The organism is Pectobacterium colocasium (genome assembly GCF_020181655.1).
In the GTDB taxonomy this organism is placed as follows: Bacteria; Pseudomonadota; Gammaproteobacteria; order Enterobacterales; family Enterobacteriaceae; genus Pectobacterium; species Pectobacterium colocasium.
Genome location: NZ_CP084032.1, coordinates 1,556,616 through 1,612,218, shown reverse-complemented (window position 1 = coordinate 1,612,218; position 55,603 = coordinate 1,556,616). Strand labels below are relative to the sequence as shown.

Below are 55,603 nucleotides of genomic sequence, written 5' to 3'. Positions count from 1 at the left end.
GCGTGCCGTTTCACCATCGCGGGTAAAAATAGCGGTGCCGTTGCCATATTCATGGTTGTTGATCAGCGTTACCGCCGTTTGGTAATCCTGCACACGTACCACGGACAGCACCGGGCCAAAAATCTCTTCCTGATAGATCTTCATCTCTGGCGTGACGTTGTCGAACAGCGTCGGCCCAATAAAGTAGCCCTGCTGATGGCCTTGAATAGACAGCGTGCGGCCATCGATACGCAGCGTCGCGCCCTGATCGACGCCGCTCTGAATATAGTCGGCAATCTTCGCCCGGTGCGCTGCGCTGATCACCGGCCCCATCTCATTTTCCTGTCCGTCCATCAGACCTGGGCCAACGCGCATCGCGTTGATCTGCGCATTCAGGCGTTGATTCAGCGCTTCCGCCGTGTCATCGCCAACGGCCACCACCACAGACAGCGCCATACAGCGCTCGCCCGCTGCGCCAAACGCCGCGCCCATAATCGCGCTGGCGGCCATGTCCATGTCGGCATCCGGCATCAGAATGCAGTGGTTTTTCGCCCCGCCCAGCGCCTGACAGCGTTTGCCGTGCGCCGATGCCGTCTGATAGATGTATTCCGCTACCGGCGTCGATCCCACAAAGCTCACCGCCTGCACGCGTGGATCGGTCAACAGCACATCCACCGCTTCTTTGTCACCCTGAACGACGTTAAATACACCGTCCGGCAGGCCCGCTTCTTTCAGCAGTTGCGCCAGCAGCAGCGAGAGCGACGGATCTTTTTCCGAGGGTTTCAGCACAAAGGTATTGCCGGTCGCCAGCGCAATCGGGAACATCCACATGGGCACCATCGCCGGGAAGTTGAACGGCGTAATCCCGACACACACGCCGAGCGGTTGCATGAGCGAATGGCTATCCACCCCGGTGCCGACATTCGCCGAGTGTTCGCCTTTTTGCAGATGCGGAATACCGCAGGCAAATTCAACGACTTCCAGACCGCGCGTCACCTCTCCCACGGCATCGGAATAGACCTTGCCGTGCTCCTGTGAAATCAGCCGAGCCAGCGTATCCATGCGTTCTTCCAGCAGCGCTTTGAAGCGAAACAGCACGCGCGCGCGGCGCAGCGGAGAGTGCTTTGACCACGCAGGGAATGCCGCCGCCGCGCTGGCAATCGCCTGCTCGACTTCCGCCTTATCAGACATCACAACCTGGCGAATCTGCTCGCCCGTCGCAGGGTTATACACCGCGGCGTAGCGTTGGCTGTTGCTGGAGGCAATCGCCCCCTGAATGAAGTTAGATACGGTTTCCATGTTTACACCTTTGTGGGTTTTGAGGAGACAAACGGCTGATATCGGATTACAGTATATGAAATGAATATTCCATTTAACGTAAAAATAAAATAAATGTTGATTATTGTGATCCGCTGCGAATTTTTATGTAAACTTGAAGACAGCTGTCCATAAAGACAGGCGAGCAGCCTAACGTCGATCGTTTAAGCATCGAGATACACGGGCGACCACAGGGGTGAGGCCTCCCTGCGGGAACCTCCCCCTGTGTTTCCCCTAATAACGGGCTTAAGTGACCAGTATTAGGCGAGCAGCCTCTGAAAATCGTCGTATCGATACAGGCGTGCCGTCGAAAATGTCGTACAGATAAAACAGCCGTATCCAGAAATGAATTTTCCGTTCCGTTTCAGGCGCCAGTCATGAAATCGCCCTAATGGGATAGGTTCTTATACGTCTTTGGGAGATAACCCGATATGCCCATGGCAACCAGCCTGAGAGAGTTACAGGAACAGATCCGCGAGCGTTATGATTCGCTCAGCAAGCGGTTACAGCAGGTGGCGCACTATGTGCTGGATAATACCAACAGCATCGCGTTCGATACCGTCGCGGTGATCGCCGAACGCGCTGACGTTCCCCCCTCAACGTTGATTCGCTTCGCCAACGCCTTTGATTTCAGCGGCTTCAACGAAATGAAACAGCTGTTCCGTATGAATCTGGTGGAGGAAACCGCCAGCTATACCGACCGGGCGCGGCTGTTTCGGGCGATGGAGGCTGACGCCGTGCCAGAAACGCCGTTGGATATTCTGCATGAGTTTGCCCGCTCAAACGCGCAGGCGATGCAGCAATTAGCGGCACGTACCCCGCAAGAGGATCTGCAAAAAGCCGTCGATCTGCTGGCACAGGCGGAGACCATCTATATCGTCGGGCTACGGCGCTCGTTCAGCGTCGCCACTTACCTCACCTACGCGCTCAGCCATCTGGAAAGCAGCCCCATTCTGGTCAACGGCCTGGGAGGCATGTTTCGTGAACAGCTCAGCCGTGTCAGTTCACGCGATGTGGTGGTTTCCATCAGTTTCTCGCCCTACTCACAGGAAACCGTGATGGTCAGTGAGATGGCCGCGAAGGCCGGATCAAGGCAAATCGTGATTACCGACAGCCAGATCAGCCCGCTGGCGACGCTCAGCGATGTCTGCTTTGTGGTAAAGGAAGCGCAGGTTGATGCGTTTCGTTCACAGTCCGCCACGCTGTGTCTGGTGCAATCGCTGATGGTATCGCTGGCTTACCGACAGGGAAACGGCGCAGAGCAGAGCGAAAAGCAGCAGCGCGGCTAATCAGAACCGCCTAATCAACAAGACACCTATAGGGAGAGCCGTTTTATGCTTAAAGTCATCGCGCAGGATTTTATTAAGCCGGAGTACATTGAAACCGTCATGCCGCTGTACCGTGAATTAGTGGAGAAAACCCGACAGGAGCCGTTATGCCTCTCCTATGAGCTTTTTATCAACCAGAAAGATCCGGGGCATTTCACCTTTATCGAAACCTGGCCAGATAAAGCCGCGCTGGATATTCACTGCCAGACTGAGCACTTCCAGCGGCTGGTTCCCATAATCAATAGCCACCAGCGCGCCGAGTGCACTTTCCTGCTGATGGCTCCGTTCGACAGTCATCTCCCCGCCGTTTGAATCCATTCAATTTTAGGCCGTAGAACGGCCTAAATATTGCTGTAATTCCCCGTCATTCTGCTTTTTTTCACGCCAATTTATCAGTCATTTTTTTTGAATTAAAATCTCAATTTTTTCTTATTTAATATTTTTCATAACCGGATAACATACAAAAACCCTCTGATAGCAAGCATATCAGCTATTGGTCAGCAGGCAATGACAATCAAACAAATTAAATAATTTGATAGTCATTCATATGATATCACTAATACATTCTTATCCCAGCCAACAATCACGGGGGATGAACGATGCATCGGTAGATATCGGCTCTCATTCAGGAGAAATCGATGTTTAAATTAAAACAAGTGGTCGCATTTACGGCGCTGATGGCGACAGCAGCGACCAGCTATGCGGCAGTAGAGGCCGATAAGCGCCCGATTAACGAGCTGTATCAAAATGCGTTACGGGAAGGCGGTATTGTTACTGTCTATGCGGGGGGTGACACGCCTGGTCAACAGGATGGTATCAAACAGGCGTTTGAAAAACGCTTTCCGGGAATGAAACTCAACGTCATTGTGGATTACAGTAAATTCCACGATGCCCGTATTGATAACCAACTCGCGACGAACACGCTGGTACCCGATGTCGTACAGCTTCAGACGTTGCAGGATTACCCGCGCTGGAAAAAAGAGGGCGTGTTGCTGAACTACAAACCTATCGGCTGGGACAAAGTCTATCCTGCGTTTAAAGATAAAGACGGTGCCTGGACCGGCGTATTTGTCGATGCATTCAGCAACGTGGTTAATACCAAGCTGATTGCTGAACATGCCTGGCCAACAGAAGCCAATGACTATCTGCGCCCCGATCTGAAAGGCAGCATTGTCTTAACCTACCCGAACGATGACGATGCCGTGCTGTTCTGGTTTAAGCAGGTCGTGGATAAATACGGCTGGGAGTATGTCGCTAAATTCAAAGAACAGAACCCGGTTTATGTTCGCGGTACGCAGGCTCCGGCTGACGATGTTGAAAGCGGTAAGTCAGCGGCGACATTCTCAACCGACGGCGCACTGGCTCCCGATCAAAACGCCAATTCGCGTTTCGTGCTGCCAAAAAACGATCCGTTTGTTTCCTGGGCGCAGCGCGCAGCCATTTTCAAGCAGGCTAAACACCCGGAAAGTGCCAAGCTGTATCTGAGCTGGCTGTTGGATAAAGAGACGCAGAGCAATGTCTGGTATATGTGGTCGGTGCGTACTGACGTGACGCCGCACGCTGGCTATAAGCCTATCTGGGAATATAAGAACACCAGTCCACAGGCTTTTGCTGAATTCATGAGCGATCGTGCAGCAGTGGAGTCATTCCGCGCCCAGATCGGTCTGTATCTCGGCGAAGTGAAAGGTGAACCGTCTCCAGGCAACCTGGGGCTGCATCCCAAAGAAGCCTTACCTCATTAATACGCGAATTAGGTTCTTATATACCCGTCATACTTCAAGCTGCTTGTGCGTTGGCCGCCCTTACTCACCCCAGTCACTTACCTGTGTAAGCTTCTGGGGATTCGCTCGGTTGCCGCCTTCACGCAACTCGAATTATTTAGCAACTGTCTTGAACAACATTTTTTCATGGGGTAGCTCGATGAAAATCGTTGTCCCAAGCCTGACCCGTTTTGAGCATCGCGTTCAGAATAGTCAGAAGTTTACGCATACACGCGACAAGCGCGACTTTTTTCGGCTTACCCGCGTTCACAAGGCGGGTATAAAAATCTTTAATCACCGGATTAAAACGTGTGGCAACCAGCGCGGCCATATACAACACGCTACGTATGCTGGCTCTTCCGCCAAATATTGTCCGTTTGCCGCGCATTTTCCCAGAGTCCCGGTTTAAAGGGGCAACGCCTACCAGCGCACTTATCTGCCGACGGGAAAGTGTCCCCAGTTCGGGCAACTCAGCCAGAAGGGTAGAGATGGTGGTCGTCCCAACGCCTTTGACGCTGCCAAGTAAATCAGAAAGCGCTTTGAAATGGCTTTGAACATGTTTGTTCATGTCGTGGTCAATTCGAGCGAGTTCGTGTTTCAGGGCATTAATGATCGTCTTTATGCTCTTGCGGGACTGAGGGTGAGCCGAAGCAAGTCGGTTATTCTCTGCCACAAGCATGGTAACGAGTTGACGTCGCCGCGTGACGAGAGCGGCCAGAGCCTGACGTTGAATATCTGGCAGGGGTTGAATGAAACGTTCACGCTCAGGATGTCGGTCAATGACCTCAGCCATTTGCGCTAATACTTTGGCGTCAATGCGGTCGGTTTTAGCCAGATATCCCATGGCGCGAGCGAAGTCTCTTGCCTGGCGGGGATTGATAACGACGACCTCAAAACCAGCAGCTTGTAACGAACAAGCCAGTGGAGCTTCGAGTCCGCCGGTGGCCTCCATGAGGATAAGAGAAACTGAATGTTTTGCCAGTTCAGCCTGAATAGCGTCAAAGCCATCGAGGTCATTACTGGCGGAAAAGGGCGGCAATGCAGAACCCATAGCGATATCGAGGGAGGCTTTGGAAACATCAATACCGATGTGAAGTAAATCTGGCAGACTCATTTTTACCCCTCCTTGCAAATACGAAATGAGGTCAAACAACTGTTCGGGTTTCAGATGAGTGGCGCGGTTCATGCGCAATGAGCTAAATAACGGGCTTAGAAACCCCAGAGTAAAACAGGCTACATGAACCGTGCCAAACTTACATTGTCAATAATATCTAAACTTCAAGATACAAGGGTATAAATCGAGTTGGTTCTTATAAATAAAAAAGCCCCTGTCACCTTACGATGGCGATAGGGGCTTCTTTTTCATTAGCAGTAAATACACAACCTATCAGGCTGTAGCCTGGTGTCTTCAGGCAACTTCAGTTCGGCGGCGGCCTTTGTTTTTTGCCCGGTAAAGTGCCATATCGGCGGTCTTTAACCAGTCAATATATTGACCCATTTCCGGTGAAATCTCCGCAATACCGACGCTGACAAACACCGCCAGCTGCGGCGTTTGGTTCAGGAATTTCAGCGACAGGCTCTCCCGAACACGGTTCACCGCGTCTAACGCCTCTCCCGCACTGGTCTGGGGTAAAATAACGGCAAACTCATCTCCACCGAACCGCCCAATCACATCCGTTTCACGAAACCCGGATGTCAGCTCGCGCGCCAGCAGCTGTATCGCCTGATCGCCGACGTTATGCCCAAAGTTATCGTTAAAGGCTTTAAAATGGTCGATATCAAACAGAACTAACGTCGCCGTATGTTTATAGCGCTGACAACTATCATATTCGTGCTTCAGCAACCGTTCCCAGTGGTGACGGTTATAAAGGCTGGTCATCCCATCATGGATACTGACTTCCATCAGCATACGTTTGTGTTCCGCCAGTTTCAGCGCAGTAGTGTAAGTGACATAACCCAGAAAAATTGGGTAGACCAGCAACATCGGTAGACAGGCATAAAGCTGTAGCGGTGTCGTATCCAGCGAAACCGGCACGGAAAACAGCACAAGCACCAGCACACAGGCGACACACTGTAATACGATGCCCTGAACAAGCAGCTTTACTCCACCGCCAGCCGTACAGTTCATCCCTACCATTGCCGCAATCACGGCGCTGGGCAGAAGATTCACGCCCATAAACCCAATCCAGATGCCACCAAACGCCACATCAATCAATAAATTACGCTTCTCGCACTGCATCGGGTCGCGTGACCGCAGGGACAGCGTGTAGGCAATGTGAGGCCAGATAAAGGTATTAAGAAAGAGCAACACCCACAAGAGCGTCGGGACAGGCCGGGTAATTAGCACCGAGGAAATAAAGAGAGCGCACAGTATCGTACCAACAATGCGTGGAATATAGACTCGCTGGGAAAAGCGTAACCCTGAGCGACGTACATCTACCGTCAAAAACGTCGGCGACGAGGCTAACATAACGACCCCCATGCGGTTCACTAACGAAGAGCGAGAAAAAGAACATTATGACTGCAAGCCTGCCAGCAACAGTGAGCAGTTTTTTAATTTATTTTGTTACATAACGAAAAGATACCGTAAAGGCAGAGCAGAGTAACACAAATGTTAACTCTCGGTGGTCTTACCCGTGACGCTCTTTCCGCATGGGTAATGACCACAGGCATCCCCATCATCATAGCTTATGTCATTAAGAGGGAGAGGGTTGTAACCGGTTGATATGAATGGTCAGAAACATAATTTCATCGGTGGTTAGCTGGCAGCCGTAGTTTTTTTCCACATAATCATACACTTTCATCGCGCAGGCGTAGGCCCGTGGCATCAGTTCGGTAATCCCCTGATAGATGGAATCATCACCGTGGCTCACGGTTTCCCGGTTTAACAGGCGCAGGGCGAAGAACTTCAGATGCGTCACCAGGCGCTGATAATTGAGAGAATGTTCATCAAACGTGATGTGGAGATCGTATTTTAGAATGGTCAAAATATCTTTAATGATGCCCGCGCTTTGCATCGTGCTCTGCATATCGCTGTTATTCGTCGCATTTGCCAGATGTAACGCAATAAACCCCGCTTCATCCTCCAGCAAATCGATATCCAGCCTGGCACGAATCAGCTCCAGCGCGTCCAACCCAACGGCAAATTCGCTGTGATAGAACTGACGAATATCCCATAGCATTAGATTCTTGATCGTCTGCCCTTTCTTATGACGTTGAATCGCAAAGTTGATGTGGTCACTGAGTGCCAGAAACAGCGTGTCCTGTACGTCAAGCCGCAGCGTTTTTTGCGCCAGCGTAATAATTTGCTGCGTCACGGCCAGACAGTCAGGCGGAATATCCGCCAGCAATTGTGACAGCACATCCGCCATACCGTCGCTTTTCTTCACGAACTGGCTTTCAATACGCTGTTGATCGATAGGGTCGCCCACTTTTTTGCCAAAGCCGACGCCTTTACCTATCGCCACAATTTCCCGTCGATCATCTGCCAGCACCAGAACGGCGTTATTGCTCAATATTTTTTTAATTATCATCGCATCAGCCGTCCTGTCTGATGGGAAGGCACGCTGGCCTTCCCTACCGTTTACTGCCCCAGCGTGATATCGACTGAGGCACCTGCTTTTCTCATTTACGTTTCTGAGCTATCCAGCCCATTGTTTTTAATGACATCAGCATACCAGTATGCGCTTTTTTTACGGATACGCCGCAGATCTTTCAGATCGAATTCTTCACGGTTAACGTAAATAAAACCATAGCGCTTCGAGCATCCCTGATGGGTGGAAATAAGATCCAACGCCGACCATGGCGTGTAGCCGAAGACATCCACCCCGTCGGTGATCGCAAGCTGGATTTGCTCAATGTGGCGTTGCAGGTAGTCGATGCGGTAATCATCGTGAATCTCACCGTTTTCATCCAGCGTATCAAACGCGCCCAGCCCATTTTCCGTAATGATCAGCGGCAAATGGTAACGATCGTGCAGCTCACGCAGCGTATTGCGGAAGCCTATCGGATCGATCTCCCAACCAAAGGCGTTTTTCTGCAACCACGGATTGCTTGCACCACGATGCACGCCCTCTTCACCTGATTTCAGGTGTTGGTCACCTCCGCGTGCAATTTCATCCGAACCGTCGCCTTTGCTGGCTTCAACCGTTTGCGAGGTGTAGTAGTTAAACGCGATAAAATCGGGTTTGGCCGACGCCAGAATATCCATATCGCCAGGCAGAATCTCCGGCGTATAGCCTTTTTCTTCCATATAGCGCCAGGCCGCGGTGTTGTAACGTCCGTATACCGCCATATCCAGATACAGCCAGTTGCGGATCGCGTTATAGTTGAACGCCGCCATCACATCTTCAGGCTTTGATGACGCCGGATAAATCAGCGCAATGTTGGGCGCCGGACCAATTTTCGCACCGGGCACTTTGTCATGTAGCGCATTCATCGCTTTCGCCTGCGCCACCAGCATGTTGTGGTTCTGCTGATAGAGATTCTGCTTCGGATTTTCCAGCGTAGGATCGAGCGTGCCCAATGCAGAACCGTGCAAAATCATCATATTTTGCTCATTGATGGTCAGCCAGTACTTCACCTTGTCGCCGTATTCATCAAACAGCACGTTGGCAAAACGTTCAAATGCATCCACCGTTTCCCGACTGTACCAACCGCCTTTGGCCTGTAACGCCTGCGGCAAATCGAAATGGTACATCGTGACGATCGGCACAATACCGTAATGCAGCAGCTCATCGATAAGATTGTGATAAAACGCAATGCCCGCTGGATTGACCTCACCGCTACCATCGGGAATGATTCGGCTCCAGGCGATGGAAAAACGGTAGGTTTTAAAGCCGATATCGGCAAACAGGGCTACATCTTCTTTGTAACGATGGTAATGATCGCTGGCGACTTTAAAGTCCGTGGTGCCCTCAGGATAAGCGGTTCTGGCATCAATCACCGATGGCCCCTTGCCATCCTCATTCCATGCCCCTTCCACCTGATAAGCCGATGTCGCTGCGCCCCACAAAAATCCCTCTGGGAAACGTTTAAGATGACGGTATTTCATAGTTTTCTCCTTTCCTTAACGAGATCATGTTATGATTAGAAGTGAGATAAATAATACAGAGTCTGCGAGATAATTGTGGGACTGAATGGGCTGAACCGGGAAGAGATTGGATGGTAATTGTAATTCTCTTACAGTATGTGAAAAAACAGGCCGGACGAAAAATTTAGTCATTCTTCTGTTCGACCTGTAAATTTTTACTCCCCTTGCTGTGGTTCGTCATCAAATTCACCATCATCAAACAGACGTCCCTGAAGCCTATCTGTCTCAGCTTTTCTGACGCGCTTGATTACGCTGTAAACCCACTGAAGAGAAACTCCGTACTTGCGTGCCAGATCATGATGATTGCGGCCATTGAAGTCGTTGAAGATATCGTGATCGCGCTGGGAGATACGCCATAACGTTCCCATCGGAAAGTAGACACTTTGCCCACCCCAGACCTGCATCATGCGGTTGGCCACTGCCTCGCCGATTTGCTCGGCGATAGCAGTATCGATCTCGACAACCTCTTTGATTGTGCTGGCAGTATGCTGTGCCAGTTCTACCAATAGCTCAGGCCCTTTGCTGCGGAAATTATTGCCATTGTTCATTCTGGCTTCCTTACGCGGCGTTGCCACTGTTTCAGCTTCTCAATGATGGCGCTGGCCTGTTCTGAATTCAGCCATTGCAGGCTATCAATACCTGTTTCACGCTTCACCCAACGTGCCAGCGCTACTTCAGAACGGTCACGAATGATGCCAGCATCAGCCATTTCTAACCATAATGAGCGGATTTTTCGGGACTGGGGAGAATCATCCAATGGACGGGTGCTGCTAGCCTTTTTTGCTGCTTTGATCTTAAACCCGCGTTTCTTCATGGCATTCAGCACAGTATCTAACTGCGGGACTACCATGTCCCGCGTAGATGACTTGCCTGTAACTGTGATTAGCAACTGGCGATAGGTATCATCGTCCAGTTGCAGATCGCGTTTGGCTATATGGATCAACTTAATCAGTTGATTCTTTGTCATCGCTTTCCTCCCGCCAGACTTCGCCGCATAGCAATATGGCTTCAGGGCGGCGTTCATGGATAGCATCCAACACTAACTGGCACGACTCTTGGTTCAGATAGATGTCGTCTGAAACAGGCATGGCATCGCAGAAATCAGCGCCACAGGCTGATACCAGTAATATGAAGCCAATAATCACGCATCACCCCCGACATATTCCACCTCCAGCCTTTCAGCCAGTCGTTTTAATTTATTGTGCTTTGCCAGTTCGATTAACTTATCCATGCCATTCAGCCGGAACTGTTCGATCATGATCTCAACGTCGGCCATTTCCTCCGCTAAAGCGACCTCGTTACCGAGGCCGTTCAGGTTACGTGATGCAGCAGCACCTAACTGCGCGGCTTCTTCGATAAGTTTTAGCGTCTGAGACTCAGGGCCAAAGTGCTTTAACGCCATGCGGTACAGCGTTGAGCGATTGTGTGCAATACCTTTAATCATGTGCTCTCCAAATAGTGGTTATGCTGAATTACGCGTGCAGGATTCCCCGGCGTTGACGCCGAAATAAAAGCAATTTTCATTTTTTAATAATTAAATAGCGGCGATATCTAATGGAATATTAACCAGTTTCCCCGAGTCGTCTTTTTTTCTGAAGTTGATATACGTTTTTGATACGGCGACAAGCAATGACTCTGAGATAGCTTCCATCGCCTTTTTCCAGCGCTCGTCGTCAATTTTTACCCGGCGCAAAGACAATATGCGGGTGGTGCTGAGGTTGCCTTCTTTATCAACCTGAAAGGCGTCAGAAATCAGCGCCAGCAGCTTTTCGTCAGCACCTTGTGACCACTCCTTAACACACTCATCAATCATTTCTTTTGCAATGTGCAGCTCCGGCCCGAACGTCAGTGATTCCTGCACCTTGATGGTGATTTGCTTGCTGCCGTTAAAGTTGGAAAACGTGACATTCCCTTTCACACCGCCGCGAGTCCTACCATATTTTTCTGCAACTAAATCCATGAATGCATAGCACTCATCAAAAGAGCGCGTTTTAAAATCAGACAAATCAGCGCTTTTAATTTCTGCTGCATCAACTCGTTCATTTACAAATGCATCCATTGCCAAATCATAATCAGAGACCTGGCTAATCGGAACTAACCGACCTTTACGGTCAGTCATGTAATCATCTTTATTAATTTCCACGTTTATTTCCCCTCAATGTAATGACTCGGACCAAATAATACGGCACCCGTGCTGTTCAAATTCTCCTTGTCGAAACCGGCCATTGTTATTCACACCGGTCAGCACATAACGTGCCACGCCGTTTTCAATCAATTTTGCACAGTGGCCATTTCTGGCAATGCGGATGATTGGTTGGCTCCCCTTGAGCATTACACTGTGAACCGTCGCATTCATGGCGCGTAACGCCGTCATGACGGCTTGCACATTGGATAATTGCTCGTCAATATTCAAAACAGACGTCATATATCAGTCCCCCAGAATATAAGGTGCTCAGTGCAGATCCCGATGATTACGCATCATTTGGCTGGTGAAGTTCATTCCTGCCGCATTGAAATGTTTCATCAGCCTGGTGTTGGCCGCATTAATCGCATTAGCCATCTCATCTTTAATCATCGTTGCCAGCAGCTGTGTCACGACGATGTCACCTGTTTCATTTTCAATTGAAACGTTAATGGACTGGCTGAGTACCTGATCCTCATTGACCAACCCAGCAGGCAGTTGTTGTACAGAAATAATGATTTTGGCCACTGCTAAACCCCCTTAACGACATCAGCATTAACCACTGGCACGCCGATCTCAGCGGCCAGATTCATTGCAGCAATCACTAAGTTGGAAACGGCCAGCGGGTATAGAAGGCTGACATTCTTCCGACTGCCGAGATTGCTGCTGAGACGGCCCCGGATAGCGTCAATCGCGCTGCTATCCATAATGTCGCTTAGCTTTTTGCCTGTGCGCTCAACTTTGAATGTCAGAAACGCTTCCAGGCTGTTATCAAGGGGCAGCAGTTCGACGATTTCACAGCGCTGGACGACTTCACGAACTTCCATATTGCGTTCGCTTAGCTTGACGGCTAGCTCTGGCTGACCGATCAGGACGATAGACAGCAACTTCTTAAACCCGCTTTCCAGCTCGTAAAATCGCTTCAAATGCTTCAGCGTGGGGATCGGCAGGCTATGCGCCTCTTCAATCACAAGAACGTGACTGTAGCCCGCATTGCTGCTGTCTTTTAGTACGCGGTGCAGTTGGCGATAACGTGCTTCTTGTGACCGCTTCACGCCTTCCAGCGGGGCGATGGTGTTGATGATCGCTTCGGCAATGGCGGCGGCTTTCAACGTCTTACCTTTAACGTCGTTGTCTTCCATCGCAATCACATACGGCTCAATCACGATAACGGGCGCGTTCTCGCGGTTGATACGTTCGATAAGGTCGCGGCGCAGCGTGGATTTACCCGCTCCAGACTCGCCGATAACCGCCATCAGGCCGCCATGTTTCGCGGTCTGATACAGTGATTCACGCACGTAGCGGCTATCCGGCGTAGTAAAAACGTCTTCCGCGCCCTGCATAGCATCATCGGAAAAGGGGTCACGGAACAGTCCGAATGCCTTTTTTGTTGCTGGAAATAACACCTGTTTTTTGAGTAACATGTTTTCCTCCGTTGTGAGGTCTGTGGTATCTGCTGTGTGGGATGTGCCGTCCTGCACAGCATCAAAACTACGTTGTGTTTCAATGCCATTAGCCGACAGAAAGGCTGTCAGACGCTGGCGAATTTCCCCGGTGTTGGTGCGTGGCCACTGGTCGTGATTAACAATTTGTGCCAGCGTGGCCTCTGACACAGCGATATTTCTGGCGACAACGGCCTGCGAGAGCCGTGCCTGTTTTAACTGTTGTTTCAGTACCAGCATGTTCCCCCCTTAATTCCCGTTGACGATATTGATGACATTGCCGGAAACCGGCGTGAGCAGCGCATCGACAGCGTCATCCAGTCGTTCTTCCGGCACGCCAGCGGGATAGAGTTCAACCAGTTGGCGAAAGTGTGCTGCAGCCCATGTCTGGTTACGGGCTGCAAACCGCTCACGCAGCGCCTTAGCTGCTTCAACATGTGTAAGGGGCCGCTGTTCGATGCGTGGGCTGCGTACATCAGATTCCGTACCACGACGCGGCATAAACGCAGGTAACGTGGTTTCGTCAATGTGTTTGTATGGGTCGAGTTTGCCGCCGAACGGCAGCGCCTTCGCTTTACGTGCCGCTGCCGCATCCGTCGCGTTATCCGTTCCCGTTACCAGTTGTTCAATTTCTTTCGCTGCGGTTTGGGCTGGCGTATCGGCATGTGATTTGTAGTTTTCGCCTATCACTGCGGCAGAGTCGGCAAAGCCAAATTCATTTTTTGTGACTTCATCGATCAGGAAGAAGGTGTCGTGGCCATCTTCACCTGTCAGTACAACTTGTGCGACATCGGTGCGCCACGGATTGCGGGTGATTAGCAATTTATCACCGACCCTCACGCCGGGTACGTTAGACACATCGTATTCAATGCCACGGAACGGCACGCGCAGCTTCGGCTTGACCTTGCGCTCTTCTGGTGTTGCGACGGCCAGTTCGCGGCAAACCTCAATAGACGGCGCTTTCACCAACTGTTCAGCGTTGATTTTCAGCCAGATATCGGTGCGGGTCTGTCCGTGACGACTATGAATGGCGGTTGCGTTGAAGTGGGAACGCCATTTCACGGCCAGCGCATTCAGCTCTTCTAGGCTATGAACCGGTTGGAACTTCAGGCCAGGCTCCAGTTTGCGTTCGATGATGTCGCGGGCCTTCTCAACGCTGCCTGTTGAGCGTGCTGCATGGGCTTTATGCGCCTTCAGATCGATACCCAATGCACGGCACAGGTTTTTTGTCATGCTTGCGGTGTTGGCTGAACCGGGGTCAAGATACAGCAGCTTAGGCACGCCGTGCAGCACATCTGCGCCTCCGCGATCCTGCAGGGCGTTGATGAGTACAGAGCACAGGTTTTCACCAGATTCAGAGCCCATCACATACTCGACGTAGATCCAGCCGCTGGTGTGGTCTGTGATTTCATAACTCCAGACACGATCACTGGCGATACGTGCCACATTGGCGGGCTTGTTCTTGTAGAACTTCGCGCTGTCCATCACCTGCAAGCCCTTATGTCCGTTGCTCAGGTAATAGAGGGTGCAAAGTGAGGCGTCGATTTCCCACACATGGTTAGGGTGCAGACTGGCCAGCTCGGTCACGGGCGCTGGCTGGCTTAACTGATCGGGATGCAGGCCATAATTGCGCAGAGCACGGCTGATAGTGGTCTCTGACAGGGCATAAAACTCGCCCGTGGCTTCATCAATGCGCCCGGCAGCGATCATGTCGTTTGCCCGCAGGGTCTCTACGGCGTCAGCGATGGAGTACAAGCGCTTGCCGTTTTTACGGGTGGCTTCCATCAATGTGGCGGAAATCATGGCAGCTTCATCCCGCGTCAAGGCGCTTTGTCCAGCATCGGCACGTTTTTTGCGTTTGTCAGTCACGGCGACCTCCTTTAACTTGCGTAGCAACGTGGCGCGAGATAGCCCCAGCTCAATACAGGCGGCGTCATAGATAGCCCCGCGTTCGCCATGCCCGGCCTGCCGTGCGGCACGCGCTATAGCCACTAATCGTTCTGTCAGGGCGGCATTCATGGCGTCCCCTTATGCGTCGGTACGCGGAATCACAGGTTCCGGCGCATCCAGCCATGTCGGACGTTCGCTACCGGTAGGCGTTGCCTCTAGGTCGAATGTGTGGCGGAGGCTGTTGATAGCCGATTCAACCTGACATATCAGGCCAGTCATGAAATCTTTAGGCGTATCTATCTGATGATCCATGCAATAGTTTTGTAGCGTTGAAAACGCTGTGTGAAGACGAACGGTGATGGCAGCTTCCGCTTCAAAGGCAATGGCACTAACCTCTTTGCGCAGTTTCTCTGCTTCCTGATCGGGTGGCGGTGGCTGAATGCGAGATTTCTTATCCAGTTTGGTGGTTAGGTCATCTATCTTCTGGTTTTTGTCGGTCAGAACGCGTTGCTGGGCCGTATTGGTTTCGCGGGCTTCGCGCAGAGCGGCTTTCAGCTCGCGGCTGGTCATGCGGTCGATATCATCGAGCGTTGCCCCCGCGATAGTGCCGCCATCAGCTAATGCAGAGAGTTCATCATCATCCTCTGTCATTAGTTCGAATAATTTTGTTTTACCTAAAACGGCAAGCGCTTGCCGTTTTGGCTCTAGTGCTGGGGATAAGTATTTGAGAGCAGCCTGCATCATCATACGTGCTGTGCGCTGTGCCAATCCTAGCTGGTTTTCTACAATCTCAGTAAAATCACCATGAGGTTCATTTTCTTTGAGAATAACTAGACGCTTACCGGCTTCCAGCATGGCCTCGGCTGATTGGGCCATATAAAAACGCGCTTCGTGAACGATACGATCACGTTCATACGGCAGGCCGTCACCGAACTGAGCCATTACCTGCATACGGTGCTCAGTCAGCGCATTGAGTTTCACATTCAGATCGCCCGCTAACGGGGCGTCTTCTACTAATTCAACCGGTTGTGATTTGGTGCGTGCCATTTCTTATCCTTAGCGACTGCCAGCCAGCAGGCGTTGGTTCATTTCGTTAATACGGTCTTGCGCACGGGAAATTTCGTTCGCATGTGCCTGGGCGATTTGTAGCGCCTGCATCGAGAGGGCGAATCTGCCGTTATCCAGTTTTTGCGCCAGTCCTTCCTCAATAAGGGTGTTCAAGGCGCGGTTAACGTTGGCCGGAGAATCGTCCAGCGCCGCCGCCAGTTCACCGTTTGATACCCCGTTCAGGGTATGGCCACGGAGTGCTTTGAGAACGCGCAAGATCCGAGCGCCTGCGCTGGAAACATTGGGTTTATTCATGTGATGCCTCCAGAAGTTTGACCCGACGCGATACGTCGTGGTCGGAATACGGTGTGTCGCCGGCGTCATTGTGACCATGCAGCCCCACAAACTCATCGACACGAATGACGCTGCGTGCGGGGCGTCCAGGCTGTCGCGGTATGCGTTGAATAAACGTGCCGTGATAAATATCACCAGATTCATAGTGCGAGGTGATCAGTACCCGCATACCGGCCTTTAGTAAACTGGGTTTCATGCCATTCCCCTTTTTGCGATATGTGATAATCTGTTACGCATTCTGATAGATATCAGGCGGCACGGGCCGTGGTTTTAAGGCCGAGTTTGACGGCGATTTCATGTGCCTGGCCGTACTTGGCTTTTGTGATGCCGTTCAGTACGCGATAGACAGCTTCACGGGAATAACCATTCTCCTGTGCCCATTGGGTGACGGTCATACCGCGCTGCTGGAAGCGGCTTTTAACTTGTTCGGGTGTCATGCTATGGCCTCCGGTTATGCAATGATGTTTGTAGAATACGTGATAGATTATTGTCCCAAAAATGGGACTTGTAAAGGTTTTGGTGACAAAAATGTCTCTTGGCGAAAGATTAAGAGAAGAGCGTGAACGACTAGGATTCAGCCAGGCTGATTTTGCTGAGTTAGTCGGTGCATCAAGAAAATCGCAAATAAGGTGGGAAAAAGATGAATCAGCCCCTAGTGCTGATTCAATAAGTCTGTGGGCCAATGTTGGCTTAGACGTGCTGTATCTGATCACTGGGCAAGCTCAGAAATCATCATCAAAGACACAAAAAAGTAGTGAAATAGATGAAATTCTACTGGGTAAGATTGTTCATAAACTGGATTTATTAGCGAAACAAGCCAATCGCAGATGGACACCTAGCGAACTCGTTTTACAGTCATCGAAAATATATAACTTTTTAATTAAAGAGTCGGTAGTTGATGATGATAGGATTGATAACGTGCTTAAACTGGTTGTTAATAATTAAAAAATATAGGATTCGCCATGGATAGAAGAGAACAAGAACTACATTCTTTAGCTGAACAAGTTATGGATAGCCTTAAACAGCTTCCCCAAGATGGTCAAGAGCGGCAGATAACAATTAGTGTTGGAGGCAATAACCCTGGTTCTATTCATGTCGGCTCCGTAGTTAACATCAATCCCGCTCCACAGCGTCCTCTTGAACTCCATGAGATGGATGACAGCATGTTACGAAAAATCAGAAGGGAATTGATTTCTAAGAGAAATGAGTCAAAACGTCGCAGCTATTTCAACATTCCTTCATTGCTGTTCTTTGTGTTGACGCTATCGGCTTTTGGCTTTATTTTTTGGAATATTTCTCTTATCTACACCGGAAAATCACATTGGCTAGATATGAGTGGGAACAATTTTTTCATCTTCATTGGCTGGGCATGCTTGATAATGTTGACTGTAAGATTCATGGATAAAGTAAGAAAAATAGAAACCAGGATCGTCAATGAAAATCAAAATACTATCGATACTATAGACGTTATTTTTCGTAGGCGAGGAATTTAACAATATATCGTTTCTGCGATTTAGATAAGGATATTGACTATGCACAAATTAAAACTTGCCATTCCTATGGTGCTGATACTAACTGGGTGCGGCGATGAGCCAGAAAACAGTGTTAAATCTGAACCAGAAAAGGCTCCAGCCCCAACGTTCTCAATAACAACCGATGCCCCTGATATCAATCGATTGCTACCCGCTATCCGTCATTTACTGCCCGGTCTTGATAAATACTCAGAGCAATTTCAGGAAAAGACTATTGAGCATAACCGCTTTTTAACCATCAAGTTCCACATCCCTGATAATGCCAACATCCCCGCTGAATATGTTGCAACTGGGCATAACTGCTTCATTGAAATCAATGATGATCGAACAGGCATAAAAATCCCCAAAAGCGCCTGTCAGGCCACCTTATTTGATCGCCAAGATGTTCTGCCCAACAGCGATTACTGGGTATATTTCTATCCAGATGACTTGACCTATACGCCGCATGATTTCGCTAACATGTCGAACGAGGAACGCATTAAAACAGCGAAAAACTATCTCAATACGGTGGCTAAAACTATTGAGAGTGTTCAACAAAAAGATAGTTGGATTGGTTACGATTTCCCAAATTATGGACGACAATTCAAATATATAGCGTATGAGGGAAGACGCTTTTTAACTCAGGATGTTATTCAGCCCTATAGCTCTTGCACAATGGTAGGATTTAGAGCAGATAATTGGTGGGGTGAGCAAATTAGCTTTGCTCACGATCCCGCCTCTAATGATCCGCAAAAGATGGCATCCGCCATGCAACGAATTAAAACGGCCTATAACGATTACAAGATAAGTGCGGCGGAATGTTCAAAGGACATCAAATCAGTACCAGAAAAGCCTAAACCGACAGAAATTTTGCCACCTACACCGGACAATAAACCACCTCGCCCAGGGTGCCTGATGGTATTTAAGGCGGATAACACGACTGAGTGGAGCTGCCCTGTCAAGCAGTAGTAGTGATGAAATACTGGCACTAAAGATAAAAGATTAGAGGTGTTATGAGCGAAAGAGAAATGCTGGTTCCAGGAATACCGAAATTCAGAGAATACGTGGATTGCACTAATACTCTCCATAAATTTGAGAACGTTCTCTATGAGATACCCGGTGGTATGGGGTTTTGGATTAGGGCGACTGAACGTGTTGATGGGCCAGGGTATCAGTTTAAATCAGCCGTTGAATCCTCACCTTATATCGCTTACCTGGGGCTGCATGAAAAAATACAGAATGCATTATCCCAGAAGCATCTTGTCTGGCAGTCCGACCAACCATCTATGCTCACCGGAAAGCTTGCGGGAACGATCAGGCATGACGGGGTTGTTATTGATGGAAAACTCATTGGTTATGACGATCTTATTGGCCTGCTTACGACCCACGAAGGTTTCTCAATAGAAGTGAAAATTACTGACTAACGATACATTCTTCTGAAGCAGCTCTGGAGCTTCAAAATCATTCAGAGTCTGAACTATAGCCGCAGCAATAAAAGCTGACGCCCCCCAGGCTGCTTCACTAGTGTGTACTGCAAGGCCATTTCCCTCTCTTGCCACTTCTAAAGCCGTTTAAAATCCTTTCGTGACGCAATGCGTCATGCTGTCTCCACTTACATAAGGAGACAGCAATGAAACTCAACCTCTTTCGACTCACACGCCTGAAACGCCTTTTAGGCTGGCAACTGACTGCCGTGTTGCTGCTGGCGGTGATCGCGCTGGTATCACCGCAGCAACTCCCCGTCGTCATCTACAAAATCTCACTGATCACGCTGGCTGCTGTGTTGGGCTACTGGCTCGACCGTTCATTATTCCCCAAGGCTGCGCTAGGCCAGTATCTGGTACATGACCCAGAATTGATGAAGCACGGCGAATACCCGGTCAAAAATGGCTGCCAGCGGGTATTTGCTGCAGTATTAATCCGTCGCGCCATTATCGTGGCGGCAGTCTGTCTCGCCGTGGCGATGGGTCTATAGCCATGAACTGGCCGCAAATCACCTGGATTGCGTTGGTGTCGCTGGGGTTAGGTATGACCTTGATGAAACATGGCGAACCACGCACGGATAAACACAGCGTCTGGTGGGCGCTATTCGGCGCACTGGCTACAGCTTGGTTGCTCTGGTGCGGCGGTTTCTTCAGTCAGGTTCATGCCGCCCAGCCGCCTGCGGCGTCCAAACAATACCGCAGCGACCTTATCCGTAATGCCCGGCTGGACTGGGGGCTGAATGCGCCAGTGGCCGATTTCGCCGCACAACTCCATCAGGAATCCGGCTGGAATCCCCGCGCAGTCTCGCCCGTTGGCGCGCAGGGATTAGCGCAGTTTATGCCCGCGACGGCGACGTGGATTAGCGACATCATGCCGGAACTAAAAGCCAATCAGCCGTTTAATCCCGCGTGGTCAATTCGTGCATTGACCCGCTATGACCGATGGATCTGGCAGCGTGTTAATGCGGCTGATGACTGCCAACGGATGGCGATGACGCTCTCCGGCTACAACGGTGGGCTGGGCTGGGTACAGCGCGATCAGAAGCTGGCGGCGCAACGTGGGTTAGACCGTCAGCGCTGGTTTGGGCATGTCGCTACCGTCAATGCTGGGCGTTCTGCGGCTAACTGGCGTGAGAACCGTCATTATCCACAGCGCATCCTGCAGGAGTTAGCACCGCGCTATCTGACGTGGGGAGGACGTAGCTGTGCTGAACCTGCTTAAAGCCTTGCCGTGGAAAACCTTGCTATGGGTTGTCGCCGCACTGTGTGCGCTGTGGCTGATTTACCAGAACGGTTATGAGAATGGATTCTCCAGTGCGGAATCCGCTGGCAATGCCGCACTGGAGAAACAGAAATCGGCATCCGATGCGACGCTGGCGCGTTTGCAGGCTGATATCGCACAGCAGCAACAGCAGCGTGCGGAACAGGCCAATGCCGCCTTACAGGCATGGCAGCAGCGCTATCAGCAGCTTGTCGTGTCCGCCCATACCGCCGAGCAGCAATACCTCACTACCACGGTGTCATTGCGCCAACAAAACGAAAACCTGAAGCGGAGAATTGATGATGTCACGCAACGCTGGATTGATGAACGCGGCCAGAGCCGTCCTATTGAATGCGTGTTTACTGCTGGTTTCGTGCAACAGTACAACGCCGCCTACGGTGTCGTTGCAGGAACAGGCGCTACCACCGCTTCCCGCGGGGCTGGCGATACGTCCGCAGCCACTGCCACCCTTGACGCCCGGCTACGCGACTCCGGCGTTACCCAACGCGACATCCTCGCCCACAACGCCGACGCCGGAGAACGTTACCAGCAGCTTGCCGCGCAGGTAAATGGCCTGTTGGATTACCTCGCTGCACTACAGAACAGGAAAGAATAATGAAAATTGAAGTGGAGTTCTGGCAACTGGTGGGCTTGTTGCTGGGTTTTTTAGGGTTTGTCTTTGCAGCCGGAAAAATTCTGCTGGCGCAGATAGAGCAGCGCCTGAACGAACGCTTTGGCGCACTGGAGCAGGCCCGTTCTCAGAGCGAAAAAGGCTGGCAGCGACTGGAGCGGGAATTTCTGGAGTTTCGTGCCGAACTTCCGGTGACCTATGTCCGGCGCGAGGACTACATCCGTGGGCAGACAGTGATAGAGGCCAAGCTGGACGCGGTTTACAACAAGCTGGAACTGGTGCAACAGCACCGAATGAACGGAGGACAACATGGTTGATATCACCCGCGTGCGCCGTGAGGGACTGCGCTGGAGTCTGCTGGTCGCGCTCAATAAAACCCGCCCCTATACCGCCAGCGAGACGCTGCTGCTGGATATCGCACGGGCCATTTATCCAGACACCACACCGCTGGAGCTGCGGCGCGAACTGGATTATCTGTCTGACCGCAAGATGGTCGATCTGACCAAGCGCCCCAGCGGTGACTGGTTTGCTGATTTAACGCGGCTGGGCGTTGATATCGTCGAGTACACCGTGGAGTGTGGCCCAGGGATCGCCCGACCTGAAAAATACTGGAGCGAATGATATGGCCCGTCGCAGCACTATCGACAAACTGCCGGAGGATGCCCGCCGCTGGTTGGAGCGGGCGCTGACCGAGTCAGGCTTCAGTGGGTATGCCGAACTGGAAAGCCTGCTGCGTGAGCAGGGTTACATCATCAGTAAGTCGGCGATCCACCGTTATGGCCAGAAGATTGAAAAGCGTTTCGGTGCTATTCGTGCAGCAACAGAAGCCGCCCGCATGTTGACCGAAGGCGCAGCCGACGATCAGGATGCGCGTTCGGAGGCGGTCATCGCGCTGATCCAGACTGAACTGTTCGAAAGCATCGTCCAGTTACAGGAAGCTGACGAAGAGGAAATCGATCACAAAGAGCGTGTCGCGCTGTTGTCCAAAGTGGCCAAGAACGTCGCCACGCTGTCGCGGGCCAGCGTCAACCTGAAGAAGTTCCAGACTGAAGTCAGAACCAAAGCGCAGCAAGCGGCAAGCAATGCCGAGAAGATTGCCCGCAAAGGTGGCCTGTCAACTGACGCGGTGCAGGCGCTGCGCCGGGAGATTCTGGGGATTGCGTCATGACAACGTCATCTGGAAAGATTGCTCCGGTGTTGCCCGATACCTCGCAGATGGACGCACCTGTCGCACTGATGCCATACCAGCAACGCTGGGTTGCCGACACCTCACCGCTCAAGGTCATTGAGAAAAGCCGTCGTACCGGTATTACCTGGGCGGAAGCCTCCGATAATGTGCTGACTGCCGCCTCTTCAGCACCGGCAGGTGGAATGAACGTCTATTACATCGCCTACAACCAGGACATGACCGTTGAGTATATTCAGGCGTGCGCGATGTGGGCGCGAGTTTTCAACTACGCAGCCAGCGAGATTGAAGAAGGCTTCTGGCAGGAAGACGAAGACGACAAGCACATCAAAACCTACACCATCAAATTCCCCGACTCAGGCTTTCGCGTCGTCGCGTTGTCCAGCCGTCCATCCAACCTACGTGGCCGTCAGGGCATCATCGTGATTGATGAAGCCGCATTCCATGAGCAACTGGATGAACTGCTGAAGGCCGCACTGGCGATGCTGATTTGGGGTGGTAAGGTGCGCGTCATTTCCACCCATGACGGTGATGACAACCCCTTTAATACGCTGATCGGGGATATCCGGGCTGAACGTCAAGGCGGCAGTGTCCAACGTATCACCTTTAAAGAGGCAGTGACGGAAGGCTTATTCAGCCGTGTATGCCTGCGTACCGGGCGTGAATGGTCTGCTGCAGCGGAAGCCGAGTGGATGGCCTCGGTATATAAATTCTATGGCGTGGGTGCATCCGAAGAGCTGGACTGCATCCCGGCTAATGGTGGCGGAGCCTGGCTGTCTCGCGCCCTGATCGAATCCCGAATGTCAGCCGATACTCCTGTTTTACGTCTGACCTGCCCGGAAGGCTATGAGCTGAAATCCGATGAAACCCGCTGGAGCGAAACACAGGATTGGCTGGACACCCATCTGAAACCGTTGCTGGATGCGCTACCGAGAGGTGCCCGCTCGTTTCTGGGGCGTGACTTTGGCCGCAGTGGTGACCTGTCGGTAGATTATCCCCTGTTGCAACAGAAGAATCTGGTTCGGCAGGTGCCGTTCGTGCTGGAGCTGCGCAACGTGCCGTTCAAGCAACAGGAACAGATCACCTGGTATCTGATGGATGGCTTGCCGATGTTGCTGGGGGCGGCATTCGATGCGCGGGGCAACGGTGCCTATCTGGCGGAATATGCCATGCAGCGTTACGGTGCCAGCCGGGTGCAGCAAGTTATGCCTACAGAAGGCTGGTATCGGGACAATATGCCGCCCGTCAAAGCTGCGCTGGAAGACGGCAATCTTGTTGACCTGCCAAAGGACGAAGACACGCTGGATGATCTGCGGGCTATTCAGGTGGTGAATGGTGTCCCCCGCGTGCCGGAACAGCGTTCAAAAGCCAAATCTGACGGCGGTAAACGTCACGGTGACGCAGCCATTGCACTGGCACTGGCCTACTACGCCAGCCGGGAAATCAACAAAGGGCCGGTGACGGCATCCTCCCGCAGACGCAGAACGTCTGCACGGTTACTGGAGAACTACTAATGGCACGCGGACTCTGGGTTTCCCCCACCGAATTTGTTTCCTTTTCCGAGCCTAAGAAATCACTCAGCGAACAGATCGCCTCACGTGACCGCAGCATGGATTTCTATGGGTTGGGGATGTATCTGCCGAACCCCGACCCGATCCTGAAAGCGCAGGGAAAGGATATTCGTATTTATCGTGAGCTGCGCACCGATCCTCTGGTCGGCGGTTGTATTCGTCGCCGCAAGGCCGCAGTGAAAGCGCTGGAGCGCGGCGTGGACAGAGGGAACGCCTCTGAACAGATATTCTGCTTTATCCGTGACATGCTGACGGACATGGATATGTCGCGCATTATCGGAGAAATGACCGATGCGGTGCTATACGGCTACCAGCCCTGTGAAGTGATGTGGCAACGCTCAGGGACAAGCTGGCATGTTAGCGACATCGTCGGTAAGCCCGCAGACTGGTTCCAGTTCGACACCAACAACCGGCTGCGTTTCCGCTCCCGCGACAGCGGGTTTGAGGGGGAAGCCATACCCGACTACAAATTCCTGGTGCCGCGTCAGGATGCGACCTATGACAACCCGTATGGCTTCCCTGACCTGTCGATGTGCTTCTGGCCCGTCACCTTCAAAAAAGGTGGCATGAAATTCTGGGTGCGGTTTGCCGAGAAATACGGCTCGCCGTGGGTGATCGGTAAACATCCTCGTGGCACGCCGCAGGGTGAAATCGACAACCTGCTGGATTCACTGGAATCGATGATCGAGGATGCCGTTGCCGCGATTCCTGATGACTCGTCGGTCGATATCAAAGAAGCGGCGGGCAAAGCCGACAGCAGCGAGATTTACCAGAATCTGATCGCCGTATCGCGTGGCGAAATTGCTATCGCGTTGCTGGGACAGAACCAGACCACTGAAGCGACGGCGAACAAAGCCTCGGCGCAGGCCGGGCTGGAAGTCACCGACGATATCCGGGATGGCGACAGCGATATCGTGACCAGCGCGATCAATCAGTTGATCCGCTGGGTGGTTGACCTCAATTTCGGCAGTCACGTTGCAGCGCCGGTGTATCAGCTATGGGAGCAGGAATCCGTCGATGAGGTACAGGCGACACGCGATGAGAAGCTAAGCCGCGCGGGTGTGACGTTCACCCCGCAATACTGGAAGCGTGAGTACCAGTTGCAGGACGGCGATATCGACGAAACGCCCAGAGAGACGCTACCTGACCAATCGCTGGCGTTCGCGGAAGCCGTCAATGCCGATGTCAACGCACAGGACGCGCTCGATGCGGCGCTGGATGTTGTGATGAACGGTGGCCAACTCGACGACACGCTGGAGCCGTTGCTGGCTCCGTTGTTTGAACGCCTCCAGTCCGGCGCTCGCCCCGGCGACTTGTTGGGAGAACTGGCGGAACTGTACCCGCAGATGAAAGCCGACGATTTGCAAGAGCGGTTGGCGCGGGTTCTGTTTGTCGCCAATATCTGGGGGCGTCTGCATGAGCATCACCGCGACTGAACTGGCGTACTGCATGACGCTACCGCCTAAACGGGCTATCAGTTACCTACAGACGAAAGGCTATGCGATAAGCTGGGACTGGGAAGACGTTTGGCAGGAATCTCATGCCCGTGCGTTTACCGTCGCTAAAGTGACCCGGCTGGATATTCTTGAAGATATCCGCCGCGCCTTGCAGGAAGCACTGGATGACGGCAAGACTGACCGCTGGTTTCGTAAAGAACTGGAGCCGGTGCTACAGAAGAAAGGTTGGTGGGGGCCGCGTGATACCACCGACCCGGTGACCGGTGAACCCGTCACTATTCAGCAGGGTAGCCCGTGGCGGCTGGATACCATTTTCCGTACCAACATGTCGGTGCTCTACAGCGCTGGCCGCTGGGCTGAGCAGATGGAAAATGTGGATGATCGGCCCTACTGGATGTACAGCGCCATTCGTGACAAGCATACGCGGCAAAGCCATCTGTCGATGCACGGGATGGTTTTTCGTTTCGATGATCCGTTCTGGCAGGCGTTCTACCCGCCAAACGGCTGGCGCTGCCGCTGTAGCGTGATTGCCCTGAGCCAGCATGATATCGAACGGCGTGGGCTGAAAGTGGCCAACGCCATTAATGCGATGGGCTGGGAACTGAAGCTAGTTTCGGAGAAAACCGGCGAGATGCAGCGCGTGGCCACGTTCAACACCGGCAGCACCAAAATCAGCACCGATATCGGCTGGTCGTATGCACCGGGTTCCGCCTATCGCCCGGATTTAGCCCGTTATCAGGGCGGCCTCGCGTCCCTGGCTAAACAGGAGTTATCGTCATGAGTACCGTCACAATCACGATTAACGACAACGATCTGCGGCGTGGACTGCGTGCGCTGGAGAGCGCAGCGGCGGATATGACCCCGGCGATGCGCAAGATTGCTGGCACGCTGCATGCAGAAACCGATATCAATTTTGATGAGAGCGGACGGCCTGAATGGATGGTGTCTCAGGCAGCAGAAGACCGTGACGGCCAGACACTGCGCAAAACTGGACGGCTGCAGGGATCGGTATCAACCGAATATGATGCCAGCACCGCGATGATCGGCACCAACACCGTTTATGGTGCCATCCACCAGTTTGGTGGCAAGACCGGGCGCAATGAATCCGTCGAGCTACCCGCCCGTCCGTATCTGCCGATGGATGAAGATGGCAACCTGCAACCCGAGGCGGTCAACTCGATATTGGACAACATCCAACGCCATCTTGAATCTGCGGCACAGCATTGATTTCAGGCGGCACGGTTAAGCCAATGTGCCGCCTAGCCTGAAAAATGGCTTAAATTCCTTTATAAAGGCTTTACAGCCGCACTATTCCCGCCACACCAAATCGGCTTTGCTCCCCGTTTTTCTTAATGGGGGTTAACAGCCAACTTTATTGCTTCCGTTGACACTGTCCTGAGTTTTCCAAACCGGGACAGCACTATGCCACTCCACATTTTTAAATCTGGCACCCATACCGATATGCACGGCACGAAACTGCCGTTCACGCCTGCTGATTTGGCCGCGTGTGCGGCGGCGTATGACCCCGCAGTGCATGAGGCACCGATGGTGATCGGCCACCCTAAAGCGGATGCGCCAGCATGGGGCTGGGTAGCCTCACTGTCAACCAGCGGTGGCGATCTGCTGGCTGAACCTAAGCAGGTCGATCCACAGTTCGCCGAACTGGTGGATGCGGGTCGTTACAAGAAAGTTTCCGCCTCGTTCTACCTGCCTGATTCGCCCAATAACCCGAAGCCCGGCACGCTCTATCTGCGCCACGTCGGGTTCCTCGGCGCACAGCCACCGTCGATTAAGGGGCTGCGGCAGGTGGCCTTCAATGAACAGGAAGACGGTGTGGTCGAGTTCGCAGACTGGGGAATGATGACCAGCGCCAGCCTGTTTAGCCGCCTGCGTGAGCTCATCATCAGCAAATTTGGCATGGAAGAAGCCGACAGCGTCCTGCCGTCGTGGCAACTCGACACGCTGCGTGATGATGCGATGCGGGAGGACAAAACCGTACAAGCCGACCCGGCATTTAATGAACCCATTCCCGTTAACCCAACATCCCCCCAGGAGGACACCTCTATGACTAAAGAAGAGATTGATGCTTTACAGGCCGAAAATACTCGTCTGAAGGCCGACGCCGCCAGCCGACTGGCTGCTGATGCGAAGCTGAGACAGGAAACGGTGCATACCGGCAACGTCGCCTTTGCTGAAAAACTGGTGACGGAAGGCCGTCTGGTGCCAGCGGCAAAGGCCGTTGTCGTCGCGCTACTGGATGAAGTCTCCAAAGGCGAGCAGCCGGTTGAGTTCGCTGAAGGTGAGGTGAAAAAGCCGCTGGTCAGCGCGTTTAAAGAACTGTTAGGCGGCACTACACCTGTACTGGATTTCAGTGAGCACGCCACCAAAGACCGCGTCAACGTCGATCTCACCACGACGTCGGCGGAATTTGCTGAAGCCGATCCTGAGCGCCTGGCTCTGCACCAAAAAGCTACGGCGCTGGCGAAGAAAGAAGGAATTAGCTACGACGCTGCCGTCGCACGCTGCCTGTAACCGCCGCAATCCGTAACCGTAAGAAAAGGAGACATCATGTCTGATTATTTAAGGGGTAAACGCGTCGTTGACCCGGTGCTGACCAGTGTGGCACGGGGTTACCGAAACGCTGCGTTTATCGGTGAAAACATCTTCCCCCTCGTTCAGGTGGAGAAAGAAGGCATCGTGGTGCCGCTGTTCGGTAAAGGCGCATTCGTTGAATATGACACCGAACGTGCCGTCGGTGCAGAAAGTAATGTTCTGCTACGTGAGAAGTCTAGTTCGATGGATTTGGTGCTCAACGAGCACGATCTGGCCGCACCGGTCGATTACCGCGAACAGGCCGAGTCGCTGTTCAACGAAGAAGCGAAAGCCATTCGTCGCGCAACCAGCGGCGTCAATCTGAAGCGTGAACTGTATGCCGCCCGTTTGGCACAAGACCCGAAGGTCTACCTGGCTAACTCTAAAAAAGCACTGGCTGCTGCGGAGCGTTGGGCAAACGGTAAAGGTGAACCGGTCACATTGATTGAAGCGGGGATCGAAGCGGTTCGTAATGCGACAGGTTTGCGGCCGAACCTGATGACGATGGGCGCCAGTGTCATGTCAGTGCTGCGCTATCACCCAGCGATTCAGGCGCAAATTGGCGCTAACGAGCGCAAACGCATTACAGCGGAAATCCTGCAAGACATCTTCCAGATCCAAAAAGTGGTGATCGGTGAGCCGGTGTCTAGCCAGGACGCCAAGAAAGCCCCTATCGATGTCTGGGCTGACAACCTGATGCTGCATTACGTTTCACCACCGCAGGCGGGTACGGAAAGCGCGGACGAAAACGAACCGTCTTTCGGTTACACCTTCCGTCGCAAAGGGATGCCGGTTGCCGACAAATATGCGGGGCTGGGCGGCAAAGTCTCCTACGCGCGTTTCACCGATATCTACAAAGTCGCAGTGGTTGGCGGCGATGCTGGGTATCTCATCACCAATATCCTGAAATAACGGGGGCATTATGGGAGCCACTCAACAGGTCATTCTGACCACCACGGTGCTGGCCACCGCGGCCCTGGCACAGCAGCATTTTGTCGGTGCAGATAACGCTCCGTGTCTAGCGGGTGCCGTCGCATTGGGCGTTGCAGAGGTAGATGGTGCAACGGGTGACGCTGTGCCGGTTAATGTGCTCGGTATCGTTGCCGTAGAAGCCGGGGCGGCTATCGAGCGCGGTAAATCTGTCCAGTCCGACGAGTCCGCCCGTGCCGTTCTGCTGACGGAAGCGGGCGTATCGAATGGCATTGCACTGGATGCAGCCCTCGCCGAAGGCGACATCATCCGTATCCTGCGCGGGGTATAACCATGTACTGCACGTTGGCGGATTTACTCGAACAGGTGCCAGAGTCCACGCTGATCCAGTTGACCAATGAAACGGTAGGATTTGATGCGCCACCTCCGGTTAACACCACGGTAGTGGACAGTTGCATTCGCTATGCCGATGAGCTGATCGATGCCCATCTGCGTGGACGTTACACCCTGCCTTTGGCTGAAATCCCCACCGTGCTGCGTGACATTGCGGTCACGTTAACCCGTTACCGGTTGTATGCCCGTCGCCCGGAAGGGGCGATGCCAGATACGGTAAAAGACGACAACAAAGCAGCCACGCGTCAACTGGAAGCGATTCGTGATGCGAAGCTGACGCTGGGCCTGCCGTCAACCAGCCAGGATGTGCCGGAGTCTGGCGAGTTTCGGGTACGGGCGCGTCGTGCAACCTTTGGCGGCCACAATGGCATGCTGGAGAAATACTGATGGACGTCAATCCGGTTATTGAAGCAGTGGTTGCCCGTCTGAAGGAAAAACTGCCCAATCTACAGATTGAGTATTTCCCGGAGAAGCCCGCCGACTTCCGCCTCAATCATCCTGTGGGGGCAATTCTGGTGAGCTATGCCGGTTCCCGCTTTGGCAAGCCGGAGGATATCGGCGCAGTGATGCAGTCCCACACGATCACCCTGAACACGACCGTCGTTTTCCGTCAGTTAAACGGGCGAAATGGTGCGGTAGCGGTGCTGGATATCGTTCGTCGGGTGCTGTGTGGCTACAAGCCGCCCAACTGCCGCCGCAAAATCTGGCTGGTACGCGATGTGTTTCTGGGCAATGTCGGCGGGCTGTGGCAGTACGCGCTGGATTTCTCCACCGAATCCATCCAGTTGGAAGACACCGATTTACCCGATGGGCCGTTACTGTCCCAGGCCAATTATGAGGAAAGTGAATCATGAAATACCGTTATAGCGGTCCATCCAGTGGCGTCACGCTTGCTGACGGCACCGAGGTACTGCTGTGGCCAGACAGCGTCGTTGACCTTCCAGAGGCGCACGACTACGTGAAAACGCTGGTTGCGTTGCAGCATTTACACGCCGAGCCGGATGTCACCACCGTACCCGCCTCCCGCCGTAAAAATGTCAGTGAAGAGAAATTGGAGGTGATCAGTGGCAGCTAACTATTTACACGGCGTCGAAACCACTGAGGTGGAAAACGGCGCACGTCCGGTGAAAACCGTGAAGTCCGCCGTTATCGGTCTGGTCGGCACGGCACCCACAGGGCCAGTCAATACCGTTACGCTGTGCCTGTCAGAGAAAGATGCGGCGCAGTTCGGCAGTCAGTACAGCGGTTTCACCATTCCGCAAGCGCTGGATGCGATTTACGACCACGGCGCGGGAACAGTGCTGGTGATTAATGTACTCGACCCGGACGTGCATAAAACCCACGTTGATAATGCCAGCGTGACGTTTGCCGCCGCGACAGGAAAAACGCAACTGGCACAGCGTGCGGTCGCTAAACTGGTGTTACGTCAGTCGCTGGAAACCACGCCATATATTGACGGCACGGACTACCGGCTCGATGAGCAAACCGGTGTGATTACCCGGCTAAACAGCAACATCCCGACAGATGACGCGGTACTGGCCAGCTACGATTATGCCGACCCGACGAAAGTGACGGCGGCAGAGATTATCGGTGCGGTCAATGCAGCGGGAAACCGTACTGGTATGAAGCTGCTGCACGATACCTATAACCAGTTCGGCTTCTTTGCCAAAATCCTCATTGCACCAGTGTTCTGTACCCAGAACAGCGTCAGTGTGGAGCTGATTGCGCTGGCAGACAAACTGGATGCCATCACCTATATCGATGCGCCAATTGGCACCACGTTTGCGCAGGTGCTGGCAGGTCGAGGGCCTGCGGGCAGCATCAATTTCAATACCAGTTCAGACCGCGTGCGGCTGTGCTATCCGCATGTCAAAGTCTATGACGCACAGACCAACAGCGAACGGCTGGAGCCGCTGTCGCAGCGTGCGGCGGGATTACGTGCCAAAGTCGATTTGGAGAGAGGCTTCTGGTGGTCGTCTTCCAATCAGGAACTGATGGGCATCACCGGCGTTGAGCGTCAGCTCTCGGCGATGATCGACGACCCGAACAGTGAAGTGAACCTGCTGAACGAACAAGGCATTACCACGGTGTTCAACAGCTACGGCTCCGGGCTGCGTCTGTGGGGCAACCGCTGCGCCGCATGGCCAACCGTTACCCATATGCGTAACTTTGAGAGCGTGCGCCGCACCGGTGATGTCATCAATGAGTCCATCCGCTACTTCAGCCAGCAGTACATCGATATGCCGATCACCCAGGCACTGATCGACGCGTTGACCGAATCGGTGAACGGCTATGGCCGCAAGCTGATTGGTGATGGTGCGCTGCTGGGCTTCAAATGCTGGTATGACCCAGCACGCAATGAAGAAACGGAGCTGGCAGCAGGCCACCTGTTGCTGAGCTACAAATACACGCCGCCACCGCCGTTGGAGCGGTTGACGTTCGAGACGGAGATCACCTCCGAATATCTGGTCACACTGGAGGGCAATAGCTGATGGCTGGGAAGATTGAAGTAAACCGCATCACCAACGCCAATATCTATCTGGATGGGGTGAACCTGCTGGGGCGGGCTGAAGAAGTAAAGTTGCCGGACGTCAGCATGGTGATGCAAGAGCATAAGGCACTGGGGATGGTGGGCAAGGTTGAATTGCCTGCCGGGTTCGACAAACTGGAAGGCGAGATCAAGTGGAACTCGTTCTATCGTGACGCCATGCTCGGTGCGGCGAACCCGTATAAGACGCTGGCGTTGCAGTGCCGATCCAGCGTCGAGCGCTATAGTTCTCAGGGCCGTATTGATGAAATCCCGCTGGTGACGTACATGACCATCATGTTCAAGAAGAACCCGCTGGGAACCTTCAAACAGCATGAGAACGCCGAGTTCTCCAGTAGCTTCACCTGTTCCTATCTGAAGCAGGTACTGGACGGCGAAGAGCTGCTGGAGCTGGATTATCTGGCCAATATCTTCCGCGTCGGTGGCATCGACCAACTGACGGACTATCGCATGAATATCGGGGGCTAATCAGTGACAGTAACAAAGGTTGAAAAACGAGACGTGGACGCGCTAACAGAGTCGCTGAACTATCAGACTCACCATTTCCCTGGAACAACGGTAACCGTTGCTATTGCATCATTACCTAATGGCTTCATGGTTGGTCAGGGCTTTAGTGCAACCATTTCCCCTGAATTGTTCGATGCTGACATTGGAAAGGAGCTGGCCATCGCCCGTGCCAAAAATGATGCCGTTCAGAAACTGTGGGAACTGGAAGGCTATAAGCTAAAGTCATCGCGTTAATCTTCATCTATATAAGGAGGGAAACTTAGCCCTCCTTTTTTTCGTTAACTGCCATTAATATTGATTGTCCCCGCCCCGCACCATACTGCCCCTGAACGCTAATTCGCATTAATTTCGTCAGGAGCATAACTATGTCTGAAACCTTTTCGTTATCGATCCCTTACTCCACCGCTGCCGGCGTCAAACTGGAGTCCCTGTCCCTGCGGCGTCTGCAAGTTAAAGACCTCAAGGCCGTGCGCAAAATCAGTGATAAAGCCGAAGACTGGGATGACCTGCTGATTGCCCGTGCCAGTGGCCTGCCACCTGAAGACCTAGACGGGATGGATTTAGCTGACTATCTGGCGCTGCAAAAACGATTTCAGCACCTTACAGGGGTGGTTGCATCATCCGAAGACGCTGATTCAAGCGCAGGCGCTGTTGGCGAGGTGGTTTAGGTTTCAGCCGAGTGAGCTGAACGAGCTGGATCTGGATGAGTTTGAGAGCTGGCTGGAAACAGCCAGCGAACAGATTAAACGTGAGAACGGCGATAGCGACTAATCAGGGCACCGACGCCCGCAAATATCGCGGCCAGCAAATAGACGGCGGGTTGCAGGAGAAACGCTGCTAATGCCATTGCCAGCGATAATAATGCCGCACCGCCGCCAATCATCAGCACCCAGACAAACGGCTCACTGCTGCTGTTAACGGTATAGATAACCAGTTTTGCCAGCAGATAAATATATATCCCGCCAAATACCGTTATCAGCAGTCCTTTACATACCATCAGCGCATTTTCCATATCCGTATCCCTGTTTCGCATCGTTAAAAGGAATCATAAATCGTGGCCACAGAATTTTCCATAGGCGTGATTATTGGTGGGGCCATATCCGGCGCGTTTCGCAGTGCGGTAACGGGAACCCGCCGCACGCTGGATTCAATTGGCGAAACTACGCGCCGGCTGCAGGAGCGCCAAAATGCACTTACACGGGCCACTGAACGTTATGGCCAGCTCGGCTCACGCGCCAGTCAGCGGCTGAACAGCGACCTGCAACGTGTAGGGCGAACAATGGAGCAGCTGCAGCGCCAGCAAAATCGACTCGCCGCAGCTGCGGCAACCAGCGATGCGGCACGGGCAAACCGGATAGCGCTCTATGCCAAAGGTGCCGAGACCTATGCAGTGGCCAGTACAGTAGCGTCACCGATTGTAAGTTCGGTGAAGCAATACGCCAGCTTTGAGTCCGGGCTACGGGATATTGCAGTGACGGGCGATCTGGATAAAACGCAGGAACAAGCTATTGGGGCAGCGATTCGACAAGCAGCATTGAAGGTCAACCAGACACAGGAAGCATTACTGGGCGGCGTTGGGCAACTGGTTGCGGATGGGATGAACCCCGTAGAAGCGGCAAAGTTTGCCGGAATGTTAGGTAAAACAGCCACTGCAACGAAGGGGGATATGACTGAACTGGCAAAGATGACGTATGCCTTCAGCTCTGCGTTACAGATCACCGACCCTAAAGAGATGGAAGAGGCATTTTCAATCGCCGCGACTGGCGCAAAGTTGGGATCGTTTGAATTAAAAGACATGGCAAAAGCGCTACCAGGACTAGCAAAGTCTTTTGCAGCCAAGGGGATTGTCGGTAAAGACGCAATTACTCAGATTGTCGCCAGTCTGGAAGTAGCAAAAGGCTCTGGCTCAGCGGAAGAAGCTGTCACGAATATGACCAACTGGCTGGCAGCAATGAACCGTAGCGACACCATTCAGAAGTATGAGAAAGCCGGAATTAACTATAAAGCCTCGATGCAGGATTACGTCGCAAAGGGATTCTCGCAATATGAAGCCTCACTCATGATTGCCAACCGCTTTATTGATGGCAAGGGTAAGGCATTTGTCGAACAATGGCAGAAAGCAGGGGCAGTCGGTGATAAGGATGCGCAGCAAAAGTTATTTGAGTCATTCGGGATGGCAGAGATTTTTACTGATATTCAGACTGCCCAGCATTTGATTTCAATGCGTCAGGATTGGGGGAAATATCAGTCCAACAAAACGGAAATGAATAGCCCTGAATCCCAACAAACGCTGGATAAAGACGCAACCAAGCAGAACGATACGTTAGAGGCTCGCTGGCGACAAACCCAAATACGTATGAATGAAGCGGCTATCGGCATTGGCGAGTCATTAAAACCAGCTCTAATCTCACTGGGCGAAACCATCATCCCGCTTATCGATCAGGCTGGGAAATGGATCGCCGCCAACCCTGAAATTGTGAAAGGCGTGGTGATGGCCGCAGCCGGGCTACTGGCCTTTAAAGCAGCGGCTATCGGCACCAAACTGGGCTTAAATCTGCTGCTGTCCCCTGTTGTTGACCTCTGGAAAAGCGCAGCACTACTGCGATCCAAATGGCTATTGCTCCAGGCATCATTCGGGGCCGGTGGTCGCGCACGTCAATGGCTGGGAATGTTTACCCGACTTGGCCGTGGTGCCCTGTCGCTGGGACGAATTCTCGGCGGCGGCTTAATGCGCGGTATTACGTTAGTGGGTCGTGCCGTGATGATTATGGGCCGCGCATTATTGATGAACCCGATTGGGCTATTGGTGACGGGGATCGCCGTCGCGGCCTATTTGGTTTATCGCTACTGGGAACCTATCAGTAATTGGTTCCGTGCACGCTGGAATGATATTACAACCGCATTTAGCGGTGGCATTGGCGGCGTAACAAAGTTGATTCTGAACTGGTCACCCATCGGTATTTTTTACACCGTATTTGCTGAAGTGATGAAGTATTTCGGCATCGATATGCCAAGCAAGTTTACCGACTTTGGCGCAAATATTATCAGCGGTTTGGTGAACGGTATTAGAAATGCCTGGGAAGGCGCAAAAAAGGTCGTCGGTGAATTAGGCGATAATATTAAAGGCTGGTTTGCCGAGAAATTAGGTATTCACTCCCCCAGTCGTGTCTTTGCGTCATTCGGCGATAATATCTCACAAGGCGCGGCGATAGGGATTAGCCGCACCACACCGCTGGCCGTAAAAGCCGGGCAACGGTTAGCCGGTGCGTTGACGCCGGACGTTCCCGATATCCCTATTCCGTTACTGAATGCTGACGGCTCGGTTCGCCGCGGCTCAGCCAATAGCGGTATACCCAATGGAGCCAACAACGGTATCCATGTCACGTTCTCCCCCAATATCTACCTTAATGGGCAGAAAACACCTGCCACGCCGGAAATTACCAGCGCCCTGAATCTGTCCCTGCACGAACTGGAGAAGATGATGGAGCGCATTGTGGCGCAACAGCAGCGCCGGGGGTATGCCTGATGTTTGCCGTATTGGGTGATATTGAGTTTGAGTTGATTACCTACTGGGACGGTTTTGAATCGACGTTCGGCGTCGATTATGCCGAGCACAGCCGTATTGAGGGGAAGCCAGGACTGCAGTTTGTCGGCGAACAGCTCGATGAGTTCCGCATTAGCCTGGTATTCCACAGCCTGTATTGCACCCCAGATAACGAGCTGTCGCGGTTACGTCGCGCGATGCGGGCGCATCAGGCGCTGGCACTGGTATTCGGCAATGGCGATTATCGCGGCTGGTTCGTGATTACGGCAGTGACGGCCAGTAGCCAGCAGACCGATTCGTCTGGGAACGTGATGGCCATGACGGCGGAAGTGACGTTGCGCGAGTACATCGGCGACCCGAAAAGCCCACTCACGCCACCCGCGATTAACAGTGCCATTCCAGGAACGGGCGTTGTCACTAGCGCTGTCACCAAACCCAGCGGCATGGCGCAATCAGTACGCGATGCCGTGAGCTATGCGAAGAAAGCACAGTCTGCCCTCACCACCGCTGCCAGTACGGTACGTGCGGTGCAGAAGATGGCGACCAATCCGACGGTTGCACTAACCCGCATTCCCGGTCTGATGTCGCAGATTGGCGGTGTGACCGCGCCGTTAATGTCATCAATTCCGGCGTTGAATGCCGTCAAAGACATGTTTCCTGATGCGGTGCGGTTAGCACGTGACACAGGTCAGGCTGCAACGTTTGTGGCATCGGCACGGCAATCACTGGCAGGCGTTGACAGCCGCAATCTGGCCGCCGCATTGAATACCGTTTCCGGGCAGTTTGATGCCGCTGGCGTGCTGCTGAAAAACAACTCTCCGGCGCTCAGTAAAATGACATCGACAATTGTGGCGAGGAAAGCATGAGATACATCGAGCATGTGACGAAAATGGGTGACCGGTGGGATTCGCTGTCACACCATTATTATGGTGATCCGTTGGGCTATGACCGGATCATCATGGCGAACCCGCATGTGGCCGTTACGCCATCATTACCGTCCGGCATCGTTCTCTTGATCCCAATGATTGAACAGGACGAAGTAGAAAACGCTGAGGAGGTCGCGCCGTGGCTACGTTAACTCAACAAACAGCACCGCCTCCGGGAACCTCCGAAGTCCTGCAGCCGGTGTTTACTCTGTGGTATCTGAAAAAAGATATCACCAACGATATCGCACCTTACGTCACCCGCGTCAGCTATACCGACAATATCAAATCGGAGTCGGATACTATTGAAGTCACACTGGATGACACAGACAAACGCTGGCTGGATAAGTGGTATCCGGGTAAAGGCGATACGCTGACGATGAAACTCGGTTACCGTGGTGAGAAGCTGCTGTCCTGCGGCACGTTTTCTATCGATGAGATCGAAGTCAGTGCGCCGCCGTCAACGGTATCCATTCGCGGCGTGGCCACGTCGGTCAATACTGCACTGCGCACCAAATCGAGCCGTGGTTTTGAAAATACCACGCTGGCCGCTATCGCGGGACGTATTGCAAAAAAGCACAGCCTGAAACTGGTTGGCGGTATTGAGTCAATAAAGGTCGATCGTGTCACGCAGTATGCGGAAACCGATGTCGGCTTCCTGAAGCGACTGGCCAGCGACTATGGCTATGCCGTTAAGGTTGTCAGCGACCAATTGATATTTTCCCATCTGGCCACCTTACGACAGCTTGATCCCGTTAAGCAGTTATCGCCCGCCGACGTCGCCCGCTATTCTCTGCGTGACACCATCAACCAGGTCTATAAGTCGGCAAAGCTGAAGCACCAAAAGGCCAGTGACAAAAAGCTGGTGACGTACCATTCCGATGGGAGTGCGACGACAGACACGGTAAAAGAGAGTGGCAAAACCACCAGTGCGGATACGCTCAAGGTCACTAGCCGCTCAGCGGACAAAGACAGTGCGCAGCTCAAAGCCGATGCTGCGCTGGATTCACATAACGAATATCAGCAGACCGGTTCACTGACGGTAATAGGAACGCCGCAACTCACTGCTGGCAACAAAATAGCGCTGGTGAAATTTGGTCAATTATCCGGGCAGTGGCTTATTACCAGCGCCCGGCATTCGTTTGATCGCAGCAGCGGTTACGTGACCGAACTGGAAGTTGCTCGTGGCCCGGAGACCAATGGCAAGAAAAAGAAGAAAACGCAGACGCTGACGGTTTACAAAGCGGATGGCACGACCACTACGACAACGACCGTGAAGGAAAAGAAAAAATGAGCGTATCACGACAGGTGGGCACCGTCAGCGCCGTTGACCCTCAGAGCGTCCGCGCCCGCGTTCGCCTGCCCGAATGCGATAATATGCGCACCAATTGGCTTGATGTCCTGCAGCACAATACCCAGAACAATAAGGACTACTGGTTGCCCGACGTAGGTGAGCAGGTTGTCGTGTTGCTGGATGAAAATGGCGAGGATGGCGTTATCCTGGGCGCGGTCTATTCGAGTGTCGATAAGCCACCAGTCAATAACCCGGACGCACGCGGTGTGACCTATTCCGACAGCGCCGCGTTTTACTATGACCGTCAAACCCATACGTTGACGATTAACGGCGGCATTGAGCATATCGTGATCGCCTGCGGTACGGATGTCACGGTGAAAACACAACGGGCCACCATTGATGCGCCAGAAATGGAAGTCACGGGCAATCTATTAGTAAAAGGTAAGTTAACCTATCAGGGTGGCATGGCGGGTTCTGGCGGGAGCGGTGCGGCGGCGACAATTCAGGGCAATGTCAGCGTTCAGGGGGATATTGATGCCAGTGGTAAGATCATGGACAAGGGCGGCAACTCGAATCATCATACTCACTGAATCTTGTCTACTTTTCAGGTGAGTATATGCCGTCATTTTCTCAGCGGATGGGAATCCGCCCTATGCAGAAAATAATTCAGCGTGAGTCTATAGATAATGAGTTACGAACAGGGATTTGGAATGCTCTGCAAATTTATGTACTTGATACATGGCAAGGAAGCCCAGATTGTGCATCTATATTGAACACGTTGTCAGAAGATATATGGATTTCTTTCTTAAAAATGCCTTTAGACGTCTATCCGGGTTTTCTCTCTAACCATACTAATCAAAAAGATGTTTACGCTAATTTGCGAGATATTATTTTTAAAGACGAATGGTATGACGTATATGATTTAGTGGAATTTATACTAAAAAACCTACCTGATGATTGGACTCCAGCGTTAATCAGACAATTAAACATTACGCTTGAAACAGAAAATGCAGCTTATCGTATTATAGAAAAAGAGTTTGTTGAAATTACTGATAACCAAGAAATCGAGGCCGTTGAAGGCGCAATAGTCAACGGTTCCCAATCAACGAAATTTCATCTTCAGCGAGCATTAGAGCTTCTTTCTGACCGTAAACAGCCTGATTATCGCAACTCAATCAAAGAGTCGATTTCCGCCGTTGAGTCAGCGTGTAACGCTATTTCTGGCGACGAGAAAGGTACGTTAGGCAAAAGCCTTAAACAAATTGAAACCTCTATCGGCCTGCACCCTAGCCTGAAAAATGCGTTTTCCAGCCTCTACGGCTATACCAGCGATAGCGGTGGTATCAGACATGCGCTAACCGCTGAATCAGAACATCCCTCATTTGCTGATGCCAAATTTATGCTGGTTGCCTGTAGCGCATTCTGTAATTTTCTGTGGACGAAGATTGCCGAAAAGGATCGGTAAACCGCTAAATCTATTTTTCATCCCCTTTAATAACCACCGAGCCCACCGGGGGCGATACTGCCCCCATGAATACTAATTCTGTTTACTGGCAACCGGCCCTGCAACACCCTGGCGCCCTCGTCGAGGGCGTTGCCGATATCACACAGGCCATTCACATCATTCTGCGCACGCCACGCGGCAGCGATCCCCATCGTCCCGAATTTGGCAGCAACCTGCATCATTACATTGACTACCCGATTGACCGGGCAATTCCGCACGTCGTGCGGGAGACGGTCGAAGCAATCAAACGCTGGGAGCCGCGCTGCAAGCTGCTGGCCGTGAAGCCATTGATTGATGGTTCGCATATGACACTGCGCCTGAGCTGGGAAACAACCAGCGGCGTGCTACAGGCTACGGAGGTGCTATGGCGGTAACGACTGAACCTGTCTTCATTGAGCGTGATGCCGCGAAGATTACCGCAGAACTGATTGCAAAATATGAGGCAGACAGCGGTAAGACACTGTATCCCGCCCAGGCTGAACGTCTGCTGATTGATTTGATGGCCTACCGTGAAATGCTGGTACGCAGTGCGATTCAGGATGCGGCAAAACAGAATCTGGTGCGTTATGCCCGCGCCCCGATGCTGGACTACCTCGGCGAACTGGTGGGAACGTACCGACTCGCGGCGTTGGCCGGACAGACAACGCTGCAGTTTAGCGTCGAAAGCGCATTGTTGACCGATACGCTGATCCCTGCGGGAACCCGCGTCAGCGCCTCCGACAGCGTCGTATTTGCAACCGACAGCGATGTGATAGTGAAGGCTGGCACACTAAGTGCAACAGTGGCAGCGACCTGTACGCAGGCGGGGTTAGTGGGCAACAACTGGCAACCGGCGCAAATCAGCACGTTGCTGGATGACATTGACGATATCGATTTCACTGTGAGGAATCTCACTGACAGTGCCGGTGGTTCTGATGAGGAAACCGATGACCGGCTGCGCGAACGCATCCAGCTAGCCCCTGAGTCCTTCAGCACGGCAGGCTCAAAATTAGCGTACCGCTATCATGCGCTGAGCGCTCACCCCGATATTGTTGACGTTGCGGTGGTCAGAGCCGAGCCTGGCACTGTTCATTTATATCCGCTGCTGTCCACAGGCCTGCCTGATGGCAGTGTGCTGGCGCAAGTGATCAGCGTTTGTTCAGATGAAAAAGTCCGGCCACTCACGGACACCGTCGCGGCAAAATCCCCGGTTCCAATTGAATACTCACTGCATGCCAGATTGACGCTCAAACGCGATGTGCAGGCATTGCCAGTTAAACAAGCAGCACAACAGGCTGCGTTAGCCTGGACAGAACAACGTCGGGCAACATTGGGGCAGGACATCGTGCCCAGTCAGATTAATGCCGCCTTATTGCTCGATGGGGTTTACAGCGTTGAGCTGCTGTCCCCGGCGTTGCTGGTGCTTGATGACTGGCAACTCGCTATCTGTACAGACATCGCAATAGCTATTGCAGGTGCGGCTGATGAGTAAAGACCTTCTCCCGCCCTCACTGGCGTCTGATCTGCGATTTAGCGTGTTGGCATCGTTACTGGATGGATTTGACGCTCTGCAGGTTGAAGTCGTCATTGTCTATCTGGTCGATATCGTTGACAGCAGCGCACTGGATGCGCTTGCTGAGCAATTCTCTCTGAAGGAGGACGGTTGGCAACTGGCTGAATCTGAAGATGCCCGCCGCGCAATGATTAAGTCAGCGATAGAGCGGCATCGCTTCAAAGGGACGGAATGGGCCGTTCGTGACGTTATCCGTAGCCTGGGGTTTGGCGATGTTGAGTTAATCGAACACATCGGACGCCTTAGTTACAACGGTATCCGCAGTTATAACGGTCACATGGTTTACGGCGATAGCAACAAGTGGCCTGTTTATCGTGTTCTGCTGCAACAACCTATCACCAATGACCAGGCGCAGATGCTGCGTAACACACTGGAAATGATTGCCCCCGCCCGCTGCCTGTTGGCCAGCCTGGAATATCTGGGGGTGCCTATTCGCTATAACGAAACCGCGTCGTATGACGGCAGTTATAATTACGGGAGTGCATAAATGGCTAACTTGCCTGAACAAAAAACGTGGATCGACGGCATTTATCAACTGGAAACATCAGACCCTGTTGTCGGTGGCCCCGGAGGTATTTCCAACCGACAGGCTGAACAGTTGGCTAGCCGCACGACTTATCTGAAGAGCGGGCAGGAAAAAACGGAAAGTGATTTGGCCACGCATGTCGGTGCCGTTGATCCTCATACCCAATATGCGCCAAAAGCGAGTCCAGCCCTCACAGGAACGCCAACCGCTCCAACTGCCGCTCAAACCGCTAACAGTAATCAGATTGCGACTACAGCATTCGTTAAAGCTGCGATTACTACGTTAATCAACGGCTCACCAGCAGCGCTGGATACGCTGCAGGAGCTGGCGAATGCGTTGGGGAATGACCCGGACTTCAGAACTACTGTGCTTAATGCGATTGCTGATGCCAAAGCCGACGCGACAAATAAGCTGAATGCCCATGCATCAACTCTTGATGCACATCCCCAGTACGCGCCGAAAGCGAGTCCGGCATTCACAGGAACGCCAACCGCCCCAACTGCAGCATCCGGTTCTAATGACACGCAACTGGCCACCACGGCATTTGTGAAAGTGGCTATTGCAGCTCTGGTCAATGGTTCACCTGCAGCGCTGGATACACTGCAAGAACTGGCGAGCGCGCTAGGGAATGACCCTAACTTTTCCACAACGATGCTGAATGCGATTGCCGGGAAGTTAGCAAAAGACCAGAACGGCGCCGATATTCCAGACAAAACGCAATTTAGGCAAAACATCGGTTTACTCAACAACCCCGTGTTTGCCGGAGCAGTAACTGTTGATACGAAAAATGCAGGAATCGAAATAGGCGCAAAATCGGAAAAAAACACGCCGTTCGTTGATTTTAACTCGAGCGGTAACGGCGTAGATTTTGACGCCAGAATCATCGCAGATGGTGGCAGCGGCATTAACGGCGGGGCATCACTACGGATACTTTCAAATGAGTTGCTGCATAATGGTATCCCTGTCATGCAACTGGGACAGTATGGGTTTGGCGGCGCAGGGACAGTACTGGATTATGATGCCGGGGCGCTGTTCAACTGGTTAAAAAATTCATCCACTCCCTCACAAATCATACGCAACCAGCAGTTAACTCCATATATGCCTCGCTACTCTGCGGGAATGATGATGCGCGCAGGTGACACGTGGTCGCTAATTTCAGCGGGTATTGACAGTAACAGCGCCGAGTTTGGTGGGGTAATTGTCAGTGCTGGAAATGACTCAGGCACAATCAGTTCAGTCTATCGCCTGTGGCATGACAAAAACCTGACATTTCCACTGCCCGCCGATAAGGGCGGTAGCGGAACGGAGAAAGGGGCGGTAAGGAATCAGCCCGGTACCACGTTTTCCAGCCGTGACGCTATGCAATCAGAGTGGGCAAGCGCTCAGTCTATGGGTTCCGGCAGTATCGCTGCTGAGTCCGGGCGCTGGGTTTCATATATCTCTGTCAGACACAGGGGCGGGAATTCACACGGAGAAGGGGGTGGCGACAGTAACCAATGGGGTTGGGTGCTGTATGACAACGGAATGACAGACGCAGCGTATGATTTTCGTATACAGAAACAACAAAATGGGGTGTGGGCAGACGATGTCCAGCTTTATCATTCTGCAAACCTCACCCCGCAAAAAATCGGCGCACTGCCCACATCTGAACTGGTCGGCCTACCACAACTATTCCCCGGTGCTGTAGCGCCCGCTGGCTGGCTAAAATGCAACGGTCAGCAGTTCGACACTGCACAATACCCTGTTCTGGCGTCCCGTTATCCATCGGGTTTCCTGCCTGATTTGCGCGGCGAATTCGTGCGTGGCTGGGATGATGGGCGCGGTGTTGATACTGGGCGTGCGTTGCTGTCAACGCAGGGAAATACTATTCAGAGTCACGTTCATGAGTACCGGGATCGCTATTACATTGAGATCGGCAATGGTATTAACGTTGCATATTCAGAGACTGCGCCACTGAATTACAACAATGGCATAGGTTCACAGGGAACAGATTCAGACAATAGGATGTGGCTCTATTACGACAGTGTCACATCACCAGCGGGCGATACAGAAACCCGTCCACGCAACATCGCCTTTAACTACATCGTGAGAGCCGCATAATGAGCAACTATTCAACACAAATTAAAAACGCAGAACTGAACGAAAACGGGTTAGCCATCAACGCGGGCTGGATTACGGTTTATCACGTTAACCCGGCAACGCGGGAATATCAGTCAGCGAGCTATGAGTATGTTATGCAAGGTGTTGGTTTGCCTGCTGACAGCTACGCAGACGAACCCGAATTACCGCCTGCTGGCCGAGCCTTGCGTCGTAGTGCAGACGGTAAAGCGTGGGAGCAGGTGCCGGACTATCGCGGCCAAACCATTTACAGCACGGAAACGCGTCAGCAGCAGACAGTTAGCCAGTTCGGCGAACTGCCAGAGGGGTTCACACTGCTGAAGCCCGCCACGGAATTTGATGTGTGGAACGGTAAGGCGTGGACGCTCGACAAAGAAGCGCAAGCAGCAGCGGCAGTAAAAGCGGCGCAGAGCGAGTTAGCATCACGCAAAGCCGCTGCAACGTCGCGCATTAATGAACTAACGTATGCTGTTAATCTGGACATTGCGACTGATGACGAGAGGGCGGCGCTGATAGAGTGGCAAAAATACGCTGTGCTGCTGAGCCGTATTGATGTGAATAGTACTGATATCGAGTGGCCGACTGTGCCGAGTTCATAATGGGCGATTTGTAATTTTTTTACGATATGTGAAATAGTTAAAGCGATGCATTTATCGCGCAGGATGTGCCGCATTTATCGCGCGGCGCATCAATGTTAGCAAGACATCACTGATATTATGAGTGGCACACGATCGGGCTGCATTCAGGCAAAAAAAAACCTGATACGAACATGTCTGAATAACATGTGCCGTATCAGGTTTCGCTCGGGCCTTGACCCGATCACGTCCTGCTTATCGGGTTATATCCGCTAACCGTCGTAGACTCAAACCGAGGTCGGGCAATCTGTGATGAATATCACCGAGAATCTCTTCGCCTGAGTGGGATTTGCCCCCTGCGCAGGCTATCCCAGAAATGCGCACTCACTGTTCGTGCCCATCGTCATGTTCCCGTGCGCCATTAAGCCTTACGAGGCGCTTCAGCAGACTCAGTAACTTCATGCCATCTGGCGACCCCAGCCCCGTACAAGCGTCCCAGCCTTCAGAAGCCACAAATGCGCCATTATTTCCCCGCACGATATCCTTGCAGCTATTACGGTTACGGTACAGCAAGGGAGGGATAAACAGCGATGCCGAGTGGGTCAGCGCCAGCATACGCGCCAGTAGCCCTGCCCACAGCGGCGCGACGGCGCTGGTTCCCCCAACAACGCCTTGCTGCCCGTTAACGTCAACCAGATAGCCGGTTTCAGGATCGGCATTGCCGCTGACATCAGGTACGCCGCGGTGCTGCAAAGGGTGGTGACCGCCATATTTGTCTACCAGAGACAGCCCTAACTGCCAGCCGGGCAGCGCAAAGTGCTGGCTGACACCACCGCCCGTTGCACTGCCGTCCCGGCTATGCCAGGTGGTTTCTTCCATCGCTTTTTGCAAGCGAGTACCGCCACAGGCTAAAACATAGGGACTGGATGCGGGAAAATCGACATGCAAACCATGAGGCTCACCATCTTTTGAACCGCGATCGCCAGAAGCCGCGCACACAGTAATCCCTAACGCGGCCGCGGTCTGGAAAGACTGGTTGTACACCTGTAATGATTGCGCGGTCCATTGTGATTCGCTGGATCCCCAACTAATCGAAATCACCGATGGCGCATTTTTCTCATCATAAATCGCAGCATTAATCGCCTCTAAAAACCCGGCATCGGTATTCGGAGCAAAATACACCACAATTTTAGCGGCAGGTGCCAGCGTACCCGCGATTTCGATATCCATCTGCACTTCGATATCAATCGGGCTCACCGCTTTATCGCCCTCTGACGAGGCAGGAGCATTCCGGGCACCGCCCACGCAAACATCGACAACCTGAGGAGGATTAATGCCCATGCGTTTAAAATAGTGCTCCAACTGTGGCAGGCGATATCCGCCCCCCAACTCAATAATGCCAATGCACTGCCCCGCACCATCATGCTGCGGAAAATGGTAGATCTCTGCCAACTCAAGCGGCGTATAGCCCGACGGGCGCTTTGCCGCATTGGAGAACGTCTCATTGATACGCAGGCAACAGTTCGTCGCCAGACGCTCATCAAGACCTAATACGGCAATCACCACACCCTGTAGATATTCCGGCAGGTAAATCCCGCCCGCTCTCCCACGAAATGTCCCATTGTTGTGGTCATACCGGGCTAAGCTCACGCGAAACGCCTGCTCCATTTGCCCCGCCGTCCCGGTTAAGAAAACGGTGCGGCTGGCGGCGTGTTCACGTTCAATAGAGAGCCGATGATGCCGCGCAAACGCACGGACATGCTCGATATCGGCCTCATCAGCGCTGAACTTTCTGGCATAGTCGGCGCGTGACAACGGTCTGTTGGCGTTGATACCGCCAAATTGCGGATCGATGCTATCGTGCAATTCGGCGTAATATTCTTCATCTGGCGTAGTAAAACGCAACACCAGCATGACTCTGACGCTTTCATTAACATCACAGCGTTCGCGATACGCTGCATCAGCGATATTTCCGCGCTCACTCCCTTTCAATAATTGGTAAGTCATCGTCTTCTCTCCCACTCAGCTATTTGCCGTCTGGTTCAATGTGACTCAATGCCGCATAAATCTGGCGTTTGTCGTTCTGTGACAGATGCTCAACATTAATAGAAGAAAGAAATGCAGCCTCTTGCTGGGGCGCAAAATGCCCGCCATTCGCAAGATAACGCTTAATGCTAACCAGAAGCTGGTCATCAATCGTGAGTAACGTGGGTCTAATGGTGTCGTTCAGCGAAAGCGGCGTCCAGTCGTTCTCCGGTGTCGCCAGCCAGTCCGCCATGTAGCGATACTGGATGGCTTTGCTGGCATTCATTAATGACGTAAAAAACAGTTGCGTACTCTGGGGGGATAATCCAACGGCAACGGCTTGCTCCCGCGCCTTACTCAAAATACGTTCCTCTTGCTTTAGATCCTCAACTGGCAGATGTTGACGGGCTTTATACCCCGCCACATCCTTCATCAGCACCATCCTCTCCTGAATCAGTTGATAGATTCCAAGAGAGCTATCCTGCACAGCCGCGTGCAGAGGGAGGCACCAGGCAGAACTCATCACTAACGAGATAACAGCGGAAATAGGCAAATTCATCGGGTTACACTCTCCTGTTAGCACAAGCATGAGGCTCTATAGCGCTATTTTTATTTCGCCATTGCGGCAGGAGATAATAGATTTCGCTCTATGAATCTTCCATGACGAAACTATTTCAATCATTACCCACAGGACACACTTCGTCTCAATAATGCCCTCCCTCAGTGAGAGAACCGCGATTAACCTGTTAAATTACAAGTCAATCAGGAATAGCAGCTCAGAATCCTTCCGACTGATTCAACATGATTAAGATACAAACAATAACCAAATGAAATAGTTCAATTTGTTATCAAATGACCTTCTCCCGTAAAGCAAACGCGCACAAAAAAGCCCGTCGTGGTACTTGACCATGACGGGCTTGATTAACACCCTAAACAAACAGGGATCGATTAGTGCTCGGTGACACCATACAACGGGTTACTACGCTGTAGCATCTGTCCACCATCGCGTGTCAGCGGTACCCAACCAACGGCTCCACGTTTCACCGTCGGTTCAGTGAACAGCAGGTCAAACGGTATGGAAATGTAGAAGCCTTTCGTAAAGCTTCCTTCACCATATTCAGCGGCACTAACGTTGGTTTTGGTCGCAAAGGCACCCGCAATGATTCCGCTGTCAAAGCGGCGAGACAGATCGAGCGTTACCCCTTTGTCCCCTGCCAGATAACGACCCACACTCACTTTCGCGACCGCACCTTCCACAAATGGCAGTTCCCAGTAGGCGGTCAGATGGCCTGTCACCACATCGTAATCAGCCATTCTCATGATGTCGTTCCAGTCGCGCTGTTTGACATAGTTGACATCCATACCCAGCGCCCAGCTTTTACCGAACGGGCGATACAGTACTTCAGATCCGACACCCGCATACATCATTTCCAGATAGCCGCCGTAGACCTGGGTATACCAGTCCTGTGCGGGATTATCCCTGCGAGTCAATTGCAGGTTGGTCAGCAACAAATCCGAAGAGGTGACGTATTCACGCACCCAGGTTCTGACACGCGGCAGCGCTGCGCCATCCGCCGGCGGCGCTTTAAAATTGAACTTATCGTAGTTATTCACCAGGTTCAGCGTTGCCGTTCCGCCTACGCTCCAGTGATCGCTCAGACGGTAGTCCACGTTACCTTTCAGTGCGACCTGATACATGTAGAAAGATTCTGGGCCACCGAAAGACTGCGTCAGCGTCGGATCTAATGAATACGTCAGACGATCCGGTTCTGCGAGCAGCACATGCTGGCCACGCACATCAGATACCGGTTCTTTACGGTGCGTTTCAGGTTCCGGTTGACCAAGAGGAACGGCAGCCTGTTTAACCTGATGGAAGGCTTTGGCATCCACTTCCGTGCTGGCAATCGGTAAACGCTGGTTGCGCTGAACAAAATGGTATTCATCAATGTTACCCGGCACATGGTTCGCTAATACCGTCGCGGCACGCTGCGTTGCCTCTTCGCTATCACGATACTTTGTCTGATCGGCAACAATGGTGACCTGTTTTTGATCAGCGTAGATATCAGCATCCTTATAGCCAGCTTTATCATTCAGCTCTTTCGAGACAAGCTGCCAGTTGGTCCCTTTACCATCCTGCACTGGTGCATAGACGGGTGGCGCATCGTCTAAATAGTTCGGCTTCAGGTCGTTGAAATTAGTGCGTAGGGTAAAGCCCCACATCAGGGTATTGCCGCGCTGCCACGACAGCGTGGTATCCAGCACATCTCCTATACGATAGACGGCGCCAATGTTGAAAGGAGAATCCTGCTTGATTTTCTCTCTTCGCCCACCGTCTGCAGCCTCATTACTATAATCGTTGCCGTCATACTCAAGTTTCAGACGTAGCGGATCCCAGGGGGTCTGGTATTCAACACCACCAAACAGCGCGGCCGTACCGTGGAAAAAATTCCCCACCTCAAACTGACCAGTTTCCGTATTCTGCGTGCGATTACAAAAGCTGGCTTTCAGCGAACAGGCCGGGTTTTTAATATTCCCGCTCTCCGCCATATTGCCCCACCCCATACCCAGGGTGAAATCAAACGGCCCCATACGCTTACTGGCTACCAGATATTCGCTATCAAACAGCCCGGTACCCGCAATATCACGCAGCCCCACAGAAACATCCGGCATCCAATAGCTTTCCTGCCATAAGCGCGCCTTGAGGTCGAACGCCTTATCTTTGTAGGTTTGGCTACCGCTAAAAGATGGATCGTTGCTATAAAGACGAGTACGGATATCGGTATAACGCACCGTGGTTTCCAGCCAGTCAAAGAGCTGGAGAGAGATGGAATAACGCCGGTATTCCTCGTTATCTCGATAGTTAAGGCTAAACTCACCGGTTTGCGCCATACGTGCAGTCGGCATTTGCAACAGGCCCGTGCCACCGAAATCAGACTGCGATACGCCTGCAGGCTGAAAACGCATGTTTGGGTTGGTCGCAGTACGGCTGCTTTCTGTTTCAGTCGCTATCGCCTGCGCACTCAAGATGCCGCCAATCGCCAACGACAGACAGCTTAATTTAACGTTTCTGTTCTTTGTCATTCGAGTGGGATCCGGTTAGCAAGGTAGTCAGCAAGCTGATCGTTAAGTGATGACATATCCTGTGGTAAAACGGAGGGATTGAAACCGATAAAGATTGTTTCACCCGCAGCAGGTTCAATGTGCTGACGGTTCCACAGCGCCAGCGGCACTTTGCGCCACTTGCCATTTCCCCCAATCAGATAGCCGTAACTGTTATCCGCTCCCGCGAGAAGCCGCCGTCCGGAGAGATAATTCTCGGCTGACCACCCGGCACGCAGCGCCACTTTTCCCGATGTCTCCAGTTCGCCCACATCAGCGGAGGTGTTCACCAACCCGATCAGCGACAGTCTGTCATCATGCGGTGCCACATACAGCGCATATTCCCCCACCAGAGGGCGGTTATTTTCTATATAAACACGTACGCGGTCAGGATCCAGCTCGGTACGAATACGACCCGCGACATTAATTGGAGTCAGGGTTTTTCTCAGAAGCCAGGCGGAAATAGCCAAATCGCCATCACCCGAGTTACGCCAGCGCGTTTCCAGCTCTGCCAGCTTTTGCAGCAAGACATCACCCTGTGCGCGTACCTTCTGCGTTGTCGCAAAATCAGAAATAAACGCCGTTTGCCAGTTGATATTCTGTGGCCAGGGAACCTGTTCGTAAAATTTTTCAAGACGCGTACCGTCGTCCAGTTTAACGACGGCGATCGTCTCTTGAGGCGATTTCACCGTCAGTTGTGCGGCGGTAGCGACACCGGAAACCAGCAGCAACAAGGTAGCGATACGATTAAGTGCCAACATTGCAGCCCCTTATTGTACGTAGGGTTTTAATACGGTGAATGTTACCAATGCCATACCCGGCCCCATGTACTGTTGGCTTTGCACCACACTTCCGTTAGCCGGATCGAGCCAGTAGCTATTGGTGTAAGATTCATTCAAGGTGGGGACGGTCACTCGTTCATCAAAACGTAGCAGTTCACGCGAGGTATCCAGAATTTTTATCGTTTCTTTGCCACGAGCCTGAAAAACGGACGTGGTCTCGTAACCACCGCGGAAGACTTGAGACCATTCAACCCGGCTCTGCCATGTCATTGGCGTCGATGTTTTTAATAGGCCTAACGTCAGGGGATCCTGTTGCAGGTTATCCACATAGGTAATGTCTTCACCAAAACCCTGCGTTTTCACTAAGCGACCATGTTGGGTCGAAACGATGTTCTTATCGGCCCCAATCCATTTCAATCGATTCTGCTCGGCAAAAGCGAGCACAACAAACGCCTGCGGTGCTTTACCCACTTTCAGATAGGCAGAGGCATAAGGCGTATTGGCAACCTGTTTGGCCGTCACATGGGTATCATCCTGACCGAAAAACGCCAGTTTAAACGTTTTCCCCACCTGCTCCACATTTTGGGAACAGCCAGTCAGCACAACCGATAAAAGAGGTATGGCAATCAGCGCACTCACCTTTGCCATTCGTTTTATTTTTGTCATGAAATGCAGTTCTCGTTGAACAGCGCAGCCTGGAAAAAGAAAGGCCACCGAAGTGGCCTTAGTGTTACAACGAACTTAAGTACGAGTCGTCGTTGACGTGCCCGTTGCAGGCGTACTGTTATCGTTGCTAGAAACAGCAACTGCAACAGCAACACCGATCGCCGCAGCAGCACCAACAGCGATCAGAGCAGTCGTACCAGCGGCAAAGCCAGCACCACCAGCACCCGCGGCACCAGCAGCGGCAGCGCTAGTGGTCGTGGTGGTGGTGGTAGAGGTACCCGCAGCGGTGGAGCTGGATACGCCATCAACAGCAAACGCGTTTGACGACATGGCCAGAACAGCAGCCAGCGTGATTAACGTTTTCTTCATTACGATTTCCTTTTTAACATGAAGTACTTCAAGGTGGGGTACCGTCGGAAAAACCATACCCCGTCCTTCATTCCAGCCAGCAGAATGGCAAAACATTCATTTTGCTTTGTGCATGACCGTTACCGGGATCCTCCCAGTAATGAGTTACAGTTCAATAGCGCTGAAACTCTCTGTGAGATGAAGCTATCTTTGAGATGCAACCACCTCTGATAAGTAATACCAGAAAGCAAAACTACAACTCAATTTTTGCAACACTGTTAAAAATAGCAAGATCCCGATGTAATAAACAGTAATGATCTCGGTAAAAAAGCAGATTTCTTTAATGAAATTTACAGTATCCCAGATAAAAAGCCATAGATATCTTAATGATATCAATCCATTGATTCACCGATACAAAAAAACGCCAGATATTTCCTAATCTGGCGTTTTATTAACAAACGGCGCTATCTAAGCATAAGAAACCGCTATTCCAGCCACTCGGTATGGAATACGCCTTCTTTATCCGTACGCTTATAAGTATGTGCACCGAAATAGTCGCGCTGAGCCTGAATCAGGTTAGCGGGCAGCACGGCAGAACGGTAGCTGTCGTAGTAGGCAATGGCCGCAGAGAACGTTGGCGTTGGGATGCCTTGTTGAACCGCGTAAGATACGACGTCGCGCAGCGCCTGCTGGTATTCGTCAGCCACTTTCTTGAAGTAAGGTGCTAACAGCAGGTTAGCGATATCCGCTTTCTGCTCATACGCATCGGTGATTTTTTGCAGGAACTGTGCACGGATGATACAACCAGCGCGGAAAATCTTGGCGATTTCACCGTAGTTCAGATCCCAGTTGTTCTCGTCGGATGCTGCTTTCAGCTGTGAGAAGCCCTGAGCATAAGAAACGATTTTACCCAGATACAGCGCACGACGCACTTTCTCAACAAATTCGGCTTTATCGCCACCGAATGCCTGAGCCGTTGGGCCAGTCAGCACTTTAGAGGCAGCAACACGCTGATCTTTTAGTGAAGACAGGTAACGAGCAAAAACGGATTCCGTGATCAGAGACAGCGGTTCACCCAGATCCAGAGAGCTTTGGCTGGTCCATTTACCCGTGCCTTTGTTAGCCGCTTCATCCAGAATCACGTCAACCAGATAGTTACCTTCTTCATCTTTTTTCGTGAAGATGTCGGCCGTGATTTCAATCAGATAGCTGCTTAACTCGCCTTTATTCCACTCGGAGAACGTTGAGGCCAGTTCTTCATTGCCCAGATTCAGAGCCTGTTTGAGCAACGCATAGGCTTCAGCAATCAGCTGCATGTCACCGTATTCAATGCCGTTATGCACCATCTTGACGTAGTGACCTGCGCCATCAGCGCCAATGTAGGTCACACAGGCTTCGCCGTCAGCACGCGCGGCAATCTTTTCCAGAATCGGCGCAACCAATTCGTAAGCTTCTTTCTGGCCGCCCGGCATGATGGAAGGCCCTTTCAGCGCGCCTTCTTCCCCACCGGATACACCTGTACCGATGAAGTTAAACCCTTCAGCGGACAGTTCGCGGTTACGGCGAATCGTATCTTTATAGAAGGTGTTACCGCCATCGATCAGAATATCGCCCTTTTCCAGGTAAGGTTTCAGCGATTCAATCGTTTTATCGGTTGCTTCACCGGCCTTCACCATCAGCAGAATACGGCGGGGTTTTTCCAGGGATTCGACAAACTCTTCAACGGTGTAAGAAGGCACCAGTTTTTTACCCGGATTTTCCGCGATAACTTCATCAGTTTTATCGGAAGAACGGTTAAAGATGGAAACGCTATAGCCACGGCTCTCAATGTTCAGCGCCAGATTGCGCCCCATCACCGCCATACCGACAACGCCAATTTGCTGTTTGGACATTAAAGCAACTCCTGTCTGAAGGATAACCTGCCTGCAACGGCGACAACGTCTCGCGTTGCGACCTCGCAAGCAATTTAAAAACAGGCCAACATGGTAACTCAGCTTTGCGTGAGTGGGTAGTGATTGGTTTGATAGCGAAAGCTCACCCAATCGGAACGTATGGTGGGAAAAAGAAAAAACCGCAGAACGATTCAACGATCTGCGGTTTTACAGCGAGTTATCACTCAATATTACTTTTTCAGCAGCGCCTTAATACTTTCTTTAAATTCGGCACCAAACTCAGGGTTGCGTAACCCATAAGACACAAATGCCTGCGCGTAACCCAACTTACGGCCACAGTTAAAGTTCTTGCCTGACATTTGCACAGCATCCACCTGCTGAGTCGCGATCATATCGGCAATCACATCCGTTAACTGAATACGTCCCCATGCACCAGGGACCGCTTTTTCCAGCAGTGGCCAAGCATCGGCTGTTAACACATAACGCCCGACGGCAGATAGATCAGACCCCGTATCAGATGGTGCCTCAGGCTTTTCAATCATAGACGTAATCGCTGCGGCATCGCCGGGGTTCACCAGCGGTTTGTCACAATCGACGACAGAATACTCAGGCAACACCTCATAAGGACGATGCTTCACCAGCACCTGACTACGCCCTGTTTCTTCAAATCGAGAGATCAGCAACGCCAGGTTTTCCTTCGTCTGATCGGCTGTGCTTTCATCCAGCACCACATCGGGCAACACCACCACAAACGGACTGTCGCCAATGATTGGGCGAGCACAGGAGACCGCATGCCCTAACCCCAGCGTTTCTCCCTGACGAACGTTCATAATCGTCACGCCTTTCGGGCAGATTGACTGTACTTCGGCCAGCAGTTGACGCTTGGCACGTTCTTCCAGCAGAGATTCAAGCTCAAACGAGGTGTCGAAATGATTTTCTATCGCATTTTTAGATGCGTGCGTCACCAGGACAATTTCTTTAATTCCCGCGTTAACGCATTCGTTAACGATCTTCTCGATTACCGGACGGTCAACCAGCGGCAGCATTTCCTTAGGAATTGCCTTGGTCACCGGTAACAAATTCATCCCTAAACCTGCAACAGGGATAATCGCTTTCAATGATGTCATGGATTGACTCTCTTCAATCTGATGGTTTTTATCTAACTGTTTTGATCTTGCCGATCGTTTTCACCCTGCGAGGGTAATGCCACAACGCCACGCATGACACTAAGATTACACCTAATCCGAACCAAAGAGATCACATGTATAGACTTTTTCCACTACACCAGACAATTCTGGTGGAACAGAGTGATATAATGGGGCGACTATTGAAAGATATTCGTAATGAAATAAAGGTGGGATTATTGATGAAAGGGATCGTACTCGCAGGGGGAAGTGGCACTCGCTTATACCCAATTACCCGTGGCGTTTCTAAGCAGCTATTGCCGATCTATGATAAGCCGATGGTCTATTACCCTATATCAGTTCTTATGCTCGCAGGCATCCGCGAAATCCTGATTATCACTACGCCTGAAGACATGCCAGCATTTCAGCGCCTTTTAGGCGACGGTAGCCGTTTTGGCATTGAACTCAGCTACGCGATCCAACCCAGCCCTGATGGATTGGCTCAAGCCTTTATCATCGGTGAAGAATTTATCAATGGGGAACGCTGCGCGCTGGTACTCGGCGATAATATTTATTTTGGTCAAAGCTTTGGCAAGAAGCTTGAAGCCGTGGCGGCAAAAGAAGAAGGCGCAACGATTTTCGGTTATCAGGTCACTGACGCCGAGCGGTTTGGCGTCGTCGAGTTTGATCAGGATTTCAAAGCGCTCTCGATAGAAGAAAAACCGGTAAAACCGAAATCTAACTGGGCTGTCACTGGGCTGTATTTCTACGATAAGAATATTGTAGAAATGGCAAAGCAGGTCAAACCGTCACACCGCGGCGAGTTAGAAATAACTACGCTGAATCAGATGTATCTAGAGCAAGGCAATCTAGACGTTGAATTATTAGGACGTGGTTTCGCCTGGCTGGATACAGGCACGCATGACAGCCTGATTGAAGCGTCACAATTTATCCATACCATTGAGAAACGCCAAGGATTTAAAGTCGCTTGCCTGGAAGAGATTGCATTCCGCAAAGGCTGGCTATCTAAACAGAAAGTTGCTGACGAAGCAAAAGTAATGAGCAAAACGTCCTATGGACAGTATTTAACCCAACTCATCGCAGAGAAATAACATGCAAGTCATTGATACTACTATTCACGGCGCAAAAATCGTTCAGCCGAAAGTATT

General features: G+C 52.1%; 67 protein-coding genes (2 of these 67 only partly in view). 40 read left to right on the top strand and 27 right to left on the bottom strand.

The genetic code is table 11. The annotated features are described in order from the left end of the window. Positions 1–1,278, bottom strand: the 5' portion of a protein-coding gene (locus LCF41_RS07245) for a CoA-acylating methylmalonate-semialdehyde dehydrogenase (protein WP_225087470.1). It extends 234 nt beyond the left edge of the window; the window shows 1,278 of its 1,512 coding nt (coding positions 1–1,278); it begins with the start codon at positions 1,276–1,278; the stop codon falls past the left edge of the window. A 449-nt stretch (positions 1,279–1,727) separates the two neighbouring features. On the opposite strand from LCF41_RS07245, the gene LCF41_RS07240 reads away from it, so the two are divergent. The 3 genes from LCF41_RS07240 to LCF41_RS07230 all read left to right on the top strand — a co-directional run bounded on the left by LCF41_RS07240 (position 1,728) and on the right by LCF41_RS07230 (position 4,366). Continuing rightward, on the top strand, positions 1,728–2,585 hold the full coding sequence (locus tag LCF41_RS07240; RefSeq protein WP_225087469.1) for a MurR/RpiR family transcriptional regulator: 858 nt from the start codon (positions 1,728–1,730) through the stop codon (positions 2,583–2,585). 45 nt (positions 2,586–2,630) lie between these two features. After that, complete coding sequence (locus LCF41_RS07235; protein WP_225087468.1) at positions 2,631–2,936, top strand: putative quinol monooxygenase; 306 nt, start codon at positions 2,631–2,633, stop codon at positions 2,934–2,936. Positions 2,937–3,262: 326 nt separating this feature from the next. Then, complete coding sequence (locus LCF41_RS07230; protein WP_225087467.1) at positions 3,263–4,366, top strand: ABC transporter substrate-binding protein; 1,104 nt, start codon at positions 3,263–3,265, stop codon at positions 4,364–4,366. 163 nt (positions 4,367–4,529) lie between these two features. Here the strand turns inward: LCF41_RS07230 and LCF41_RS07225 are convergent, their stop codons facing one another. From LCF41_RS07225 to LCF41_RS07145, 17 genes are all read right to left on the bottom strand, one after another. Then, positions 4,530–5,498 (bottom strand): IS110 family RNA-guided transposase, encoded by a 969-nt coding sequence (locus tag LCF41_RS07225; protein ID WP_225086736.1) that lies wholly within the window; start codon positions 5,496–5,498, stop codon positions 4,530–4,532. 294 nt (positions 5,499–5,792) lie between these two features. Then, positions 5,793–6,854, bottom strand: coding sequence for a diguanylate cyclase AdrA (gene adrA, locus LCF41_RS07220; protein WP_225087466.1), 1,062 nt, complete (start codon positions 6,852–6,854; stop codon positions 5,793–5,795). 226 nt (positions 6,855–7,080) lie between these two features. After that, positions 7,081–7,917, bottom strand: coding sequence for a BglG family transcription antiterminator LicT (gene licT / locus LCF41_RS07215; RefSeq protein ID WP_225087465.1), 837 nt, complete (start codon positions 7,915–7,917; stop codon positions 7,081–7,083). Between the two features lie 95 nt (positions 7,918–8,012). After that, complete coding sequence (locus LCF41_RS07210) at positions 8,013–9,437, bottom strand: glycoside hydrolase family 1 protein (protein ID WP_225087464.1); 1,425 nt, start codon at positions 9,435–9,437, stop codon at positions 8,013–8,015. A 194-nt stretch (positions 9,438–9,631) separates the two neighbouring features. Beyond that, positions 9,632–10,024 (bottom strand): Mor transcription activator family protein, encoded by a 393-nt coding sequence (locus tag LCF41_RS07205; protein WP_129705245.1) that lies wholly within the window; start codon positions 10,022–10,024, stop codon positions 9,632–9,634. Next, complete coding sequence (locus LCF41_RS07200) at positions 10,021–10,443, bottom strand: gp16 family protein (protein ID WP_225087463.1); 423 nt, start codon at positions 10,441–10,443, stop codon at positions 10,021–10,023. The genes LCF41_RS07205 and LCF41_RS07200 overlap by 4 nt, the downstream gene beginning before the upstream one ends. Then, entirely contained in the window at positions 10,421–10,621 is a 201-nt protein-coding gene (locus LCF41_RS07195; protein ID WP_039528298.1) for a hypothetical protein, read from the bottom strand. The genes LCF41_RS07200 and LCF41_RS07195 overlap by 23 nt, the downstream gene beginning before the upstream one ends. Beyond that, a complete protein-coding gene (locus tag LCF41_RS07190) occupies positions 10,618–10,920 on the bottom strand; it encodes a nucleoside triphosphate pyrophosphohydrolase family protein (protein ID WP_225087462.1) in 303 nt (100 codons plus the stop codon). Before LCF41_RS07190 ends, LCF41_RS07195 begins: the two co-directional genes overlap by 4 nt. Positions 10,921–11,010: 90 nt before the next feature. Then, positions 11,011–11,595, bottom strand: a complete 585-nt coding sequence (locus LCF41_RS07185; protein WP_347880994.1) for a DUF3164 family protein — start codon at positions 11,593–11,595, stop codon at positions 11,011–11,013. Positions 11,596–11,631: 36 nt separating this feature from the next. Continuing rightward, entirely contained in the window at positions 11,632–11,901 is a 270-nt protein-coding gene (locus tag LCF41_RS07180; protein ID WP_225087460.1) for a hypothetical protein, read from the bottom strand. Between the two features lie 27 nt (positions 11,902–11,928). Continuing rightward, positions 11,929–12,186 (bottom strand): hypothetical protein, encoded by a 258-nt coding sequence (locus tag LCF41_RS07175; RefSeq protein WP_225087459.1) that lies wholly within the window; start codon positions 12,184–12,186, stop codon positions 11,929–11,931. Positions 12,187–12,188: 2 nt separating this feature from the next. Further along, on the bottom strand, positions 12,189–13,340 hold the full coding sequence (locus LCF41_RS07170) for an ExeA family protein (RefSeq protein WP_225087458.1): 1,152 nt from the start codon (positions 13,338–13,340) through the stop codon (positions 12,189–12,191). A gap of 9 nt (positions 13,341–13,349) precedes the next feature. Further along, positions 13,350–15,119: a transposase family protein gene (locus LCF41_RS07165; protein WP_225087457.1), complete on the bottom strand. Its 1,770-nt coding sequence runs from the start codon at positions 15,117–15,119 to the stop codon at positions 13,350–13,352. Positions 15,120–15,128: 9 nt separating this feature from the next. Then, a complete protein-coding gene (locus LCF41_RS07160) occupies positions 15,129–16,037 on the bottom strand; it encodes a DUF3102 domain-containing protein (RefSeq protein WP_225087456.1) in 909 nt (302 codons plus the stop codon). A gap of 9 nt (positions 16,038–16,046) precedes the next feature. Beyond that, positions 16,047–16,352: a helix-turn-helix domain-containing protein gene (locus tag LCF41_RS07155; RefSeq protein ID WP_039558131.1), complete on the bottom strand. Its 306-nt coding sequence runs from the start codon at positions 16,350–16,352 to the stop codon at positions 16,047–16,049. Next, positions 16,345–16,587, bottom strand: coding sequence for a hypothetical protein (locus LCF41_RS07150; protein ID WP_225087455.1), 243 nt, complete (start codon positions 16,585–16,587; stop codon positions 16,345–16,347). Before LCF41_RS07150 ends, LCF41_RS07155 begins: the two co-directional genes overlap by 8 nt. A 52-nt stretch (positions 16,588–16,639) precedes the next feature. Beyond that, positions 16,640–16,828, bottom strand: a complete 189-nt coding sequence (locus tag LCF41_RS07145; RefSeq protein ID WP_129705261.1) for a DNA-binding protein — start codon at positions 16,826–16,828, stop codon at positions 16,640–16,642. A 91-nt stretch (positions 16,829–16,919) separates the two neighbouring features. On the opposite strand from LCF41_RS07145, the gene LCF41_RS07140 reads away from it, so the two are divergent. From LCF41_RS07140 to LCF41_RS07025, 24 genes are all read left to right on the top strand, one after another. Next, positions 16,920–17,336 (top strand): helix-turn-helix domain-containing protein, encoded by a 417-nt coding sequence (locus LCF41_RS07140; protein ID WP_080163239.1) that lies wholly within the window; start codon positions 16,920–16,922, stop codon positions 17,334–17,336. 17 nt (positions 17,337–17,353) lie between these two features. Then, positions 17,354–17,884, top strand: coding sequence for a hypothetical protein (locus tag LCF41_RS07135; RefSeq protein WP_205565835.1), 531 nt, complete (start codon positions 17,354–17,356; stop codon positions 17,882–17,884). A 39-nt stretch (positions 17,885–17,923) separates the two neighbouring features. Continuing rightward, on the top strand, positions 17,924–18,871 hold the full coding sequence (locus LCF41_RS07130; protein ID WP_225087454.1) for a hypothetical protein: 948 nt from the start codon (positions 17,924–17,926) through the stop codon (positions 18,869–18,871). 44 nt (positions 18,872–18,915) lie between these two features. After that, complete coding sequence (locus LCF41_RS07125; protein ID WP_225087453.1) at positions 18,916–19,326, top strand: DUF7713 domain-containing protein; 411 nt, start codon at positions 18,916–18,918, stop codon at positions 19,324–19,326. Positions 19,327–19,532: 206 nt separating this feature from the next. Next, positions 19,533–19,877, top strand: coding sequence for a putative holin (locus LCF41_RS07120; protein WP_225087452.1), 345 nt, complete (start codon positions 19,533–19,535; stop codon positions 19,875–19,877). A gap of 2 nt (positions 19,878–19,879) precedes the next feature. After that, a complete protein-coding gene (locus LCF41_RS07115) occupies positions 19,880–20,608 on the top strand; it encodes a transglycosylase SLT domain-containing protein (protein WP_225087451.1) in 729 nt (242 codons plus the stop codon). After that, positions 20,592–21,263, top strand: coding sequence for a hypothetical protein (locus LCF41_RS07110; RefSeq protein ID WP_225087450.1), 672 nt, complete (start codon positions 20,592–20,594; stop codon positions 21,261–21,263). The genes LCF41_RS07115 and LCF41_RS07110 overlap by 17 nt, the downstream gene beginning before the upstream one ends. Then, positions 21,263–21,595 carry a hypothetical protein gene (locus LCF41_RS07105; protein ID WP_039528360.1) on the top strand — a complete coding sequence of 111 codons (333 nt, stop codon included), beginning with the start codon at positions 21,263–21,265 and terminating at the stop codon, positions 21,593–21,595. Before LCF41_RS07110 ends, LCF41_RS07105 begins: the two co-directional genes overlap by 1 nt. Then, positions 21,588–21,899 carry a hypothetical protein gene (locus tag LCF41_RS07100; RefSeq protein ID WP_011095217.1) on the top strand — a complete coding sequence of 104 codons (312 nt, stop codon included), beginning with the start codon at positions 21,588–21,590 and terminating at the stop codon, positions 21,897–21,899. The genes LCF41_RS07105 and LCF41_RS07100 overlap by 8 nt, the downstream gene beginning before the upstream one ends. Before the next feature lies 1 nt (position 21,900). Further along, positions 21,901–22,446, top strand: coding sequence for a DUF3486 family protein (locus LCF41_RS07095; protein ID WP_225087449.1), 546 nt, complete (start codon positions 21,901–21,903; stop codon positions 22,444–22,446). Further along, complete coding sequence (locus LCF41_RS07090) at positions 22,443–23,978, top strand: hypothetical protein (RefSeq protein ID WP_225087448.1); 1,536 nt, start codon at positions 22,443–22,445, stop codon at positions 23,976–23,978. The genes LCF41_RS07095 and LCF41_RS07090 overlap by 4 nt, the downstream gene beginning before the upstream one ends. Continuing rightward, entirely contained in the window at positions 23,978–25,471 is a 1,494-nt protein-coding gene (locus tag LCF41_RS07085; protein ID WP_225087447.1) for a DUF935 domain-containing protein, read from the top strand. The genes LCF41_RS07090 and LCF41_RS07085 overlap by 1 nt, the downstream gene beginning before the upstream one ends. After that, a complete protein-coding gene (locus LCF41_RS07080) occupies positions 25,452–26,273 on the top strand; it encodes a phage head morphogenesis protein (protein WP_225087446.1) in 822 nt (273 codons plus the stop codon). Before LCF41_RS07085 ends, LCF41_RS07080 begins: the two co-directional genes overlap by 20 nt. Further along, positions 26,270–26,719: a phage virion morphogenesis protein gene (locus LCF41_RS07075; protein ID WP_225087445.1), complete on the top strand. Its 450-nt coding sequence runs from the start codon at positions 26,270–26,272 to the stop codon at positions 26,717–26,719. The genes LCF41_RS07080 and LCF41_RS07075 overlap by 4 nt, the downstream gene beginning before the upstream one ends. A gap of 195 nt (positions 26,720–26,914) precedes the next feature. Next, positions 26,915–28,024, top strand: coding sequence for a peptidase (locus tag LCF41_RS07070; protein WP_225087444.1), 1,110 nt, complete (start codon positions 26,915–26,917; stop codon positions 28,022–28,024). Between the two features lie 36 nt (positions 28,025–28,060). Next, positions 28,061–28,996 (top strand): hypothetical protein, encoded by a 936-nt coding sequence (locus LCF41_RS07065; RefSeq protein ID WP_225087443.1) that lies wholly within the window; start codon positions 28,061–28,063, stop codon positions 28,994–28,996. Positions 28,997–29,006: 10 nt separating this feature from the next. Next, positions 29,007–29,345, top strand: a complete 339-nt coding sequence (locus LCF41_RS07060; RefSeq protein WP_161509609.1) for a capsid cement protein — start codon at positions 29,007–29,009, stop codon at positions 29,343–29,345. Between the two features lie 2 nt (positions 29,346–29,347). Then, positions 29,348–29,794: a gp436 family protein gene (locus LCF41_RS07055; RefSeq protein WP_161509610.1), complete on the top strand. Its 447-nt coding sequence runs from the start codon at positions 29,348–29,350 to the stop codon at positions 29,792–29,794. After that, positions 29,794–30,261: a Gp37 family protein gene (locus LCF41_RS07050; protein ID WP_161509611.1), complete on the top strand. Its 468-nt coding sequence runs from the start codon at positions 29,794–29,796 to the stop codon at positions 30,259–30,261. Before LCF41_RS07055 ends, LCF41_RS07050 begins: the two co-directional genes overlap by 1 nt. Further along, positions 30,255–30,482 carry a hypothetical protein gene (locus tag LCF41_RS07045; RefSeq protein WP_161510100.1) on the top strand — a complete coding sequence of 76 codons (228 nt, stop codon included), beginning with the start codon at positions 30,255–30,257 and terminating at the stop codon, positions 30,480–30,482. The genes LCF41_RS07050 and LCF41_RS07045 overlap by 7 nt, the downstream gene beginning before the upstream one ends. Further along, positions 30,472–31,899, top strand: coding sequence for a phage tail sheath subtilisin-like domain-containing protein (locus LCF41_RS07040; RefSeq protein ID WP_225087442.1), 1,428 nt, complete (start codon positions 30,472–30,474; stop codon positions 31,897–31,899). The genes LCF41_RS07045 and LCF41_RS07040 overlap by 11 nt, the downstream gene beginning before the upstream one ends. Then, complete coding sequence (locus LCF41_RS07035) at positions 31,899–32,423, top strand: phage major tail tube protein (RefSeq protein WP_011095230.1); 525 nt, start codon at positions 31,899–31,901, stop codon at positions 32,421–32,423. The genes LCF41_RS07040 and LCF41_RS07035 overlap by 1 nt, the downstream gene beginning before the upstream one ends. Positions 32,424–32,426: 3 nt before the next feature. Next, entirely contained in the window at positions 32,427–32,696 is a 270-nt protein-coding gene (locus LCF41_RS07030; protein WP_225087441.1) for a Gp49 family protein, read from the top strand. A 131-nt stretch (positions 32,697–32,827) separates the two neighbouring features. Continuing rightward, a complete protein-coding gene (locus LCF41_RS07025) occupies positions 32,828–33,130 on the top strand; it encodes a phage tail assembly protein (protein ID WP_080163278.1) in 303 nt (100 codons plus the stop codon). Between the two features lie 74 nt (positions 33,131–33,204). On the opposite strand, the gene LCF41_RS07020 is transcribed toward LCF41_RS07025, so the two are convergent. Next, positions 33,205–33,474, bottom strand: a complete 270-nt coding sequence (locus tag LCF41_RS07020) for a hypothetical protein (RefSeq protein ID WP_161509613.1) — start codon at positions 33,472–33,474, stop codon at positions 33,205–33,207. Positions 33,475–33,516: 42 nt separating this feature from the next. On the opposite strand from LCF41_RS07020, the gene LCF41_RS07015 reads away from it, so the two are divergent. The 11 genes from LCF41_RS07015 to LCF41_RS06960 all read left to right on the top strand — a co-directional run bounded on the left by LCF41_RS07015 (position 33,517) and on the right by LCF41_RS06960 (position 44,522). Beyond that, positions 33,517–35,988, top strand: coding sequence for a phage tail tape measure protein (locus tag LCF41_RS07015; RefSeq protein ID WP_225087440.1), 2,472 nt, complete (start codon positions 33,517–33,519; stop codon positions 35,986–35,988). Next, on the top strand, positions 35,988–36,872 hold the full coding sequence (locus tag LCF41_RS07010) for a phage tail protein (protein ID WP_225087439.1): 885 nt from the start codon (positions 35,988–35,990) through the stop codon (positions 36,870–36,872). Before LCF41_RS07015 ends, LCF41_RS07010 begins: the two co-directional genes overlap by 1 nt. Further along, complete coding sequence (locus LCF41_RS07005; protein WP_225087438.1) at positions 36,869–37,084, top strand: tail protein X; 216 nt, start codon at positions 36,869–36,871, stop codon at positions 37,082–37,084. Before LCF41_RS07010 ends, LCF41_RS07005 begins: the two co-directional genes overlap by 4 nt. Continuing rightward, positions 37,072–38,223: a phage late control D family protein gene (locus tag LCF41_RS07000; protein WP_225087437.1), complete on the top strand. Its 1,152-nt coding sequence runs from the start codon at positions 37,072–37,074 to the stop codon at positions 38,221–38,223. Before LCF41_RS07005 ends, LCF41_RS07000 begins: the two co-directional genes overlap by 13 nt. Beyond that, positions 38,220–38,813, top strand: a complete 594-nt coding sequence (locus LCF41_RS06995; RefSeq protein ID WP_225087436.1) for a phage baseplate assembly protein V — start codon at positions 38,220–38,222, stop codon at positions 38,811–38,813. The genes LCF41_RS07000 and LCF41_RS06995 overlap by 4 nt, the downstream gene beginning before the upstream one ends. Before the next feature lie 26 nt (positions 38,814–38,839). Continuing rightward, complete coding sequence (locus LCF41_RS06990) at positions 38,840–39,688, top strand: AbiJ-NTD4 domain-containing protein (RefSeq protein WP_225087435.1); 849 nt, start codon at positions 38,840–38,842, stop codon at positions 39,686–39,688. 65 nt (positions 39,689–39,753) lie between these two features. Next, positions 39,754–40,101: a GPW/gp25 family protein gene (locus LCF41_RS06985; protein ID WP_225087434.1), complete on the top strand. Its 348-nt coding sequence runs from the start codon at positions 39,754–39,756 to the stop codon at positions 40,099–40,101. After that, positions 40,092–41,198 (top strand): baseplate assembly protein, encoded by a 1,107-nt coding sequence (locus LCF41_RS06980; protein WP_225087433.1) that lies wholly within the window; start codon positions 40,092–40,094, stop codon positions 41,196–41,198. Before LCF41_RS06985 ends, LCF41_RS06980 begins: the two co-directional genes overlap by 10 nt. After that, positions 41,191–41,766, top strand: coding sequence for a phage tail protein I (locus LCF41_RS06975; protein ID WP_225087432.1), 576 nt, complete (start codon positions 41,191–41,193; stop codon positions 41,764–41,766). The genes LCF41_RS06980 and LCF41_RS06975 overlap by 8 nt, the downstream gene beginning before the upstream one ends. Next, entirely contained in the window at positions 41,767–43,905 is a 2,139-nt protein-coding gene (locus LCF41_RS22320; RefSeq protein ID WP_347880979.1) for a phage tail protein, read from the top strand. Continuing rightward, positions 43,905–44,522: a tail fiber assembly protein gene (locus tag LCF41_RS06960; protein WP_225087431.1), complete on the top strand. Its 618-nt coding sequence runs from the start codon at positions 43,905–43,907 to the stop codon at positions 44,520–44,522. Before LCF41_RS22320 ends, LCF41_RS06960 begins: the two co-directional genes overlap by 1 nt. A 360-nt stretch (positions 44,523–44,882) precedes the next feature. Here the strand turns inward: LCF41_RS06960 and LCF41_RS06955 are convergent, their stop codons facing one another. The 8 genes from LCF41_RS06955 to LCF41_RS06920 all read right to left on the bottom strand — a co-directional run bounded on the left by LCF41_RS06955 (position 44,883) and on the right by LCF41_RS06920 (position 54,437). Further along, complete coding sequence (locus tag LCF41_RS06955) at positions 44,883–46,505, bottom strand: S53 family peptidase (protein WP_225087430.1); 1,623 nt, start codon at positions 46,503–46,505, stop codon at positions 44,883–44,885. Between the two features lie 19 nt (positions 46,506–46,524). Then, on the bottom strand, positions 46,525–47,082 hold the full coding sequence (locus LCF41_RS06950; RefSeq protein ID WP_225087429.1) for a chorismate mutase: 558 nt from the start codon (positions 47,080–47,082) through the stop codon (positions 46,525–46,527). Between the two features lie 389 nt (positions 47,083–47,471). Further along, complete coding sequence (locus tag LCF41_RS06945; RefSeq protein ID WP_225087428.1) at positions 47,472–49,604, bottom strand: YjbH domain-containing protein; 2,133 nt, start codon at positions 49,602–49,604, stop codon at positions 47,472–47,474. After that, positions 49,601–50,383, bottom strand: coding sequence for a capsule biosynthesis GfcC family protein (locus LCF41_RS06940; protein ID WP_225087427.1), 783 nt, complete (start codon positions 50,381–50,383; stop codon positions 49,601–49,603). Before LCF41_RS06940 ends, LCF41_RS06945 begins: the two co-directional genes overlap by 4 nt. Positions 50,384–50,392: 9 nt before the next feature. Next, complete coding sequence (locus tag LCF41_RS06935) at positions 50,393–51,070, bottom strand: YjbF family lipoprotein (RefSeq protein WP_225087426.1); 678 nt, start codon at positions 51,068–51,070, stop codon at positions 50,393–50,395. A 75-nt stretch (positions 51,071–51,145) separates the two neighbouring features. Beyond that, the gene (locus LCF41_RS06930; RefSeq protein WP_225087425.1) at positions 51,146–51,439 is read right to left on the bottom strand and encodes a hypothetical protein; all 294 of its coding nucleotides are present in this window, start codon (positions 51,437–51,439) and stop codon (positions 51,146–51,148) included. Positions 51,440–51,903: 464 nt separating this feature from the next. Then, positions 51,904–53,310: an NADP-dependent phosphogluconate dehydrogenase gene (gene gndA / locus LCF41_RS06925; protein WP_130637968.1), complete on the bottom strand. Its 1,407-nt coding sequence runs from the start codon at positions 53,308–53,310 to the stop codon at positions 51,904–51,906. 230 nt (positions 53,311–53,540) lie between these two features. Next, the gene (locus LCF41_RS06920; protein WP_225087424.1) at positions 53,541–54,437 is read right to left on the bottom strand and encodes a sugar phosphate nucleotidyltransferase; all 897 of its coding nucleotides are present in this window, start codon (positions 54,435–54,437) and stop codon (positions 53,541–53,543) included. Positions 54,438–54,676: 239 nt separating this feature from the next. Between LCF41_RS06920 and rfbA the strand changes: the two genes are divergently transcribed. Together rfbA and rfbC are read left to right on the top strand one after the other, a co-directional pair. Further along, on the top strand, positions 54,677–55,546 hold the full coding sequence (gene rfbA, locus LCF41_RS06915; RefSeq protein WP_225088116.1) for a glucose-1-phosphate thymidylyltransferase RfbA: 870 nt from the start codon (positions 54,677–54,679) through the stop codon (positions 55,544–55,546). Position 55,547: 1 nt separating this feature from the next. Next, positions 55,548–55,603, top strand: the beginning of a protein-coding gene (gene rfbC, locus LCF41_RS06910) for a dTDP-4-dehydrorhamnose 3,5-epimerase (protein WP_225087423.1). Its footprint extends 481 nt past the window's final position; only the first 56 of its 537 coding nucleotides appear in the window; the start codon lies at positions 55,548–55,550; the stop codon falls past the right edge of the window.

Coding starts and splice junctions, on each gene's coding strand:
- rfbA (WP_225088116.1), top strand. CDS start 54,677: ATGAAAGGGATCGTACTCGCAGGGGGAAGTGGCACTCGCTTATACCCA.
- LCF41_RS07140 (WP_080163239.1), top strand. CDS start 16,920: ATGTCTCTTGGCGAAAGATTAAGAGAAGAGCGTGAACGACTAGGATTC.
- LCF41_RS07230 (WP_225087467.1), top strand. CDS start 3,263: ATGTTTAAATTAAAACAAGTGGTCGCATTTACGGCGCTGATGGCGACA.
- LCF41_RS07050 (WP_161509611.1), top strand. CDS start 29,794: ATGGACGTCAATCCGGTTATTGAAGCAGTGGTTGCCCGTCTGAAGGAA.
- LCF41_RS07160 (WP_225087456.1), bottom strand. CDS start 16,037: ATGGCACGCACCAAATCACAACCGGTTGAATTAGTAGAAGACGCCCCG.
- LCF41_RS07120 (WP_225087452.1), top strand. CDS start 19,533: ATGAAACTCAACCTCTTTCGACTCACACGCCTGAAACGCCTTTTAGGC.
- LCF41_RS07205 (WP_129705245.1), bottom strand. CDS start 10,024: ATGAACAATGGCAATAATTTCCGCAGCAAAGGGCCTGAGCTATTGGTA.
- LCF41_RS07025 (WP_080163278.1), top strand. CDS start 32,828: ATGTCTGAAACCTTTTCGTTATCGATCCCTTACTCCACCGCTGCCGGC.
- LCF41_RS07065 (WP_225087443.1), top strand. CDS start 28,061: ATGTCTGATTATTTAAGGGGTAAACGCGTCGTTGACCCGGTGCTGACC.
- LCF41_RS07180 (WP_225087460.1), bottom strand. CDS start 11,901: ATGACGTCTGTTTTGAATATTGACGAGCAATTATCCAATGTGCAAGCC.
- LCF41_RS07080 (WP_225087446.1), top strand. CDS start 25,452: ATGAGCATCACCGCGACTGAACTGGCGTACTGCATGACGCTACCGCCT.
- LCF41_RS07125 (WP_225087453.1), top strand. CDS start 18,916: ATGAGCGAAAGAGAAATGCTGGTTCCAGGAATACCGAAATTCAGAGAA.
- LCF41_RS07235 (WP_225087468.1), top strand. CDS start 2,631: ATGCTTAAAGTCATCGCGCAGGATTTTATTAAGCCGGAGTACATTGAA.
- licT (WP_225087465.1), bottom strand. CDS start 7,917: ATGATAATTAAAAAAATATTGAGCAATAACGCCGTTCTGGTGCTGGCA.
- LCF41_RS07055 (WP_161509610.1), top strand. CDS start 29,348: ATGTACTGCACGTTGGCGGATTTACTCGAACAGGTGCCAGAGTCCACG.
- LCF41_RS07165 (WP_225087457.1), bottom strand. CDS start 15,119: ATGAATGCCGCCCTGACAGAACGATTAGTGGCTATAGCGCGTGCCGCA.
- LCF41_RS07060 (WP_161509609.1), top strand. CDS start 29,007: ATGGGAGCCACTCAACAGGTCATTCTGACCACCACGGTGCTGGCCACC.
- LCF41_RS06950 (WP_225087429.1), bottom strand. CDS start 47,082: ATGAATTTGCCTATTTCCGCTGTTATCTCGTTAGTGATGAGTTCTGCC.
- LCF41_RS07105 (WP_039528360.1), top strand. CDS start 21,263: ATGAAAATTGAAGTGGAGTTCTGGCAACTGGTGGGCTTGTTGCTGGGT.
- LCF41_RS06935 (WP_225087426.1), bottom strand. CDS start 51,070: ATGACAAAAATAAAACGAATGGCAAAGGTGAGTGCGCTGATTGCCATA.
- LCF41_RS07225 (WP_225086736.1), bottom strand. CDS start 5,498: ATGAGTCTGCCAGATTTACTTCACATCGGTATTGATGTTTCCAAAGCC.
- LCF41_RS06955 (WP_225087430.1), bottom strand. CDS start 46,505: ATGACTTACCAATTATTGAAAGGGAGTGAGCGCGGAAATATCGCTGAT.
- LCF41_RS07210 (WP_225087464.1), bottom strand. CDS start 9,437: ATGAAATACCGTCATCTTAAACGTTTCCCAGAGGGATTTTTGTGGGGC.
- LCF41_RS06945 (WP_225087428.1), bottom strand. CDS start 49,604: ATGACAAAGAACAGAAACGTTAAATTAAGCTGTCTGTCGTTGGCGATT.
- LCF41_RS07115 (WP_225087451.1), top strand. CDS start 19,880: ATGAACTGGCCGCAAATCACCTGGATTGCGTTGGTGTCGCTGGGGTTA.
- LCF41_RS07240 (WP_225087469.1), top strand. CDS start 1,728: ATGCCCATGGCAACCAGCCTGAGAGAGTTACAGGAACAGATCCGCGAG.
- LCF41_RS07005 (WP_225087438.1), top strand. CDS start 36,869: ATGAGATACATCGAGCATGTGACGAAAATGGGTGACCGGTGGGATTCG.
- LCF41_RS06960 (WP_225087431.1), top strand. CDS start 43,905: ATGAGCAACTATTCAACACAAATTAAAAACGCAGAACTGAACGAAAAC.
- LCF41_RS07155 (WP_039558131.1), bottom strand. CDS start 16,352: ATGAATAAACCCAATGTTTCCAGCGCAGGCGCTCGGATCTTGCGCGTT.
- LCF41_RS07150 (WP_225087455.1), bottom strand. CDS start 16,587: ATGAAACCCAGTTTACTAAAGGCCGGTATGCGGGTACTGATCACCTCG.
- LCF41_RS07010 (WP_225087439.1), top strand. CDS start 35,988: ATGTTTGCCGTATTGGGTGATATTGAGTTTGAGTTGATTACCTACTGG.
- LCF41_RS06920 (WP_225087424.1), bottom strand. CDS start 54,437: ATGACATCATTGAAAGCGATTATCCCTGTTGCAGGTTTAGGGATGAAT.
- LCF41_RS07095 (WP_225087449.1), top strand. CDS start 21,901: ATGGCCCGTCGCAGCACTATCGACAAACTGCCGGAGGATGCCCGCCGC.
- LCF41_RS07185 (WP_347880994.1), bottom strand. CDS start 11,595: ATGACTGACCGTAAAGGTCGGTTAGTTCCGATTAGCCAGGTCTCTGAT.
- LCF41_RS07020 (WP_161509613.1), bottom strand. CDS start 33,474: ATGGAAAATGCGCTGATGGTATGTAAAGGACTGCTGATAACGGTATTT.
- LCF41_RS06995 (WP_225087436.1), top strand. CDS start 38,220: ATGAGCGTATCACGACAGGTGGGCACCGTCAGCGCCGTTGACCCTCAG.
- LCF41_RS07200 (WP_225087463.1), bottom strand. CDS start 10,443: ATGACAAAGAATCAACTGATTAAGTTGATCCATATAGCCAAACGCGAT.
- gndA (WP_130637968.1), bottom strand. CDS start 53,310: ATGTCCAAACAGCAAATTGGCGTTGTCGGTATGGCGGTGATGGGGCGC.
- LCF41_RS06975 (WP_225087432.1), top strand. CDS start 41,191: ATGAGTAAAGACCTTCTCCCGCCCTCACTGGCGTCTGATCTGCGATTT.
- LCF41_RS07170 (WP_225087458.1), bottom strand. CDS start 13,340: ATGCTGGTACTGAAACAACAGTTAAAACAGGCACGGCTCTCGCAGGCC.
- LCF41_RS06930 (WP_225087425.1), bottom strand. CDS start 51,439: ATGAAGAAAACGTTAATCACGCTGGCTGCTGTTCTGGCCATGTCGTCA.
- LCF41_RS07075 (WP_225087445.1), top strand. CDS start 26,270: ATGAGTACCGTCACAATCACGATTAACGACAACGATCTGCGGCGTGGA.
- adrA (WP_225087466.1), bottom strand. CDS start 6,854: ATGTTAGCCTCGTCGCCGACGTTTTTGACGGTAGATGTACGTCGCTCA.
- LCF41_RS07100 (WP_011095217.1), top strand. CDS start 21,588: ATGGTTGATATCACCCGCGTGCGCCGTGAGGGACTGCGCTGGAGTCTG.
- LCF41_RS22320 (WP_347880979.1), top strand. CDS start 41,767: ATGGCTAACTTGCCTGAACAAAAAACGTGGATCGACGGCATTTATCAA.
- LCF41_RS06985 (WP_225087434.1), top strand. CDS start 39,754: ATGAATACTAATTCTGTTTACTGGCAACCGGCCCTGCAACACCCTGGC.
- LCF41_RS07130 (WP_225087454.1), top strand. CDS start 17,924: ATGCACAAATTAAAACTTGCCATTCCTATGGTGCTGATACTAACTGGG.
- LCF41_RS06940 (WP_225087427.1), bottom strand. CDS start 50,383: ATGTTGGCACTTAATCGTATCGCTACCTTGTTGCTGCTGGTTTCCGGT.
- LCF41_RS07090 (WP_225087448.1), top strand. CDS start 22,443: ATGACAACGTCATCTGGAAAGATTGCTCCGGTGTTGCCCGATACCTCG.
- LCF41_RS07085 (WP_225087447.1), top strand. CDS start 23,978: ATGGCACGCGGACTCTGGGTTTCCCCCACCGAATTTGTTTCCTTTTCC.
- LCF41_RS07070 (WP_225087444.1), top strand. CDS start 26,915: ATGCCACTCCACATTTTTAAATCTGGCACCCATACCGATATGCACGGC.
- LCF41_RS07135 (WP_205565835.1), top strand. CDS start 17,354: ATGGATAGAAGAGAACAAGAACTACATTCTTTAGCTGAACAAGTTATG.
- LCF41_RS07145 (WP_129705261.1), bottom strand. CDS start 16,828: ATGACACCCGAACAAGTTAAAAGCCGCTTCCAGCAGCGCGGTATGACC.
- LCF41_RS06990 (WP_225087435.1), top strand. CDS start 38,840: ATGCCGTCATTTTCTCAGCGGATGGGAATCCGCCCTATGCAGAAAATA.
- LCF41_RS06980 (WP_225087433.1), top strand. CDS start 40,092: ATGGCGGTAACGACTGAACCTGTCTTCATTGAGCGTGATGCCGCGAAG.
- LCF41_RS07190 (WP_225087462.1), bottom strand. CDS start 10,920: ATGATTAAAGGTATTGCACACAATCGCTCAACGCTGTACCGCATGGCG.
- LCF41_RS07035 (WP_011095230.1), top strand. CDS start 31,899: ATGGCTGGGAAGATTGAAGTAAACCGCATCACCAACGCCAATATCTAT.